This is a genomic window from Bacillus sp. MSP13, assembly GCF_000815295.1.
In the GTDB taxonomy this organism is placed as follows: Bacteria; Bacillota; Bacilli; order Bacillales; family Bacillaceae; genus Bacillus; species Bacillus vallismortis.
Window position 1 is genome coordinate 113,582 of sequence record NZ_JXAQ01000005.1, and the last position, 57,671, is coordinate 171,252.

Annotated in this window: 58 protein-coding genes and 2 pseudogenes (2 of these 60 running past the window's edge); 17 read left to right on the forward strand and 43 right to left on the reverse strand. The window is 45.0% G+C overall.

Annotated elements, in window-relative coordinates; all coding sequences use genetic code 11:
- The 3 genes from nhaC to ansA all read right to left on the reverse strand — a co-directional run.
- Nucleotides 1–870: the 5' portion of a Na+/H+ antiporter NhaC gene (gene nhaC / locus SC79_RS06550; RefSeq protein WP_039074371.1), read on the reverse strand. Its footprint begins 537 nt before the window's first position; 870 of the gene's 1,407 nt are visible here — the first part of the coding sequence; its start codon is at nt 868–870; its stop codon lies off the left edge, out of view.
- A gap of 143 nt (nt 871–1,013) precedes the next feature.
- Nucleotides 1,014–2,441: an aspartate ammonia-lyase gene (aspA, locus tag SC79_RS06555; protein ID WP_039074372.1), complete on the reverse strand. Its 1,428-nt coding sequence runs from the start codon at nt 2,439–2,441 to the stop codon at nt 1,014–1,016.
- A 44-nt stretch (nt 2,442–2,485) separates the two neighbouring features.
- The gene (gene ansA, locus SC79_RS06560) at nt 2,486–3,475 is read right to left on the reverse strand and encodes an asparaginase (RefSeq protein ID WP_039074373.1); all 990 of its coding nucleotides are present in this window, start codon (nt 3,473–3,475) and stop codon (nt 2,486–2,488) included.
- 181 nt (nt 3,476–3,656) lie between these two features.
- On the opposite strand from ansA, the gene ansR reads away from it, so the two are divergent.
- A complete protein-coding gene (gene ansR, locus SC79_RS06565; protein ID WP_010328196.1) occupies nt 3,657–4,007 on the forward strand; it encodes an HTH-type transcriptional regulator AnsR in 351 nt (116 codons plus the stop codon).
- 8 nt (nt 4,008–4,015) lie between these two features.
- On the opposite strand, the gene SC79_RS06570 is transcribed toward ansR, so the two are convergent.
- Both SC79_RS06570 and nudF read right to left on the reverse strand, forming a co-directional pair.
- Entirely contained in the window at nt 4,016–5,179 is a 1,164-nt protein-coding gene (locus tag SC79_RS06570) for a TIGR00375 family protein (protein ID WP_039074374.1), read from the reverse strand.
- On the reverse strand, nt 5,176–5,733 hold the full coding sequence (gene nudF, locus SC79_RS06575; protein WP_039074375.1) for an ADP-ribose pyrophosphatase: 558 nt from the start codon (nt 5,731–5,733) through the stop codon (nt 5,176–5,178). The genes SC79_RS06570 and nudF overlap by 4 nt, the downstream gene beginning before the upstream one ends.
- A 73-nt stretch (nt 5,734–5,806) precedes the next feature.
- Here nudF and mciZ point away from each other — a divergent pair, with 73 nt between their 5' ends.
- Together mciZ and SC79_RS06585 are read left to right on the forward strand one after the other, a co-directional pair.
- Nucleotides 5,807–5,929 carry a Z-ring formation inhibitor MciZ gene (mciZ, locus tag SC79_RS06580; RefSeq protein ID WP_039074376.1) on the forward strand — a complete coding sequence of 41 codons (123 nt, stop codon included), beginning with the start codon at nt 5,807–5,809 and terminating at the stop codon, nt 5,927–5,929.
- Between the two features lie 62 nt (nt 5,930–5,991).
- Nucleotides 5,992–6,909: an aldo/keto reductase gene (locus SC79_RS06585; protein ID WP_039074377.1), complete on the forward strand. Its 918-nt coding sequence runs from the start codon at nt 5,992–5,994 to the stop codon at nt 6,907–6,909.
- A 35-nt stretch (nt 6,910–6,944) separates the two neighbouring features.
- On the opposite strand, the gene SC79_RS06590 is transcribed toward SC79_RS06585, so the two are convergent.
- Entirely contained in the window at nt 6,945–7,169 is a 225-nt protein-coding gene (locus tag SC79_RS06590; protein WP_039074378.1) for a YqkE family protein, read from the reverse strand.
- A gap of 164 nt (nt 7,170–7,333) precedes the next feature.
- Between SC79_RS06590 and SC79_RS06595 the strand changes: the two genes are divergently transcribed.
- Entirely contained in the window at nt 7,334–8,251 is a 918-nt protein-coding gene (locus tag SC79_RS06595) for an alpha/beta hydrolase (protein ID WP_039074379.1), read from the forward strand.
- A 36-nt stretch (nt 8,252–8,287) separates the two neighbouring features.
- Here the strand turns inward: SC79_RS06595 and ftsW are convergent, their stop codons facing one another.
- The 10 genes and pseudogenes from ftsW to SC79_RS06640 form a co-directional block, all read right to left on the reverse strand.
- Nucleotides 8,288–9,424, reverse strand: a complete 1,137-nt coding sequence (gene ftsW / locus SC79_RS06600) for a putative lipid II flippase FtsW (RefSeq protein WP_156122662.1) — start codon at nt 9,422–9,424, stop codon at nt 8,288–8,290.
- Nucleotides 9,425–9,426: 2 nt separating this feature from the next.
- The gene (gene rodA, locus SC79_RS06605; RefSeq protein ID WP_039074381.1) at nt 9,427–10,584 is read right to left on the reverse strand and encodes a rod shape-determining protein RodA; all 1,158 of its coding nucleotides are present in this window, start codon (nt 10,582–10,584) and stop codon (nt 9,427–9,429) included.
- A 15-nt stretch (nt 10,585–10,599) separates the two neighbouring features.
- Nucleotides 10,600–11,244 (reverse strand): helix-turn-helix domain-containing protein, encoded by a 645-nt coding sequence (locus SC79_RS06610; protein WP_039074552.1) that lies wholly within the window; start codon nt 11,242–11,244, stop codon nt 10,600–10,602.
- Nucleotides 11,245–11,661: 417 nt separating this feature from the next.
- Complete coding sequence (locus tag SC79_RS06615; RefSeq protein ID WP_003236767.1) at nt 11,662–11,901, reverse strand: YqkC family protein; 240 nt, start codon at nt 11,899–11,901, stop codon at nt 11,662–11,664.
- Nucleotides 11,902–11,914: 13 nt separating this feature from the next.
- On the reverse strand, nt 11,915–12,238 hold the full coding sequence (locus tag SC79_RS21130) for an iron-sulfur cluster biosynthesis family protein (protein ID WP_052245577.1): 324 nt from the start codon (nt 12,236–12,238) through the stop codon (nt 11,915–11,917).
- Between the two features lie 9 nt (nt 12,239–12,247).
- A pseudogene (locus SC79_RS06620) lies at nt 12,248–13,267 on the reverse strand (GNAT family N-acetyltransferase); the annotation flags it as partial.
- Nucleotides 13,260–13,602 (reverse strand): annotated as a pseudogene (locus SC79_RS06625) (antibiotic biosynthesis monooxygenase family protein). The pseudogenes SC79_RS06620 and SC79_RS06625, both read right to left, overlap by 8 nt.
- A 12-nt stretch (nt 13,603–13,614) precedes the next feature.
- Nucleotides 13,615–14,085, reverse strand: a complete 471-nt coding sequence (locus tag SC79_RS06630) for a GNAT family N-acetyltransferase (RefSeq protein ID WP_039074383.1) — start codon at nt 14,083–14,085, stop codon at nt 13,615–13,617.
- Nucleotides 14,086–14,226: 141 nt separating this feature from the next.
- Nucleotides 14,227–14,565: a YolD-like family protein gene (locus tag SC79_RS06635; RefSeq protein ID WP_039074384.1), complete on the reverse strand. Its 339-nt coding sequence runs from the start codon at nt 14,563–14,565 to the stop codon at nt 14,227–14,229.
- The gene (locus SC79_RS06640) at nt 14,562–15,800 is read right to left on the reverse strand and encodes a DNA polymerase IV (RefSeq protein ID WP_082022586.1); all 1,239 of its coding nucleotides are present in this window, start codon (nt 15,798–15,800) and stop codon (nt 14,562–14,564) included. Before SC79_RS06640 ends, SC79_RS06635 begins: the two co-directional genes overlap by 4 nt.
- 166 nt (nt 15,801–15,966) lie before the next feature.
- Between SC79_RS06640 and SC79_RS06645 the strand changes: the two genes are divergently transcribed.
- Together SC79_RS06645 and SC79_RS06650 are read left to right on the forward strand one after the other, a co-directional pair.
- Nucleotides 15,967–16,173, forward strand: coding sequence for a YqzH family protein (locus SC79_RS06645; RefSeq protein WP_039074386.1), 207 nt, complete (start codon nt 15,967–15,969; stop codon nt 16,171–16,173).
- 456 nt (nt 16,174–16,629) lie between these two features.
- Entirely contained in the window at nt 16,630–17,862 is a 1,233-nt protein-coding gene (locus SC79_RS06650) for an MDR family MFS transporter (RefSeq protein ID WP_039074387.1), read from the forward strand.
- Nucleotides 17,863–18,048: 186 nt separating this feature from the next.
- Here the strand turns inward: SC79_RS06650 and SC79_RS06655 are convergent, their stop codons facing one another.
- From SC79_RS06655 to SC79_RS06675, 5 genes are all read right to left on the reverse strand, one after another.
- A complete protein-coding gene (locus SC79_RS06655; protein WP_082022588.1) occupies nt 18,049–18,435 on the reverse strand; it encodes a VOC family protein in 387 nt (128 codons plus the stop codon).
- A gap of 4 nt (nt 18,436–18,439) precedes the next feature.
- Nucleotides 18,440–19,399 carry a type I pantothenate kinase gene (gene coaA, locus SC79_RS06660; RefSeq protein ID WP_039074389.1) on the reverse strand — a complete coding sequence of 320 codons (960 nt, stop codon included), beginning with the start codon at nt 19,397–19,399 and terminating at the stop codon, nt 18,440–18,442.
- A gap of 71 nt (nt 19,400–19,470) precedes the next feature.
- On the reverse strand, nt 19,471–20,805 hold the full coding sequence (gene dsdA / locus SC79_RS06665) for a D-serine ammonia-lyase (protein WP_039074390.1): 1,335 nt from the start codon (nt 20,803–20,805) through the stop codon (nt 19,471–19,473).
- A 76-nt stretch (nt 20,806–20,881) separates the two neighbouring features.
- A complete protein-coding gene (locus tag SC79_RS06670) occupies nt 20,882–21,661 on the reverse strand; it encodes an SDR family oxidoreductase (protein WP_039074391.1) in 780 nt (259 codons plus the stop codon).
- 5 nt (nt 21,662–21,666) lie between these two features.
- Nucleotides 21,667–22,626: an MBL fold metallo-hydrolase gene (locus SC79_RS06675; protein ID WP_039074392.1), complete on the reverse strand. Its 960-nt coding sequence runs from the start codon at nt 22,624–22,626 to the stop codon at nt 21,667–21,669.
- 397 nt (nt 22,627–23,023) lie between these two features.
- On the opposite strand from SC79_RS06675, the gene proC reads away from it, so the two are divergent.
- A complete protein-coding gene (gene proC, locus SC79_RS06680; RefSeq protein WP_039074393.1) occupies nt 23,024–23,854 on the forward strand; it encodes a pyrroline-5-carboxylate reductase in 831 nt (276 codons plus the stop codon).
- Between the two features lie 260 nt (nt 23,855–24,114).
- Here the strand turns inward: proC and SC79_RS06685 are convergent, their stop codons facing one another.
- Nucleotides 24,115–25,743: a M20/M25/M40 family metallo-hydrolase gene (locus SC79_RS06685; protein WP_039074394.1), complete on the reverse strand. Its 1,629-nt coding sequence runs from the start codon at nt 25,741–25,743 to the stop codon at nt 24,115–24,117.
- Nucleotides 25,744–25,914: 171 nt separating this feature from the next.
- Here SC79_RS06685 and namA point away from each other — a divergent pair, with 171 nt between their 5' ends.
- Entirely contained in the window at nt 25,915–26,931 is a 1,017-nt protein-coding gene (gene namA, locus SC79_RS06690) for an NADPH dehydrogenase NamA (RefSeq protein WP_039074395.1), read from the forward strand.
- Between the two features lie 110 nt (nt 26,932–27,041).
- A complete protein-coding gene (locus SC79_RS06695; protein ID WP_039074396.1) occupies nt 27,042–27,794 on the forward strand; it encodes an alpha/beta fold hydrolase in 753 nt (250 codons plus the stop codon).
- A 45-nt stretch (nt 27,795–27,839) separates the two neighbouring features.
- Here the strand turns inward: SC79_RS06695 and rpmG are convergent, their stop codons facing one another.
- Both rpmG and rnz read right to left on the reverse strand, forming a co-directional pair.
- A complete protein-coding gene (rpmG, locus tag SC79_RS06700; RefSeq protein WP_003226511.1) occupies nt 27,840–27,989 on the reverse strand; it encodes a 50S ribosomal protein L33 in 150 nt (49 codons plus the stop codon).
- Between the two features lie 81 nt (nt 27,990–28,070).
- Entirely contained in the window at nt 28,071–28,994 is a 924-nt protein-coding gene (gene rnz, locus SC79_RS06705) for a ribonuclease Z (RefSeq protein ID WP_039074397.1), read from the reverse strand.
- A 225-nt stretch (nt 28,995–29,219) separates the two neighbouring features.
- Between rnz and zwf the strand changes: the two genes are divergently transcribed.
- Nucleotides 29,220–30,689 carry a glucose-6-phosphate dehydrogenase gene (gene zwf / locus SC79_RS06710; protein WP_039074398.1) on the forward strand — a complete coding sequence of 490 codons (1,470 nt, stop codon included), beginning with the start codon at nt 29,220–29,222 and terminating at the stop codon, nt 30,687–30,689.
- Between the two features lie 109 nt (nt 30,690–30,798).
- Here the strand turns inward: zwf and gndA are convergent, their stop codons facing one another.
- Nucleotides 30,799–32,208: an NADP-dependent phosphogluconate dehydrogenase gene (gndA, locus tag SC79_RS06715; RefSeq protein WP_010328332.1), complete on the reverse strand. Its 1,410-nt coding sequence runs from the start codon at nt 32,206–32,208 to the stop codon at nt 30,799–30,801.
- 109 nt (nt 32,209–32,317) lie between these two features.
- On the reverse strand, nt 32,318–33,562 hold the full coding sequence (locus SC79_RS06720) for a DNA polymerase IV (RefSeq protein WP_039074399.1): 1,245 nt from the start codon (nt 33,560–33,562) through the stop codon (nt 32,318–32,320).
- 72 nt (nt 33,563–33,634) lie between these two features.
- On the opposite strand from SC79_RS06720, the gene mifM reads away from it, so the two are divergent.
- The 3 genes from mifM to SC79_RS06740 all read left to right on the forward strand — a co-directional run bounded on the left by mifM (nt 33,635) and on the right by SC79_RS06740 (nt 36,802).
- A complete protein-coding gene (gene mifM / locus SC79_RS06725; protein ID WP_082022602.1) occupies nt 33,635–33,922 on the forward strand; it encodes a membrane protein insertion/folding monitor MifM in 288 nt (95 codons plus the stop codon).
- A 29-nt stretch (nt 33,923–33,951) separates the two neighbouring features.
- On the forward strand, nt 33,952–34,779 hold the full coding sequence (locus SC79_RS06730; RefSeq protein WP_039074400.1) for a membrane protein insertase YidC: 828 nt from the start codon (nt 33,952–33,954) through the stop codon (nt 34,777–34,779).
- Nucleotides 34,780–36,073: 1,294 nt separating this feature from the next.
- On the forward strand, nt 36,074–36,802 hold the full coding sequence (locus SC79_RS06740; protein WP_039074402.1) for a YqjF family protein: 729 nt from the start codon (nt 36,074–36,076) through the stop codon (nt 36,800–36,802).
- Between the two features lie 48 nt (nt 36,803–36,850).
- On the opposite strand, the gene SC79_RS06745 is transcribed toward SC79_RS06740, so the two are convergent.
- The 3 genes from SC79_RS06745 to mce are packed head-to-tail and all read right to left on the reverse strand — an operon-like array spanning nt 36,851 to nt 39,922.
- Nucleotides 36,851–37,966 carry a tripeptidase T gene (locus SC79_RS06745; RefSeq protein ID WP_039074403.1) on the reverse strand — a complete coding sequence of 372 codons (1,116 nt, stop codon included), beginning with the start codon at nt 37,964–37,966 and terminating at the stop codon, nt 36,851–36,853.
- Nucleotides 37,967–37,983: 17 nt separating this feature from the next.
- Complete coding sequence (locus SC79_RS06750) at nt 37,984–39,507, reverse strand: acyl-CoA carboxylase subunit beta (RefSeq protein WP_082022604.1); 1,524 nt, start codon at nt 39,505–39,507, stop codon at nt 37,984–37,986.
- The gene (gene mce / locus SC79_RS06755) at nt 39,500–39,922 is read right to left on the reverse strand and encodes a methylmalonyl-CoA epimerase (protein ID WP_039074405.1); all 423 of its coding nucleotides are present in this window, start codon (nt 39,920–39,922) and stop codon (nt 39,500–39,502) included. Before mce ends, SC79_RS06750 begins: the two co-directional genes overlap by 8 nt.
- Nucleotides 39,923–40,011: 89 nt before the next feature.
- On the opposite strand from mce, the gene prli42 reads away from it, so the two are divergent.
- Nucleotides 40,012–40,104 (forward strand): stressosome-associated protein Prli42, encoded by a 93-nt coding sequence (gene prli42, locus SC79_RS20915; RefSeq protein WP_003226489.1) that lies wholly within the window; start codon nt 40,012–40,014, stop codon nt 40,102–40,104.
- Between the two features lie 20 nt (nt 40,105–40,124).
- Here prli42 and SC79_RS06760 read toward each other — a convergent pair whose 3' ends face one another.
- The 6 genes from SC79_RS06760 to brxB all read right to left on the reverse strand — a co-directional run bounded on the left by SC79_RS06760 (nt 40,125) and on the right by brxB (nt 44,672).
- Entirely contained in the window at nt 40,125–40,655 is a 531-nt protein-coding gene (locus SC79_RS06760; protein ID WP_039074406.1) for a L,D-transpeptidase, read from the reverse strand.
- 51 nt (nt 40,656–40,706) lie between these two features.
- Nucleotides 40,707–41,675, reverse strand: coding sequence for an aromatic acid exporter family protein (locus tag SC79_RS06765; RefSeq protein ID WP_039074407.1), 969 nt, complete (start codon nt 41,673–41,675; stop codon nt 40,707–40,709).
- A gap of 71 nt (nt 41,676–41,746) precedes the next feature.
- On the reverse strand, nt 41,747–42,469 hold the full coding sequence (gene artR / locus SC79_RS06770; RefSeq protein WP_039074408.1) for an arginine ABC transporter ATP-binding protein ArtR: 723 nt from the start codon (nt 42,467–42,469) through the stop codon (nt 41,747–41,749).
- The gene (gene artQ, locus SC79_RS06775) at nt 42,462–43,121 is read right to left on the reverse strand and encodes an arginine ABC transporter permease ArtQ (protein WP_039074409.1); all 660 of its coding nucleotides are present in this window, start codon (nt 43,119–43,121) and stop codon (nt 42,462–42,464) included. Before artQ ends, artR begins: the two co-directional genes overlap by 8 nt.
- Before the next feature lie 79 nt (nt 43,122–43,200).
- Complete coding sequence (gene artP / locus SC79_RS06780) at nt 43,201–43,968, reverse strand: arginine ABC transporter substrate-binding protein ArtP (protein ID WP_039074410.1); 768 nt, start codon at nt 43,966–43,968, stop codon at nt 43,201–43,203.
- Nucleotides 43,969–44,234: 266 nt separating this feature from the next.
- Nucleotides 44,235–44,672, reverse strand: coding sequence for a bacilliredoxin BrxB (gene brxB, locus SC79_RS06785; RefSeq protein WP_039074411.1), 438 nt, complete (start codon nt 44,670–44,672; stop codon nt 44,235–44,237).
- A 161-nt stretch (nt 44,673–44,833) separates the two neighbouring features.
- Between brxB and SC79_RS06790 the strand changes: the two genes are divergently transcribed.
- The 3 genes from SC79_RS06790 (at nt 44,834) to SC79_RS06800 (ending at nt 47,910) form a co-directional block, all read left to right on the forward strand.
- Complete coding sequence (locus SC79_RS06790; RefSeq protein WP_039074412.1) at nt 44,834–45,727, forward strand: YegS/Rv2252/BmrU family lipid kinase; 894 nt, start codon at nt 44,834–44,836, stop codon at nt 45,725–45,727.
- 101 nt (nt 45,728–45,828) lie between these two features.
- Nucleotides 45,829–46,998, forward strand: a complete 1,170-nt coding sequence (gene bmr, locus SC79_RS06795; RefSeq protein ID WP_039074413.1) for a multidrug efflux MFS transporter Bmr — start codon at nt 45,829–45,831, stop codon at nt 46,996–46,998.
- A 72-nt stretch (nt 46,999–47,070) separates the two neighbouring features.
- Nucleotides 47,071–47,910, forward strand: coding sequence for a MerR family transcriptional regulator (locus SC79_RS06800; protein WP_039074414.1), 840 nt, complete (start codon nt 47,071–47,073; stop codon nt 47,908–47,910).
- 56 nt (nt 47,911–47,966) lie between these two features.
- Here the strand turns inward: SC79_RS06800 and SC79_RS06805 are convergent, their stop codons facing one another.
- The 8 genes from SC79_RS06805 to SC79_RS06840 form a co-directional block, all read right to left on the reverse strand.
- Complete coding sequence (locus tag SC79_RS06805) at nt 47,967–49,241, reverse strand: dihydrolipoamide acetyltransferase family protein (protein ID WP_039074415.1); 1,275 nt, start codon at nt 49,239–49,241, stop codon at nt 47,967–47,969.
- A 21-nt stretch (nt 49,242–49,262) separates the two neighbouring features.
- A complete protein-coding gene (bfmBAB, locus tag SC79_RS06810) occupies nt 49,263–50,246 on the reverse strand; it encodes a 3-methyl-2-oxobutanoate dehydrogenase subunit beta (RefSeq protein ID WP_039074416.1) in 984 nt (327 codons plus the stop codon).
- A 13-nt stretch (nt 50,247–50,259) separates the two neighbouring features.
- A complete protein-coding gene (gene bfmBAA / locus SC79_RS20920; RefSeq protein ID WP_039074417.1) occupies nt 50,260–51,252 on the reverse strand; it encodes a 3-methyl-2-oxobutanoate dehydrogenase subunit alpha in 993 nt (330 codons plus the stop codon).
- Between the two features lie 21 nt (nt 51,253–51,273).
- Nucleotides 51,274–52,698, reverse strand: coding sequence for a dihydrolipoyl dehydrogenase (lpdA, locus tag SC79_RS20925; RefSeq protein ID WP_039074418.1), 1,425 nt, complete (start codon nt 52,696–52,698; stop codon nt 51,274–51,276).
- Nucleotides 52,699–52,718: 20 nt separating this feature from the next.
- The gene (gene buk, locus SC79_RS06825) at nt 52,719–53,810 is read right to left on the reverse strand and encodes a butyrate kinase (protein WP_039074419.1); all 1,092 of its coding nucleotides are present in this window, start codon (nt 53,808–53,810) and stop codon (nt 52,719–52,721) included.
- An 18-nt stretch (nt 53,811–53,828) separates the two neighbouring features.
- A complete protein-coding gene (gene bcd / locus SC79_RS06830) occupies nt 53,829–54,923 on the reverse strand; it encodes a branched-chain amino acid dehydrogenase (RefSeq protein ID WP_039074420.1) in 1,095 nt (364 codons plus the stop codon).
- A gap of 11 nt (nt 54,924–54,934) precedes the next feature.
- On the reverse strand, nt 54,935–55,834 hold the full coding sequence (gene yqiS / locus SC79_RS06835; RefSeq protein ID WP_039074421.1) for a phosphate butyryltransferase: 900 nt from the start codon (nt 55,832–55,834) through the stop codon (nt 54,935–54,937).
- Between the two features lie 124 nt (nt 55,835–55,958).
- A protein-coding gene (locus SC79_RS06840; RefSeq protein ID WP_039074422.1) for a sigma-54 interaction domain-containing protein crosses the window boundary here: on the reverse strand, nt 55,959–57,671 show its 3' portion. It continues 366 nt past the right edge of the window; 1,713 of the gene's 2,079 nt are visible here — the last part of the coding sequence; the start codon falls outside the window, past its right edge; it ends in the stop codon at nt 55,959–55,961.

Genomic DNA, 57,671 nt, shown 5'->3' on the forward strand with positions numbered 1-57,671 from the left:
TCCGTTGTAGGCAGTTGCAACCGCATCCGCTGGATTCATGCCTTGGAAAACAACCGCCCAAATAGCGCCTAGCAAAGCGCCGATTACGATGACCGGCATTGATGGCTTTTTCATCGCCAGTAAGACAATAACGACAATAGCCGGGATCAGCATCCAAATATGAATGTCAAACGTATGTTGCAAAGATGACTTCAAGAATTCAACTTTATCAAGATCAATATTTTTCCCGCCATACATAAAGCCCGTAATGGTAAATAAAATTGCTGTAATGACATACGCTGGGACGGATAAAAAGAGCATAGCCCTGACGTGGTCTAAGACATCCACTTTCGATAGTGAGGATGCAAGAACTGTGCTGTCTGAAAGAGGAGACAGCTTGTCTCCGAAATAAGCGCCTGAAAGAATAGCGCCCGCTACAAGAGGAAGCGGAAGGCCTAAACCTTCTCCAATAGCGATCATGGCAATGCCGGCAGTTCCGACTGTTCCCCATGATGTTCCTGTTGCTACAGACATAATGGAACAAATAATTAACGTTGCAAGCAAAAAGATACTAGGGTGAATAAATTCTAAACCATAGTAAATCAGAGTCGGTACAATCCCACCGGCGATCCATGTTCCAATAAGCGCTCCTACTGAAACAAGAATCAGAACGGCTTCAAGACCGTTTGATATACCATATAGAATGGCATTTTGCATATCTTTATAAGAATAACCAAGTCTGATTCCGAGAATCATTGCGATAAACCAGGAAATGAAAAGCGCGAGCTGTATCGGCAAGTCTAAAAAAACTGTAAACGACATGACAAGTGCTAAAAATGATCCTAGTACAATAATAATTTCGAATAATGTTGGCAGTCTTACATCCTTCAAAAGAAGTCCCCCTTCATGTAAAAAGCTAAAACGCTTTCAATAAATAGTGCAGCACACGTATACTATACTTCCTCATCCCTATGTTGTAAACAGCTTATTCACCAGACGATCCGCCGATGAATAAGCTGTATATTGCTTAAATTTTATTTTTCTAATAGTTCTTTCCCTGCAATCCCTGGTTTTGTCATCTCGTATGGGTTTAAAATGATATCCAATTCTTCTTCTGTCAGCACATCATGCTGCAGGCAAAGATCACGGACCGATTGGCCTGTCATAATGGCTTCCCTGGCAATTCGGGCTGCCGCTTCATAACCAAGATGCGGATTGACTGCAGTGATGACGCCTGCGCTTTTTTCCACATATTGTTTCAAGCGTTTTTCGTTGGCCTCGATGCCTTTTAAGCAATTGTCAGTGAACGAGCGGAAGCCGTTGTTCATGATGCTGATGGATTGAAGCAAATTAAAGACAAGCACGGGCTCCATCACGTTCAATTCAAGCTGGCCGGCTTCTGATGCAAGGCAGATTGTATTGTCGTTTCCAATAACTTGGAACGCAATTTGATTGATCAGCTCCGCCATAACTGGATTGACTTTCCCCGGCATAATGGAAGACCCCGGCTGACGTGCAGGCAGAGAAATTTCCGCAAGTCCGGCGCGCGGGCCTGATGCCATTAAACGAAGGTCGTTTGCGATCTTTGACATATTCATCATGCAGACCTTTAATGCTGCCGACACCTCTGTATAGGCATCCGTATTTTGTGTCGCATCAACAAGATGATCAGCGCCGACAAGAGGAAGCCCGCTGATATCAGCAAGGTGCTCCACAACCTGCTTGATATATTCAGGATCTGCGTTCAGGCCGGTACCGACAGCCGTTGCGCCCATGTTGACCTCATACAGGTGCTGGCGTGATTGCTTGATTCGTTTGATGTCACGTTCCAGAACACGGCTGTACGCTTCGAATTCCTGGCCAAGACGGATCGGAACAGCATCTTGAAGGTGTGTCCGCCCCATTTTAATAACAGAATCAAATTCCTGTGCTTTTTGTTTAAACACACAATGCATGTCTTCCATCGTATTCAGCAGTTTTTCTAAAAGCTTTAAAGTGGAAATATGGATAGCAGTCGGGAACACATCGTTCGTTGACTGAGACATATTCACATGTGTGTTTGGGCTTAAATGGATATAATCGCCCTTTTGATGTCCCATGATTTCAAGCGCCCGGTTTCCGATCACCTCATTCGCATTCATATTCATAGAAGTTCCGGCCCCGCCCTGAATCGGATCGACGATAAACTGATCGTGCCATCTGCCTTCCAGAATCTCGTCAGCGGCTTGTACGATAGCTTGGCCAATTCCTTCATACAGCCGTTTCACATCCATGTTGGCAAGAGCCGCGGCTTTTTTGACGATCGCCAGCGCGTTAATCATTTCTTCATGGATCTTGTATCCCGTAATCGGAAAGTTTTCAGAAGCACGGAGCGTCTGAATTCCGTAATAAACATCCGCTTTAATTTGTTTTTCCCCAAGGAAGTCTTTTTCCACGCGATATTCTTTATGGCCGTTTAACATAATCTTTAACCTACTTTCTCTATGGTGGTTATCGTGTTTGACATTTAAAGGACAACGTCATCAGCAATCGGCGTTTCCATAATCCTCTTGACGACAGATAGATCCGCAGACTGGCCGAGTGCCCACATTAATTTCGGCACGATTGCTTCTGTGTTCATATTTCTGGATCGGATAATTAAGTTTTGGTTGACTCTGCGGCCGACTTCGTAAATGCTCATGTCTTCTCCTTCTTCCAGACATTGAGTTGTGATCACAACGACGATTCCGCTTTCGATCAGCTCATTCACTTTCGACAAAATATCTCTGCCTTCAAACGGCACGCCTCCGCTGCCATAACTCTCAATGACGATTCCTTTGTAGATGCTTTTTAGGGCATCGAACATTTCAGGCTTTAAGCCCGGATGCAGCTTCAGCAGACATACATCTGTGCATAGTGAAGTATCAACTGAGAAGGTGTCGTTCTCAGGTTCCGTTACTTGTTTGTTGTATTCGATCCCGTCTTCATTAATAAAAGCGATATATGGGTAATTGATGCTTTCAAACGCGTCATAGCTTTTCGTTCTTAATTTGATCGCACGCGTTCCTTGGATGACTCTGCCGTCAAACACAACATAAACGCCGCCCACACCTTCACAGGCAAAGCGTATGGCGTCTGTGATATTTTTTTTGGCATCCGTTTTTTGGAACGTGATTGGAATTTGCGAGCCAGTGATCACAATCGGTTTATCGGCATGCTGCAGCATATATGATAATGCGGCAGATGTATAGGCCATTGTATCTGTGCCGTGGGTAATAACAAATCCATCATAGGCATCATAATTTTCCTTCACGGCTTCCGCTATATCCACCCAGTATTCAGGCTGCATATTGGTGCTGTCTATATTCATAAGCGACTGTGTTTCCATCGTGTAATCGTTATCAAGTTTTGATACGTAACTTAATAATTCATCAGCCTTAACTCCGGGAGCCAGCCCATTTTCCCCTTCAACTGAAGCAATCGTCCCCCCAGTTGTCAACATCAATAATTTTTTCATACCATGCACCTCTTCACTGTATCTAAAGATGGGTTGCGAGAAGGTATTCGCTTTTCGCATACTTTTAATGCAATTATAGACACGGAAAATAAAATACGCAAGACATTATTATTCAATTCGCGTACACTTCCTAATACCTATATGATATAATCAGCTCAAGGTGAAAAAGGAGCGGAAGTTCATGAATCTAGATCGTTTAACTGAATTGAGAAAAAAGAAAAATTGGTCGCTTCAATATACAGCTGACCTTCTGGGTATCGCAAAAAGCACATATGCCGGCTATGAGTCGGGCTATCGGCGGCCTTCGCTTGAGGCGCTTGCCATGCTGGCTGACCTCTTTGACACAACCTGCGATGAACTTTTGGGCCGCGAGAAACAAAAGCAGACTGCTCCAAAGACCATTGAATTGACCACATGGAGCAGCCTTGACTTAACGATTTCTGTTGATGGCAAGCCGCTGAGTGAAGACGAAATCATCCAGCTGATCACCTTTATCCGGACGAAGAGAAAAGTACAGGAGGAAATGGGTTAATCTTTCACTCACGGTTTAATTTTACCGTAGGTTCCTCCTCCTCCGGCTTTCAACTCCAGCTTACCGGATCTCGCTTTTACAATAAGCGCCGCGGTTTTCTGCGGGACAATGCGGGCCAAATCTTCTTCTGTTGCCTCATGAAGAACAGCCATCTCTGTTCCAAAGGCTTTTTTTAGTTTGTCCAGTGTTTTCGGACCGACACCCGGAACAAATTGCAACGGGATCTGGTGAACATATCGCGGACGCGAGACGCGAACTTCAGTTTGATCACTCAATTCACGCAATCTTTCGCTAACCCCTTTGGTAAACGTGGCATTTCCGCAATTTGCGCACACCGTTTCCCCGCTCACAGCAGGTTCTCCGCATGCTTCGCAAGCCGTTTGATAATATTTTCCCAATAGCGGGTCCAAGCCGTAATTCGACGTAATTTTCCTGTCACCTTGTCCCCTTAACGCAAGAGTAAATTCGGTAAAATCAGCTGACTGCACATATAGTTCATTATATTCTCTGCCGATTTTCCCTAACGAATGCGCATCAGAATTTGTTAAAAAAGGATACTGATTTAATTCAGATACGTGTGAAGCCATGCCTGTATCACAGCTTAATCCAAGCTCCACCGCATCTATCATTGAGGGATCAAAAACCTCGGTTAGGCTTGATGCAACCCCTTTACCATATAAGCTTTTATGCGGTGTAAAGATATGGGCAGGAATAAAAAGCCCGCCCATTTCCTTCACTTTTTTTTGCAGATTCAAGCCCGTTTCATAGATCCGCTGTGAGCTTAAATGAATGTTTTTCAGCCGCGCTGACAGCCAATTTGAGAACCGCTTCATATCAGCCAGCGTCGGTATAAACACGAGCACATGGATCGGCCCGCTGCAGGCTTCATCATAAATCTCCAGCTCGCTTCCCAATAAAAGAGTCGTGCTGCAGTAACGAATTCCCCCGCCGGGCAGCTCGCGGTACGTCCCAGATGAAATGCCTTCCTCAAGCTCTAACATGACTTCCGGAGAATGACAGTCGATAATGCCAAGAAGTTCTATCCCTTTATGTTCACTGGCTTCTACCAAAATCCGGTCCAGCGTCAGTGTTTTGGCGCCTGTTATTTTGACAGCCCTTCCTGTAAAGGTCCGGCCGATATGAATGTGCAAATCCGCGTAAACCTTTTTCATTTTTGTGCTTGGAGCGCTTCTTTCAGCTGAAGATACTGAATCGCATAGGCTGTTTTTGCATCATATACTTCACGCGATTCAACCAGCCTCAGCGCCTCTTCAAGCGTCACCTCCATTACTTCAACAAACTCGTCCTCATCAAGCTCCCGTTTTTCTTCAAGAATAGAAAGCTCTTCTGCAAGAAACACGTGGACGATTTCATCGGCAAAGCCGGGCGATGTATAAAACGCAGTGATTTTTGTCAGCTTCTTCGCTGTATAACCCGTTTCTTCTTCTAACTCTCGAAGTGCCGTATACTCAGGCTCCTCCCCTTTTTCAAGCTTTCCAGCCGGAATTTCAACGATCGTCCGTTCAAGCGGCTTACGGAATTGTTTGACCAAGATGATTTTCCCTTCATCTGTGACAGCTAATATGGCTACAGCTCCAGGGTGTTTCACAATTTCACGTTTACTCGCTTTGCCGTTTGGCAGCTCGACGTCCTCTACATAAAGATCAATGACTTTGCCTGAAAAGATCTGTTCTTTGGCAATTGTTTTTTCTTCTAATGACTTCATTTCTTCATCTCCCGTTCTGTCTCTATATCATGCCCCATACATTTTATCATACTAGAGAAAAGGGGGCTTCTTCGTGAAAGTCTACCGCATGCCTAAAGGTGTTGTCTTAGTCGGAAAAGCGTGGGAGATTCGGGCGAAGCTAAAGGAGTACGGACGCACATTCCAATACGTGAAAGATTGGGTCTCTAAGCCATAAAAGTTGAAACTTTGGCTCCTTTATATTACGGTCAATACAAAGCCTAAAAAAGGAGTGTGCACATGAGAAAGCGCAAATTAGGTACATCTGATTTAGAAGTTAGCGAAGTCGGACTCGGCTGTATGTCTCTTGGAACCGAAAAAAACAAAGCCCTGTCCATCCTGGATGAAGCGATCGAGCTTGGCATCAACTATTTGGATACAGCGGATTTGTATGACCGCGGACGCAACGAAGAAATCGTCGGCGATGCCATCCAAAACAGACGCCAGGATATTATTTTGGCAACGAAAGCGGGAAACCGCTGGAGTGACGAAAGCGAAGGCTGGTATTGGGACCCATCAAAAGCTTACATAAAAGAAGCCGTAAAAAAGAGCCTTTCACGGCTGAAAACTGATTATATTGATCTCTATCAGCTTCATGGCGGCACGATAGAGGACAACATTGATGAAACGATCGAAGCGTTTGAAGAATTAAAGCAAGAAGGTGTCATCCGTTACTATGGCATTTCTTCCATTCGCCCGAATGTGATAAAAGAATATGTGAAAAAATCAAACATCGTCAGCATTATGATGCAGTTCAGCCTGTTTGACAGACGCCCTGAGGAATGGCTTCCGCTTTTAGAGGAACATCAAATCAGCGTAGTCACCAGAGGTCCGGTTGCCAAAGGGCTTTTAACTGAAAAACCGCTTGAACAAGCGGCGGACAGCATCAAACAAAACGGATATTTGTCCTACTCCTTCAAAGAACTGACAAATGCCCGCAAGGCAATAGAGGATGTTGCTTCCGATCTTACCATGACAGAAAAGTCGCTGCAGTATCTGTTAGCACAGCCGGCTGTCGCTTCAGTAATTACAGGCGCCAGTAAGATTGAGCAGTTACGGGAAAACGTTCACGCTGCAAACGCACGGCGTTTAAGCGAAGAGGAAATCAAATCGCTGCAATCTCATACGAAACAAGACGTTTACGAAGCGCACCGCTGATAACAGAAAAACCAGCACCTTGTATGGGTGCTGGTTTATTTATATTGATGCCAATCCATTTGGCTTTCATCCAGGAGCTCTTCAAAGCTTTTGTTTTTTTCAATCTCTTTTTTCTTTCTGATCTGCTCTGCTTTTTCTCTTTCCTGCCTCTTTTCATCCTCTTCCTTCAATTGGCTCTTCATCTCCATAAGCTTTGCTTTGATGTCGGATTGAAGGCCATCTTTTAACTGGTGATTTTCAGCGGACTTTTGTTTTTTCATGTAGGCTTCCCCCATGTTTTATTTTGAAGCCAGTTTATCACGGAGCATATAGTTCGAACAAGCGGACTCTCTTCTGAAAACTCTTTGATCAGCACAGCACTGTTTAGGTATAATGAGTTCAAGTATCAATTTCCTGTATATAGTTGAAAGGTGCTGTGGTTATTTTGAAGAAAATCCTTTTGTCTATTGGCGCTCTCTTCACTGCTGTTATTGCGATTGGGATTGTTTTTTCGAATGTCATTCTGTTTATCAAAAAGAAGACAGATGAAGACATTATCAAAAGAGAGACAGACGATGGACATGATGTGTTTGAATCCTTTGAACAAATGGAGAAAACCTCTTTTGTGATTCCATCCGCTTACGGATATCATATAAAAGGATACCATGTCTCTTTGCATGACACCCCAAATACCATCATCATCTGCCACGGGGTGACGATGAATATGCTGAACTCTCTTAAATATATGCAATTATTTCTCGATCTCGGCTGGAATGTGGTTGTTTATGATCATCGCCGGCACGGACAAAGCGGCGGAAAGACGACTAGCTACGGCTTTTATGAAAAGGATGATCTCAGCGAGGTTGTCAGCTGGGTCAAAAATAAAACAGGCCATCATGGATTGATCGGCGTTCACGGGGAATCAATGGGCGCTGCGGCTGCCCTGCTTTACGCTGGTGACCACTGTGAGGATGGCGCTGATTTTTATATTGCCGATTGCCCGTTCGCACGTTTTGATGAACAGCTCGCCTATCGGCTGAAAGTGGAATACAGGCTCCCGTCTTGGCCGCTGCTGTCCATCGCCGACTTCTTTTTGAAGCTGAGAGGCGGCTATCGCGCACGCGAAGTATCTCCGGTTGCTGTCATTGAAAAAATCAAAAAACCGGTCCTCTTTATTCACAGTAAGGATGATGATTATATTCCTGTTTCTTCAACCGAGCGGCTTTATGAAAAGAAACCCGGACCGAAAGCACTCTATATTGCCGATAACGGTGAACACGCCATGTCGTATACCAAAAACAGGGATGCGTACCGAAAAGCGGTGCAGGAATTTTTAGAGAAAATAAACATACCGAACCCTTAGGGCTGCCCTTGTTTTCCAAAAAAACGTGAGGCCTTTCTATAACAGATAGGCCTCACGTTTTTTACGGCGCTTAACGTGTGATGATAGATTGACCAATATCCCGGCTGAAATCAGCATAAATAGTAACGAAGAACCGCCATAGCTGACAAACGGAAGAGGAATTCCGGTAATGGGGAGAAGGCCGAAAACTGCGCCCAGGTTAAATAACGCTTGAATCATGATCTGAAAGGTAAGACCGATCGCAAGCAGTTTTCCAAACGGGTCATTGATTTGAACAGCGATCCGAACGCCTCTGAACATCATTAACAGGTAGGCCCCGATCATCATCAATAGCCCGACAGCACCGAGTTCCTCGATAACAACCGCCATAATAAAGTCCGTATGGGCTTCAGGAAGAAATCCCAGCTTTTGAACACTCTTCCCCAATCCATTTCCCCAAAACCCGCCCGAATCAATGGCAAGGTAGGAATTGATGAGCTGATAGCCATCTCCGTTTTCATCCTGAAAAGGATTGCTGAACGATGTCAGTCTTCTCATCCGGTACGGCGCCGTTATAGCAAAGTATGCAATACCGGTTCCGGCCATTGTCCCGAGAAGCAATAAATGCCGCTTTCTGATGCCGGCACACAACAAAATAGCTCCGCAGCTTAACAGAATTGAAACGGCGGTGCCCAAGTCCGGCTGTTTTAGAATCAGAAAGAACACAGCCGCCAAAATGAGAAGCGGAGGCATGACGCCCTTTCTGAAATCGGCAATGTACCGCTGCTTTTTTGCATACACGCAGGCAAAATAAATAACCATCACAAGCTTTACGGCTTCAGACGGCTGAATGATGAGCGAACCGACATGAATCCATCTTTGGGAATTGTTTTTCTCCACCCCGATCATCGGCAACAAAACGAGAATCAGCAGCAAAAACGCAAACTTCACTAAAAACCGGATGACTTTGCCGTAGGCTTTGTAAGGGAAAAAAGCGGCAGCGCCAAAAAAGGTGAAACCGATGAGCAGCCATTGCAGCTGTTTCATAAAAAAGTAGCTGCCATTGTCATACTTTATATAACCGAGGGGATAGCCGGCACTGTAAACCATCAGCAAACCCAATGAGGATAAGAACAGAACCGCTGCAATTAACACATAATCAAGCTTCTTTAGATGGGAAAGAATCTTTGCCACTATCAATCCCACCCCCTGCCGAACATATAATGCTTAGATCTGATATTCACACTAAAAACGAGACCTAAAGCAATCATATTGGTCAACAGCGCGCTGCCGCCATAGCTGATAAACGGAAGAGCGAGCCCTGTAACAGGCATTAACCCAATCGTCATTCCGATATTTTGAAATACTTGAAATATAATTAAACCCGCAACCCCCGCAGATATATAAACACCAAACAGACTGTTGGACCGCATCGCAATCCTGATAATTCTGTAGATCATCAGAAAGTACAGACAGATTACTGTTACAGCACCCATAAAACCGAACTCTTCACCAATGACAGCAAATATAAAATCGGTATGAGCCTCCGGAATTTTCCCTCCTTGAACTTGGACTCCTTGAGTAAAACCGCTCCCGGTCAGCTGACCCGATCCTATTGCCAATAACGACTGTGTCAGCTGGTAGCCATATGTGGACGCATGTTCATGAGGGCTGAGCCAGCCGTATATCCTGTCAAGCTGATGAGGTTTTATGATTTTTGAAAATATGTCAAAATAATAATTATGTAAAAACGTCAACAAGGTGATCAATGCTATAAATCCAAGTGACAGGAACATAATCATTCTGCCCGAAATCCCCGAGACTAGCATTAACGTGAATGCAATCGACAATATCACCAATGCAGAGCCTAAATCAGGCTGAATCAATATGAAGAAAAACGGTATCACTGTGTACAGCATGATTTTACCCGTCGGAATGAGGCTCTCTGTAAAGGAGAACCTTTTATGGTGATATTGATTGAGTACCGAAGCCAACAGAAGAATTAAAATAATCTTCATAAATTCTGTCGGCTGGATTTCTAACACCCCGAAGCTGAGCCACCTCTGTGAACCATTTTTATATGTTCCAAAAAAATGAACGAGAATGAGAAGAAAAACGGTTCCCACAAATAAACGAAGCGCCAATCGTTCAAGCAGCTCGTAATCGATATAGGCTGTTCCCGCCATGATGCCAAACCCGACAAGATACCAAATAACCTGACGCTTGGCAAAATAAAAAGGGTCTTCTGTTTCATACTGCCCCGACCCGCTGTAAACGGCCAGCAAACTGATGAAAAACAGACAAAGTAAAATAAGCAGAAGACTGATGTCAATGTTGGTTTGTTTTCTTTTCATCTTTAACATGCTCCATTATGATTTAGGTGACAATTGATTGAAGACGAGTTGAATCGCTGCGGCGTCATCGATATATCCGATCGGAAAAATATAATCGGGTATAACATCAACAGGAATAATGAAATACAGCAAAGCACCGCCTATCAGCAGCAATTCACGCGGCGTTCCGCGCCCTGAGGTAAATCTGCAATACATGTCCTGCAAACGGGTCAGGAAAGGGCCAATGCCGCTGACTTTCTCGACTTTATCTTCAAACTCGTCCTGAATCGTACGCTTCCCTTCTTCTGTCTGAGAATATTGCTGATACTCATCCAGTTTGCTTCTCAGCTCTTCCGCCGTAAAAGATCGGCCATAGACATTTGAGGTTTGCAAAACATCTTCAATTTCATCAATTGACGAGTGAATATCCAGACGGCCTTTTTCCTGCTTCTTCTCCATTTGATAACCCGCCGCTGTCATCAGCTCATCAAAAGAAACGCCAAGACTGTCTGAAAACCTTTGTAAATGGTTTAGGTTTGCTTTTCTTTTGCCATTGATGATTCTCGAAATGGTCGCTTTATCAATTTGTGTGCGTTCGCTCAATTCTCTTAATGATAAAGATCTTTTTCGCAAATGCTCTTTCAGCAGCGCTCCTAGCTGATTTTGCTTTTGTTCATCCACCATTCTGTTCTCCTTTCACACTAAAAACGTATCAATCTATCAGCCTAAAGACTAAGACGGTATAATGATATAGATTCGTTGTCAAAATGTCAACGAAGAACCACAGAAGCTTTAAAATTAAGTGTTTTCTACTGCGGTACTGTTGACAGTTAAACAAAAAGCGCTTTCTTCCATAACGCAAATCAACCCCTGTTTTTTTTGGGGACTCCCATACTTTGTATTCCGCATTTATTAACGGAGGACTTTTCACGCTGTTTCTTCGATCATCTCGACATCTCTTTTCCACAACTCTACTCCCCAGTTGCTTGTGCTAAAACCTCGGCGGAATAAACCACTTTGGAAGCGTCTTGGAACCTTAGGTTTTTCTTTTCCATAATAAAAAGCGAAAGGCCTCTTCGGCTCTTTCGCTTTTCCATTTCATAAAACGTCGGTAATGCCATCCATATTTTCTCTGATCCATTCAATTGCAAGATCTATTGTTGTAAACTCCTGCGTTTCGAAGGTCATTTCATCCTGCAGCAGCCAAACATCTTTCTTGATTGACTCTGCTCCCCCAATTGACCAGTGGAGCAAGGTATAGGGATGATTTTGGTTCAGGAAGGATACCCACGTTTTATTCTGTGCTGTGTTCTTCATTGATTTCAACTTTTGTTCCACGTTTCGTGTCTCCCTACTTTACTAATATGCTCATTCTGGGGCTGAGCATTTCAGCCGGGCTTTTTAGCGCCAGTGTTTTGGCTTTTTCATTGTAATCGATCGTCATTTGATCGTCAAAAAACACTTTTTGCGATGATTGGATATACAGCGGGATGCCGTTCGTTTCCAGCTGCTCGCACTGTCCCGTTAATTCGTTTACCAGCCAAATTGTCGGTACACCGCTTACCGCGCAGCCGCATCCTTCTGCATCGTAACGAAGCTGGGCTTTTTTCCCTGGGTTAGCGTCAAACGCCTGCTGCAGTGCCTGTTTCGCTGCATCTGTCACATGTATGTTCATAAGGTGAGACCCCCCGTTTTCATCATTTTCGCAATTGTAGCATACAACGCTTCCATTCGCATTGTTTCTGCCTTCTTTCCACCGCTTTGCATGTTCTTCCGCAGTCTTGATCCAATCATCTTTCCCTTGTATGTACTGATTGATGCAGTCCGGATGCTGGGCAGCCAGCTGTTTTTTGAGAAGGGCATATTCTTCCGCTATTTGTGGATGAGCTCTGAGATAATCTCTGAATAACAGGTGCCTTTCAATAGCAGGGTTTCCCTTTTCGTACATATGGACATGATGGGTGCGTTTATTTCCGCCCTTTTGGAAATAACGTCTGCGAGCTATGCCGCTTTCCCCTTTCGGTGTATAGCCGATAGCCTTCATTTGTGTATCATATTGGCTTACAGCTTCAATACATCTTACTTCAATCAGAATATCAATGATTGGCTTTGCCGCCATGTTCGGGATCGATGTGCTTCCGATATGATGAACACCGATGATCTCAGGTCCGAACACAAGCTTCAGCCGTTCTTTTTCTTTACTGAAAAGTTCCGCCCATTTTTCATTGTAGAGAGCCACTTCAACTTTTCTCTTCGGATACAAATGAAAGACCGACAGCACCAGACCCTCCGCTGCTCTCACCGTTTCAATTTTTTGAAACCCTGCCTTTGTGTACAGTGACACGGCCGGTGTATTTTTCTCGGCTGTTACCATTTCAATCAGCTCAGCGTCTTCGTTTTGCTCGATGACAAATCGCAGAAGTGCTCGTCCAATCCCGTTTCTGAAACTGCCGGGATGCACAACCAGCCTGCAAATGGTGAGATGATGCATGTTTTTCTCATATGAAATGACACCGATCAGTTTGCTGTCTTTTCGATATCCTGCAAACTGTTCATGAGATGCTTGAATATCCTTCGCCTTCTCTTGTAAGGCAGGAATACCGTCAAAACCGATAAGCTCCGCTTCTTTGATGTAGGCGGGCTGCTGCACGGCAATAATCTCACGCGCTGTAATGTCTTTCTTATGCTGAAGAAATTCAATCATTTCTGTTCTCCTGAAAATAGCCGCTGCCTCTCAACCTTTGCGATGCGGACTGCATACGACGCGTACCAAACGCTCTTTCCTTTTTCTTTTGCCGCTTGATGTTCAGTGTGATGCTTCCAGCGATTTATGGCGTCCATACTGTCCCAATAGGATACCGTTATGCCCCTTCCATTCGCTTCCCGAACGCTTTCGACGCCTAAAAATCCGGGCTGATCCGCCGCCAGCGATACCATCCGCTCTGCTGTTTCTGCATATTCTGTGTCACTTTCGCTTTTGACAGACGAAAAAACGACAGCATAATAAGGAGGCTCGGGGGTTTTTGATAAAAAATCCATCCTATTTCCCCCTCATATGTTTTTGACAAACAGGACCTTGTCTTGGCCCGGGCCATCGTAGTTTGCAAACACTGAAACGCCATTTACCGTTTTGGTGCCCTTTTCAATGTCAAAGCCCAACTTTGTGTGATACGCGATTGATACCTTATTCACCGGTGAAGTGACGCACTTGATCCGGGTGCAGCCTCTTTGTTTTGCCGTTTCAATAAAGACATCGTATAATTGTTTCCCTATTTGCATTTTTCTGAAATCGGGGTGCACACCGGAGAAATGGATATATGCCGTTTCAGGATCCGATTGCGATTGAAACCCGATTAAAAATCCTGTCATACTGTTCTGTTCAGATGTAATAAAGCTTGTGTCCTGAAAATGCTCAAAAAATAGTCTCGGCAATTTTTCTTTCAGCTGCCGGCCGCCCCACCATTCATTCATTACAGACGTTACCATTTCATAATCTGAAGACGTAATTGTTCGAATATCCATTTACGATTTGATCTCCCTCCGTCTGGCAAAACGAATGTCAGCTCTTTTTTTCTGCAATATAAAAATTATATTTTGCCTGACTGGAATTGTAAATGCCTTCTTTTCTGCAACATATTTCTCCCCCAGTGCAGGGGGGAAACTTTACAGCACAATATCAAGCACCTGATCAAGTTTCAGTTTATAAATCTGATCCTCGTCTCCTTTTACCCATACTGTTTTTTCAAACTCTTCATACCGGCAGATTTTCCCGGTGCAGCGGACGATTTCACCGTCCTGAAAGCAGCTGACAGTGACATTCTGAGCAAACTCCATCGCGGCGCAAAGCGTCTGATTCATTTCCTCCAGCTTATCAGGATCAAGGATCGGCTTTTGCAGCTTCTGTTTATGGCGCTTTCTCTCAAGCAGGCTTTGTTTATGTTCCGGCAGAAACATCCTGCTCCCTTCCCACAGCAGATTGCCTCTTTTTAAATGGTCGTTCATTTATAATGCCCTCCTATTTTAGCCGCGCGTTCAAATGCTTGGCCTGCCGCTGTCAGTGACGCCGCCCTGACGATGGCTGTTTCGCCGAACCGGTTTTTAATGCCGTCCATCACATAGCCAAGGCTCATTTTTTTTGCATGATCCTGAAATAAATTGAGCTGCCATATGTCATCAGATGAGAGCTGAGACAGATTGACCCCGAGGCGGCGGACAGGCTTCCCGTCCCAAAACGCAAGAAACAGCCGGCATACAGCCTCATATACATCCTGCGTGGAATTGGTCGGCTCCGTCAGCTTTACTTGCCGGTTGAAGCCCGTCGGCCAATCAAAATCAGCACCCCGGCAGCTTACTGACACCGTCTGCCCCATTGCACCGGCGTTTCGGCTTCGCCTGCACACTTCTTCACTCAGCTCCAGCAGCACGACCTTGATTTCTTTGTCAAAGTGTTCGTAGTCTCTCGGGAGAGTCATTCCATGGCCTATCGCCTTTTGCCCGTCCAGAGATGAAGTTGACACAGGAGAATAGTCGATCCCGTTCGCTGTCATCCACAGCACGTGGCCGTTAATGCCCCATTTCTTTTTTAAAAGGTCGAGCGGAAAAGACGCGAGCCCGCCGATCGTGCTGATGCCCATCCGGTTTAAATGATGCTTCATGCGGCTCCCAACGCCAAACATACTGCCCACCGGAAGCGGCCACATGTCGGTTTTCATATTTTCTTTCGTTAAGATAAAAATACCGTTCTTATTCTTTTTGGCAAAATTGTCGCACGCGATTTTGGCCAGCGCTTTATTAGGACCGATTCCGACCCGCGCATAAACACCGATCTCCCGCATGATTCTGCCCTGAATGCTGTGTGCGATCTCTTCCGGCGTCCCAAACAGCTTCTGGCTGCCTGTAATGTCCATGAATTGCTCATCAATGGAATACGGCTCTACAAGGTCTGTATATTCCTCTAGAATCGCCGTAATTTGCAGTGATACATCAATATACCGCTGCATACGGGGCCGGAGCACAATAGCTTCAGGGCACTTTTCCTGCGCCTCCCACAAACGCGATGCATTCGCGACCCCCGTTTGTTTTGCCAGCGGGCAGGCAGCCAATACGACTCCTCCCCTTTTTTCAGGGTCACCCGACACAATGACGGGCCTATTTTTCAAATGTGGATTTTCCGCTTTCTCTACAGATGCATAAAACGATTGCATGTCAACGAGAAAAATCACTTTTTCTTTCATCATACACACCTCTAAAAAGAACTTATGTTCGTTTTTCTATTATATGCGAAAGTATGTTCGATTCATACTGGTAAATGATTCTTGTCTGACAGAAAATATGATCCAAGGATGTGAGAGAAGAAAAACATTTAGTAGAATAAAAGCGAAGCATAAAGATAGGAGAGTCATAATGGAGAAATTTGTCGAGAAAATGATCGGACAGGCACTGCGTCAATACGGCCGAAATGTTGCCCTAGATCCATTAAGCCCGTATGAAAAACAAAGCCTGAAAGCAGCTTTGGAAGAGAGACGGAACGAAGAGCCCGATGAGGACCTGCATGCGCATATAGAAGATATCATTTATGACTATGTCACAAACCAAGGGCTGTTCTCTTAACAATGGGCGAAAAGAAACAGAGGTGCACAGCGGCCCGAATCGGACTGTCCGCTCTTTCAGCCGCTATGCGGCTTTTCTTTGAAAACACCGCCGTGATAACAAACAATCGTTTTGCCATCACGCAGAAAGAGTCTATCCAGTGTCACCTGAATCAACGCCATCGCCTTTCCTATTCAAACAGACACCCGTTTAGTTCCACGGCCTGCCTAAGCTTTGAAAAGCCCCGTATTCCAGCATCAAACATCACATAATGTGCTTTCACTATCATAACTAAGCATCGGATATCTTGGCATGTTCCTTCTCAACGCTTCAGCCAATCTTTCAACGATGTACACTCCGACAGGGATAAGATATGTTTTCATATAAAAAAGAAAATATTTTGAATGTTCTATTGGATAAGGAAATTTTTTCATATATGATAGAAAATGATCTTACATACAGGAGAGAATACGATTCATGAAGAAATGGAAAGATATCCACCCCATCAGCTGGACAATTATCATCGGAACCATTTTCGGCCGAATGGCAACATCGATGAGCATTCCTTTTTTAGCGATTTATTTAACAGCCGTCCAAGGCACATCAGCTTCTTATGCAGGACTGGTTATCGCCGCAAGCTCATCAGTCGGCATCTTTGCGAGCTTTTACGGCGGATATATCTCGGACAAATTCGGCAGAAAAAACATGATGCTCGTGTCCATTTTCGGCTGGATGCTGGTATTTGCAGGGTTCGCGGGAGCATCTCATCTCTGGATGTTTTTTGTCGTAAACGCATTAAACGGTCTTTGCAAATCACTGTTCGAGCCCGCTTCAAAAGCTTTGCTGTCTGATATGACAGAAGAAAAAACGAGATTGCTTGTTTTTAATTTACGCTATGCGGCTATTAATATCGGCGTGGTCTTCGGACCGGTGCTCGGCCTGTATTTCGGCTCATCGCAATCGACCGCACCCTTTTTGGTCCCCGCAGTGATTTACGGATTATACGGCCTTATACTTGCTGTCCAATTTAAAAAACATCCATCTTTGTCAGCATCAGGCCAATCCCGGCATATGAGCGTGCGGGAAGCGTTTATGGTGACGCAAAAGGATCATCTTTTTACAATTGCTTTGGTTGGCATTACGCTATGCACCTTCGGCTACTCACAATTCAGTTCCACATTCCCGCAGTATATGGCGCAGAACCCCTTGATCAGCAATGGAACGAAGCTGTATGGGTTGATGCTCACGTTAAACGCAATCGTTGTGCTGGCGACGCAATTTCCCATCGTCCATTTTGCAAAGCGTTTTTCACCGCTTTGCTCCTTGATGCTCGGTAATGTGATGGTGAGTATCAGCATGGCCATTTTCACCATATCACACGGTGTTTCCTCACTAGTGATAATTGTGGTTACATTTACAATCGGTGAAGTGCTTCTATTCTCTATGATGGACTTGTTTGTAGACCAGATTGCAAAACCAGGATTAAAAGGCACTTATTTCGGGGCAATCGGTTTTTCACAGCTCGGAAACGTTATTGGCCCATGGATTGGAGGCTTGTGTATAGATCTGTTTGGCGCCGGACGGCCGATTTTTATTTTTTCTGTCTTGAGCGGCATTACCCTGCTCGGTCTGCCATTTTTAGCGTTCGCCTATCGGCAGATGAAAACGGAAATCACAAAACACCGTTCCGGCCTGGAAAAGCCGCTATAACTAAAAAAACGCGGGAGAAAACCAATCTCTCCCGCAACGAAGTGATGAACATGCATTTAGGCCATTTGATGTTCATCTTTTGTATTTATTATGTTTGCAAGTTATAAGCTTCAAGTATATGAAAAACCGAAAAGCGCAGCTTGACCGCATTGAGAAAAAGCTTAACAGCCTATCCAAAGATCATGATTAACTGCTCGGGGCAACGAGCTCAACCTTAATCCGGTCCGGATCCTCACAATAGACTGCATAATGCCCGTCTCCTCCGGCAAAAGGATGCCGGTCTCGATACAACACACGATAGCCTTTTGCCGCCAGTTTTTCGGTCATCTGGTCGACTTGCATCTTGGATTCAGCATGAAATGCGAGATGGTTCAGCCCGACGCGGCACCTGTGGTATTCCGGCTCTAGAAATGGCTCTTTCGCCTGCACAATCACAAGGTAAAAACGATCTTTCTTCCAGCTGATGCCTGAGCTCCATTTTTGATACTCTTTATAGCCAATTTCGGTTAGGAACCATCCCCAAAATCGCCTAGAGGCTTCCAAATCAGAGACATACAGTTCGATATGATGCACGATATCACACCCGCCTTACCAGCACTTCTTCAACCTTATGCCCGTCTCCCTTACGCAAAATGAGATCCGACCTGAATTTAGTCGGCAAGATATTTTCATATAGGTTCGGCCGGTTAACACTCTCCCAAATCGAGGCTGCCATCTCGTCAGCCTCTTGATCAGACAAGTCTTTAAATTTATGAAAATAAGAATCGGGATTTTGAAAAGCAGTTTCCCGAAGCAGACGAAAACGCTCTAAATACCAAGTGAAAATCCGACTTTCATCCGCATCCACGTAAATCGAAAAATCAAAGAAATCGGAGACAAAAATACGAGGATTTTCCCGGTCATCCTCCAAGGTGGGCGACTGAAGAACATTAATTCCTTCAATAATCACAATATCGGCCTGTTCCACAACCTCGAACACGCCTTCTTCGCGGTCATAGGTGAGATGGGAATACACCGGTGCCTTTACGCTGTCTTTCCCTGATTTTAAGTCATTCAAAAATTCGAGCAGCGCCTTTACGTCATAGCTCTCAGGAAACCCTTTTCGTGACAGCATATTTCGCTTCTTCAGCTCGGCTGTAGGAAATAAAAAACCATCTGTCGTGATAAGGCTCACTTTAGGGCTTCCCGGCAAGCGCGAAAGAAGCTTCTGCAATATTCGCGCCGTCGTGCTTTTTCCGACTGCCACACTGCCGGCAATGCCGATCATAAACGGAATTTTGGCTGAATGAGGATGCTTCAAAAAAACATTGACATGCTGATTGCGTTTAGCGGCAGACTCAACATGCAAATGAAGGAGGCGAACAAGCGGGATATAAATCGTTTCCACTTCTTCAACAGATAAATAATCATTCAGCCCTTCCACAGCTTTTGCCTCTTCTTCTGATACAGCAATCGACAAATGTCCGCCAAAACCAGACCAAGACTCACGATTGTGCTGTGTGTATAATGTATGTAAGTTAAGCTCTTTATTTTTCACTGTTTACACCTGACTCTCTGTAGGTTAAAACCCTTACAAAGATTGTAACGGAAAACCCTTTCACTGTCTGCTTATTTTTTCAGCAAATCCGCACCGATTCGATTATACGCGGACATCTCTTCTTTTGGAACCATGCTTCCTCCCGTTCCCCAGACGACATGGACAGCATGTTCCATGTTATATTTCTGACAATAACGCCTTCCTTCTTCTGTCGAAAAAAGCTGAACCGGCCCGAACATGCCGGCAAGAGCAGAGGGCTCTAAATCGTTATTTTCAGATACAGCCAGCAGATGAAGCAAGGCATAAAGCGTATCGTCCTCTACGGTATAACAGCCGCTCAGCAGCGGTTCAATCAGCTGGCCGACAAATCCTGACGGCCTCCCTACAGCAAGCCCGTCGGCAGCCGTCCGATTATCGAGACCGATATCTTGAACAGAAATCTTCTCGTGAAGGCCGGAATAAAGCCCCAACAACATACAAGGTGAATGAGTCGGTTCAGCGAAAAACACATGAACATGGTCGCCATATAAAAGCTTAAGCCCAAGTGCCACACCGCCCGGCCCTCCGCCGACACCGCACGGCAGGTACACAAACAGCGGGGTCTCCAGACTTGGTTGTACATTTATACAGTCAAGCTGTGTTTTTAATCGGTTGGCGGCAACAGCATATCCTAAAAACAGCTGACGGGAATGTTCATCATCAATAAAATAACAAAATGGATCTTGCGCCGCCTGCCGTCTCCCTTCTTTTACCGCTTCACTGTAATCGGATTCATACTCTATGACAGTAACACCCTTTTGGCGAAGCAGATCCTTTTTCCACTGCTTAGCATCGGCGGACATATGGACTGTCACGCGAAACCCAAGAGCGGCACCGATGATGCCGATGCTTAATCCAAGGTTTCCTGTCGATCCGACAGCAATCGAATATCGGGAAAAAAACGCGGCGAACCGCTCTTCCTGTAAGATGCGGTAATCATCGGTTTCCCGAAGCAGTCCTTCTTGAAGCGCCAGCATTTCAGCATGTTTTAGTACTTCATAAATCCCGCCCCGCGCTTTAATTGATCCTGAAATTGGGAGCTCATGGTCGCACTTTAGAAGCCATCTTCCCGGAAATGGCTGCTCATATGCCGCTTCGAGATGTTTCTTCATATGCAGCATGTCAAAAAGCCGAGACTCGACCATTCCTTTGGCATCTTTCGTCTCAGGAAACACCTCGGCAATATAAGGGGCAAATCGCCGCAGCCTTTTTTCCGCCTCCGCTATCTCGGTTTCCCACTCAACTGCATGCAATAACGAGCTCTCTTTCTTGCCCGGATTTGCCCAGAATACAGGCTCTGCCTGCATCAATTTCTGAATGAACGGATCTTTAAGCAGAACATGAAGGGCTTCTTGATGAATTGGCATCCAATGATTTCTCCCTTCCTCTAAAAAATGGCCTGTGCGTATTCCAACAGCCAGCACACCCCAGGCAGTTCCACTGTTATTTTTTCGTAAGCATGCGTCCTGCCAGCTTTTCAACAAGGGCAGGAAACAGCTGATACAGCTTGGTGCCGGCATTCATTAAACGCGGAAGATTAATCTCCCGTTTGTTCGTGAAAATAGCAGCGGTAATTTGAGCTGCCACGTCATCAGGGTCAAGCATCCATCGCCCTAGATCTTTCACATAGTCCCCGCCTTTATCAGCAATGGAAAAAAAGTCCGTCTGAATCGGTCCCGGATTGACTGTTGTCACATTAATGCCGGTTTCCGAAAGCTCCATCCGCAAAGCGTTTGAGTAGCCGAGCACGGCATGCTTTGTCGCGGAATAAAGGCTCGACTTTGGTGTTGCAATTTTCCCCGCTTGGGAAGCGATATTGATGATATGGCCTTTGTTTTGCTCAAGCATTTGCGGAAGCACCGCTTTTGTACAGGCGATCAGTCCGAAGACATTCACATCAAACATCGCTTTCATGTCATCCAGTGTCGAGTCTAAAACCGTTTCAAATATACCGAATCCCGCATTGTTGATCAGTACATCAACCGAGCCAATTTGATCTCGCACACGGGTGATATCCTCTAAGCGGCCGACATCCATGGGGAAAATCTCGCACTGTCCGCTCCACTCTTCAGTGATCTTCCTTTTGATTTCTATCAAACGATCCTCACGTCTTGCCGACAGCAAGACATGGGCTCCTTTAGCCGCGCATAAGTATGCGATTCTTTCACCGAGCCCTCCTGAAGCGCCGGTGATCCATATCCGCTTTCCCGCTATTTGCTTCATCCCTTTCACCTCTTCATCGTTCTAAAGTATGCAGTATTTCCTTCCCAATATGACGTGATGGATTCTTCTGCAGCCAACACATCCAGATGCCCTGCCGTTTCTGACATCGTTAAAAATAATTCCTTTTCAAACACAGCAGGAAAAAGCTGCTGACAGACCTGAAAAACAGTCATGGGCTTTTCGTCCAGCATACGCCGCACATCCTCCGTCCTGTTCCTCTGCTTGTCAAAACGCTTCTCAATCAGCGCCTGTACGCTGGTGATCGTCTCGCCGTGACCGGGAAAAACGATTGTTGGATCAAGTTCAGACAGCCTTCGCAAGGACCGCTGATAATCGACTAAAGGCTTTGATCTTATGTCCCCTGTTTTCGGCGCTTCCAATATTGGATTAGACGAGCTGTTGGCCAGCAGAAGATCGCCGCCAAGCATTCTCCCGCTTTTTTCATGGAAAAGAACGATATGCGACTCGGCATGCCCTGGCATTTCCAAAACAGCCCAGCCCTCAAGCCCATCAATGTCCATCCCTTCTCTGATGGTTTTCGTCAGGGATCTCGTACAAGAATAGGCGTACGCCGACCGTATCAGCTTTTCCGCCTTTTCCGCATCAAATGGGACGCCTAATTCAGGCAGCAGCTTTTGAAAAAAGCATTTTTGCCAATCTATAAAAGCTTGATCTCGGCTGATATAAGGTTCGTTGAACGGATGCCCAATCACTTCAATTTCATTAGAAAAAACATCAAGCAAGCCGGCATGATCAGCATGATGGTGAGTCAGTACAATCTGCTCAATATCTGACATTTTCACATTTACAGCGGCAAGCTGCGCTTGAAGCGCTCTCACAGCCTCTTTTGTATTCGGCCCGGCATCAATAAGTGTCAGCGCGTCACCTTTTACGAGGTAAACGATAACATCACCAACAGCAAACGGCGTCGGGACGCGAATGGGAATGATATCTAGAGTTGTCATCCTTTTGCTCCTTGTCTTCATTCATTACTCATATTTTAGCTTTTTCTTAGTCTTGTGTCATTATTGCCGAATGAGAACGTCTCTTTTTGAAAAAGCTATTGACATGAGCTTGTCCGTCATTGCATAATGAACAACAAACTTAAACGAGAACCATTGGAACGCTATGACGAGGAATCGTATACAAGGCAATGGCCAAAGAGAGCGATACCCCCGGCTGAAAGGTATTGCAGCCCGCTTGTTTGTAGAACCTGCCCTCAAGTCGCGGTTAGGCACCCCTAAACGTTTCCCGCGTTATGGAGCTGAGCACAATCTGTGCTAATGAGGGCAGTACCGCGAACCTTTTCGTCCTTTACGTGATGAAAAGGTTTTTTGTTGTTCTGATAAAAGGAGGATATCAATGAAAAAGATAGGATTTGTCGGCGCCGGGTCCATGGCAGAAGCAATGATGAAAGGCATTTTGCAGAGCGGCATCACAAAACCAGAGCAGATTTATATCACAAACCGCTCAAATGACGAGCGTCTGATTGAATTAAAGGAGACGTATGGCGTGCGTCCGTGCAGGGATAAAAATGAGTTTTTCGCTCAAACCGATATTCTCTTCCTTGCTTTTAAACCGAAGGACGCGGCGGAAAGCATCGGCAGCATCCGCTCGTATATCAAAGACCAGCTCGTGATTTCAGTGCTTGCAGGCCTTACCATCGAAACCATTCAGCACTATTTTGGCAGCAAGCTTGCGGTCATTCGCGTCATGCCTAATACATCCGCAGCCATCCAAAAGTCAGCAACCGGATTTTCTGTAAGCCCTGAAGCAAACCAGGACGATATCATTGCCGCAAAAACGCTATTGGAAACAGTCGGGAGTGCCACACTGGTTGAGGAACGGCACCTTGACGCTGTCACGGCGATTGCCGGCAGCGGGCCGGCCTACGTGTACCGTTATATCGAGGCAATGGAAAAAGCGGCGCAAAAAGTAGGTTTGGATAAGGAAACGGCAAAAGCTCTCATTTTGCAGACGATGGCAGGGGCAACAGAAATGCTCCTTAAAAGCGGTAAACAGCCCGCAATGCTGCGCAAGGAAATCACAAGTCCGGGAGGCACAACAGAAGCAGGACTTCGCGCTTTACAGGACTCCCGCTTTGAAGAAGCGATTATTCACTGTATTGAAGAAACCGCTAAACGCAGTGCAGAGATCAAAGAGCAGTTTTCCAGTGCTGCAATAGAGAAGTAAGCACAAAGACAGAAGGATCACATCTTCCTGCCTCAGATTGTTGACAAAATCCTAAAACGACCTCCGTTTTAGGATTTTTCACCTTTTCAGCGTGATTGAAAACCCTTGAAGTATAAAGAGGACGCTTTCGCAGGATGCTCAGCTTTTAGCCGCTCATCTTTTCTCAGCTGGGTATCAATGCGCAGGACTGACAACGAATGCGAGGGTTTGTCGACACGATGAAAGACAGAAGGCTCAAAACCTCCTGTCTTTTATTCCCCCTAGAAGCGAGCAGCTTCTGATGGTTGTAATAGCGCGGAGATCGTAAATGAAAGCAAATCTGGAAGCACTTCAAAGGAATAAGGCAGATACAGCCTTTCCGTCCATTTATGCGGATCTTTTCCAGCCGGACCGACATTTAAAACCGGGACATATAATGCCTGATCTTTGCGGCTTGGCAATGTATATCCCCTATTAAAGAGCGGCATATTGCTTGTATACGCGTCAACCTCCTGCTTTTCGAGCTGCAGATAGCTTAAGTCTGAAAGTCCGGGAAAATACTGAACCTCCCGCAACGCAATGCCGTATCTGTCAGCCGCATAATGGGTAAGCTGATCAGCTGTATTCCTGATCAATGGATCGTCCTTTGAAGAAACCGAAGGATAAAATGGCGGGCTGTAGAACAGAACAATGAGCGGCGCATCTTCCTTACAAAGCGAAGCAAGCTCAGACACCATTTTCGTTGAAAAATCCCTGTCCCCAAGATCTCCCCTGTTGGCAAAGGCATAATTCAACACCCGCTCTGTTTCCGAGTTTCCGACACGCTTTTTCGCACGTGTGACCAGCTCATCAAAAGTCAAAACAGAGACGGTGCGTTCCACCGGAGTAAACGACTCAAATTGCTGGAAATCCTGTGTTTTCTTCCGAATATTCGCCGTGATTTCTCTCGCCGCCTGCTCCGCGGTTTTCAGCAGCATCTGATGCAGTTCACTGGCTGATCGTTTCATGGACAGCACATTAAATAACGTGACAGCTGTATGTGGTGTCTGAACAGAATACGCCTCTTTCAAGTCCTTTTGCATTAAATTTACCGGCGGCGGAGTGACTTCACCTTCAACCTTCTCGCAATAATCAGCATTCAGTTCAAGCAAGCGGTTCAACTCAGATACCATTAAATTTGCGTTTACGCCTGAAAACGGCTCGCCGACATGAGTTTCGATCCCCTTGCAGAAAAACCCCGCAAGTACCTTGCCAATGCTTCCGGAGTAAAAATATTGCTGCTGGTCGCCGGGAAATTTTTCAAACATCGGTTCGGCATTCAGGCAAGCTGTTAATGTGATATCATGCTTTTTCTCCATTTCCTTCAGTACAGGAACAGCTTCAATCATGCCTTTCGAATTCGCTTCCTCGTCTGGAACCGTAATCAACAGCAGATTTCCTTCAAACTGGCCGTCCATCGCCCGCTCCAGCATCGACAGCTGAACGGCGAGCCCCGCTTTCATATCCATCGTCCCTCTTCCAAACAGCCAGTCGCCGCTTTCAGCGTCTGTTCGCACATGTTCCGGAAGGAGCTCTTTTTTCTCTAAAAAGGAGACTAAAAGCTCAGCGGGCTTACAAGCCATATGCTTGAACTCTCCGTAGTCCTCTATGTCCACGACATCAAAATGGCTCAGCAAAAGCACTGTCTTTTTGACATTCTTCTTTTTGACAAGAGCCGTTAGAAAGGATCTGCCGTCATCCATCGGATGAAGTGTTACATTCTCAGGATGTGTTTGAAAATAAGGCTTGTCTTTCAAAATAAAATAAAGATATTCTGCAAGTGCTGCCTCTCCCTTCGAACCGGTGATGCTTTCGTATTGCACAAGAGAAGTTAAAAGGGTCAGCAATTCGTCTTTCGTCTGCCAATTCATCGATCTCCGCCCCTCCTTTGTATAAAAACGCTTCCAGCCTGAAAAATAAGATGATTCCCTGTCTATTATACCGAAATATGTAACAAAACGGATCTTTTGAGCAGTTTATATGACGGGAAAGAAATCACTTGATATAATCAACCTCTAAAAACCTTACGGGAGGCGAAAGAAATGGCCAGAACATTATTCACACCGATAACAATTAAAGATATGACATTAAAAAACCGCATCGTCATGTCGCCAATGTGCATGTATTCTTCTCATGAAAAGGACGGAAAATTGACGCCGTTCCACATGGCGCATTACATATCGCGCGCAATTGGCCAGGTTGGGCTGATTATTGTGGAGGCATCTGCGGTTAATCCTCAAGGACGTATCACAGACCAAGACTTGGGGATTTGGAGCGACGACCATATTGAAGGCTTTGCCAAACTGACTGAGCAAGTCAAAGAACAAGGATCAAAAATCGGCATTCAGCTTGCCCATGCCGGACGTAAAGCAGAGCTTGAAGGGGATATTTTTGCTCCATCGGCCATTGCGTTTGACGAACAATCAGCAATCCCTGTAGAAATGTCAGCAGAAAAAATAAAAGAAACGGTGCAGGAGTTCAAGCAAGCGGCTGTCCGCGCAAAAGAAGCCGGCTTCGATGTGATTGAAATTCATGCGGCGCACGGATACCTTATTCACGAATTTTTATCTCCGCTTTCCAACCATCGAACAGATGAATACGGCGGCTCTCCAGAAAACCGTTACCGTTTCTTAAGAGAGATCATTGATGAAGTCAAACAAGTATGGGACGGCCCTTTATTTGTCCGTGTATCCGCTTCTGACTATACAGACAAAGGCTTAGACATCGCCGATCATATCGGGTTTGCAAAATGGATGAAGGAACAGGGTGTGGACTTAATTGACTGCAGCTCAGGCGCCCTTGTTCACGCTGACATTAACGTATTCCCAGGCTATCAAGTCAGCTTCGCTGAGAAAATCCGTGAACAGGCCGACATGGCAACTGGTGCTGTTGGCATGATTACAGACGGTTCTATGGCTGAAGAAATTCTGCAAAACGGGCGTGCCGACCTCATCTTTATCGGCAGAGAGCTTTTGCGAGATCCTTTCTTTGCAAGAACAGCGGCGAAACAGCTTAATACAGAGATTCCGGCCCCTGTTCAATATGAGAGAGGCTGGTAATGTCCACAGGAGATATCCTCAAACGGATATCTCTTTTTTTATTTTTTAGAGAAACGATCAGCTCAGGTTCTCCGTCTCCCTAGTAGAACCAATTAGAGGAGATGACTCCAATGAACTCAGCTTGGATGGAAAAGACATATACAATTGACGGATGCGCGTTTCATACAAAATCCCGAAGAGGATCAAGCGGTGTAACGATTGTCTTTGAGGCCGGCTACGGTACGTCTTCTGAGACGTGGAATCCATTAATAGCGGATATTGATGATGAATTTGGCATTTTTACATATGATCGGGCGGGAATAGGAAAAAGCGGACGAAGCAGCGCTAAGCGAACAGCTGAACAAAAGGTAAAAGAATTGGAGAGTTTGCTTCATGCAGCAGATGTAAAACCTCCTTATCTGGCTGTTTCACATTCATACGGAGCTGTCATCACCGGATTGTGGGCGTACAAAAACAAGCCCGATATTATCGGCATGGTTCTCCTTGATCCAGCTTTAGGAGATTGTGCATTTCTTCCTGAAGAAATGCACAAAGCAAATACAAGCAAGATGATGCTTGAGGGCACACATGCAGAATTTTCAAGAAGCCTGCAGATTCTCAAACAACGGCAAGTCCATTTGGAAAACATGCCTCTCCTCGTGTTGTCATCAGGTGAACGGACTACGCAATTCACTACTGAACAGGATTGGCTAAACATGCATAGGAGCATATTGACTCTCTCTCATCAAAGCGGCTGGATTCAAGCGAAAAACAGCTCACACAACATCCATCATGACGAACCCCATATCGTTCATTTGGCTATTTATGATGTATGGTGTGCAGCATGCCAGCAGGCTGTACCGCTTTTTCAGGCAGTCAATTAACATAAAAAGAAGACCGGGTATGTAACGCCCGGTCTTCTTTTATGATTACTTTGTTTCACGATGAAGGGTATATTTCTTTAAACGCGGTGAATATTTTTTCAGCTCTAAGCGGTCTGGGTTGGTGCGTTTGTTTTTGGTTGTGATATAATTCCGGTCTCCCGTTTCAGTGCAGGCTAAAGTAACATTGACTCTCATATGAACATCTCCTTATAAAGCGTAATTATTACGTTTTATTATACAACATCATCACAAATTGTCAAATAAGAACGCTTGGCATCAGCTCCGCGGGACGTGTACCTCTAAGAAATCATACGCCGCCACGCTGTTCGGGAAAACGTCAGCCGCTTCTTTCTGAAGCTCCAGCGAGGAATCTCCCTGATATCTGGCGCTGATATGGGTTAAAATGAGCTTCTTTGCCCCTGCTTCTTTCGCTGTAATGGCCGCTTGTTCTGTTGTACTGTGAAAATAATCATAAGCAAGCTTCCGATCTTCCTTAGCAAAGGTCGCTTCATGAACAAGCACATCACAATCCCGTGCAAGGTCTTTTAGCTTGTCACTTACTCTCGTATCCCCGGAAAAGACTACAGCCCTCCCTTTCTTAGGAGGCTCCAGAAAATCACTCCCATTGATGGTGCGCCCGTCTTCTAGTGTTATCGTTTCGCCATTTTTAATTTTTTGATACACAGGACCGGGCGTGATGTTCATTTCCTTTAATACATCCGCCTTCAAGGAGCCTGGCACGTCTTTTTCCTGAACGCGGTATCCGAAGGCCTCCACTCCGTGAATAACCGATACCGCTGTGACTACAAACTGATCGTCTTCAAACACGATCCCTTCCTCGATTTCCCGGATCACAAGCGGATATGTCAGATGGGTTTTTGTGACGGCAAGGCTTGTTTCAATAAACGCCTTAATCCCTTTAGGTCCATATACCGTCAGCTCGTCTTCTCCGCCTTGAAAGGAACGGCTCCCCAGAAGCCCCGGAAGCCCGTATACATGATCGCCGTGCATATGGGTAATGAAAATTTTTTCGATTTTTCGAGGTTTAATCGTAGTATGTAAAATTTGGTGCTGTGTGGCTTCCCCGCAGTCAAACAGCCATACCGAACGCCTTTCTTCAAGCATTTTCAATGCGACCGATGTTACGTTTCTCGCTTTAGCGGGAATGCCGGCTCCCGTCCCTAAAAAAAGTAATTCCACATTTCCTTCCTCCTACTAGAACTAGTTACCTACAAGAATACAGGATCGTGAACAAAATGTGAATCTTGCCCTTGAAAGGAACAATCCTTTTGTTCTAGAGATATTTTAAAGCCATTCTGCAAAAAAAGGGCTTAAATGTTTGCTTTCGTTGAATTTTAGATTTAAAATGAAGGAAATATACGGGGTGTACTAAAATAAAGCTTCGAATAAAGTGAGGTACTTTTAGTGAAAACAAACCAACAACCAAAAGCAGTAATTGTCATATTCGGCGCAACGGGAGATTTAGCAAAACGAAAACTGTATCCGTCTATCCACCGTTTATATCAAAACGGCCAAATCGGAGAAGAGTTTGCAGTAGTAGGAGTTGGAAGAAGACCTTGGTCTAATGAGGAACTTCGCGAAACTGTTAAAACATCCATTTCCTCATCTGCGGATAAACATATAGATGATTTCACGTCTCATTTTTACTATCACCCGTTCGACGTGACAAACCCTGGCTCTTATCAAGAGCTTAACGTATTGCTTAACCAGCTGGAAGATACATATCAAATTCCGAACAACAGAATGTTCTACTTGGCAATGGCTCCTGAATTCTTCGGGACAATTGCAAAAACATTAAAATCAGAAGGTGTGACAGCAACAACAGGCTGGTCCCGCCTTGTCATCGAAAAGCCGTTTGGCCATGATCTGCCAAGCGCACAAGCGCTGAACAAAGAAATCCGCGAAGCGTTTACTGAAGATCAAATTTACAGAATCGACCATTACCTAGGCAAACAAATGGTTCAGAACATTGAAGTGATCCGGTTTGCCAATGCGATTTTCGAACCGCTTTGGACAAACCGCTACATCTCAAATATTCAAATCACATCAAGTGAATCACTCGGCGTCGAAGACCGCGCGAGATATTACGAAAAATCAGGCGCCCTGCGCGACATGGTGCAAAACCATATCATGCAGATGGTTGCCCTTCTTGCAATGGAGCCGCCGATCAAATTGAACACAGAAGAAATCCGCAGCGAAAAGGTGAAGGTGCTGAGAGCACTGCGCCCTATTGCAAAAGACGAAGTGGATGAGTATTTTGTGCGCGGGCAATATCAAGCCGGTGAGATTGACGGTGTGGCAGTTCCCGCTTATACGGATGAAGATAATGTCGCTCCTGACTCCAATACAGAAACCTTTGTTTCAGGAAAGCTCTTGATCGACAACTTCAGATGGGCTGGTGTTCCATTCTATATCCGCACCGGAAAACGAATGAAAGAAAAGTCCACAAAAATCGTCGTTCAATTTAAGGACATTCCGATGAACCTGTACTACGGCAATGAAAACAACATGAATCCGAACTTGCTCGTCATCCATATTCAGCCTGACGAAGGCATTACGCTTTACTTGAATGCTAAAAAGCTTGGCGGAGCAGCACACGCGCAGCCAATCAAGCTGGATTACTGCAGCAATTGCAATGATGAGATGAACACCCCTGAAGCATATGAAAAATTGATTCACGACTGTCTTCTTGGCGATGCCACAAACTTTGCACACTGGGATGAAGTTGCCTTGTCTTGGAGTTTTGTCGACGCCATTTCTGAAACATGGGCAGCAAACAAGACCCTATCTCCAAACTATGAGTCAGGCTCTATGGGACCGAAAGAATCAGATGATCTTTTGGCGAAAGACGGCTTGAACTGGTGGAATATATAATACAGAAAAAGCCGAAAATGCTGTAGCGCATTTTCGGCTTTTTTTGCGGCTGTCAACGCTCTTCAATAACCAAAAGACCCCGCAGCCCTTAGGGCTGCGGGGTCTTCTATTACTTCATCCATTCAGTATGGAAAATACCTTCTTTATCTGTACGCTCATAAGTATGGGCGCCAAAGTAGTCACGCTGCGCTTGAATCAAGTTTGCAGGGAGTACAGCTGTGCGGTAGCTGTCATAGTAAGCTAATGCGCTTGAGAATGATGGTACCGGCACACCTTGGGCAACTGCAAGTGAAATCACTTGGCGAAGCGCTCCTTGGTAGCTTTCTACAATATTTTTGAAGTAGCTGTCAAGAAGCAGGTTATCGAGCTCAGGTTCGCGATCGTAAGCTTCTTTGATCTTCTGAAGGAATGCAGCGCGGATGATGCAGCCGCCGCGGAAGATCATAGCGATTTCGCCGTATTTCAGATCCCAGTTGTATTCTTCAGAAGCTGCTTTCATTTGGGCAAATCCTTGCGCGTAAGAACAGATTTTACTCATGAACAGCGCTTTTCTGACTGCTTCAATCAGCTCTTCTTTATTGTCTGTAACAGGCTTCACTTCAGGTCCTGAAAGAAGGCCGCTCGCTTTCACACGCTCTTCCTTCATAGCTGAGATAAAGCGCGCGAATACAGACTCAGTAATAATCGGAAGCGGAACACCTAAGTCAAGCGCGCTTTGGCTTGTCCATTTTCCTGTTCCTTTTTGTCCTGCTTTATCGAGAATAACATCAACAAGCGGTTTGCCTGTCTCTTCGTCTTTTTTCGTAAAGATGTCAGCCGTAATCTCAATCAGGTAGCTGTCAAGCTCGCCTTTATTCCACTCAGCGAAAACTTCATGAAGCTCATCCGCCGAAAGGCCGAGCACCTGTTTCAAAATGAAGTAAGATTCAGAGATCAGCTGCATATCTCCGTATTCAATTCCATTATGCACCATTTTCACATAATGGCCGGCACCGTCTGGACCGATATATGTCGTACAAGGTTCTCCGTCAACTTTTGCAGAAATCGCTTCAAGAATCGGCTTCACAAGCTCATGTGCTTCTTTTTGTCCCCCAGGCATGATAGAAGGCCCTTTAAGCGCTCCTTCTTCACCGCCGGAAACGCCTGTTCCGATAAAATGAATGCCGCTTTCTGCAAGTTCTTTGTTACGGCGCTGTGTATCTTTATAATATGTATTACCGCCGTCAATTAAAATATCATCCTTCTCTAGATGAGGAAGAAGAGATTGAATTGTCGCATCTGTTGCAGTTCCCGCTTTCACCATTAATAAGATTTTGCGCGGTGTTTCCAAGGATTGGACAAACTCTTCAATGCTGTATGTGCCAACAACATTTTTTCCTTTTGCCTCCTGCAAAAACTCCTCAGTTTTACTGCTTGATCTGTTGTAAACAGAAACAGAAAATCCCCGGCTTTCGATATTTAAAGCCAGATTTTTACCCATGACCGCAAGTCCGATAACGCCGATTTGTTGTTTTGACATATTCTAACGTCCCTTCTGCAAACGTTTAATCATTTTAAAATTTAAATTAAAATAAAATGATATTTATAATAAAGAAATTACCATACTTTCACCCTTTTTTTCAAGCGATTCACCTTTTCTTTTCATCCTGAAAAAAATCTTTATTAAAGCTTGTTCCCTTCGTTTTGCTCTCCTCTTTCTTTATCCTTGCCCCTTTTCTGATCAGCTTAGATCCGTACTTTTCATTCAGCTTTTCCATCATCTGCTGAATGGGCTCTTCCTTGGCGTCTTCACTAAAGCTGAACAAATCAAGCTGCTTATAGGCCTGCTCTTTTTCCACTAAATCCGTTCCGGTAATGCCTAGCAGCCTGACAGGATTTTTATTCCAATGTTTAAAAAAGAGGTGCTCCGCTTCTTTCATAATGTCATGTTTTTGATCGATCGGATTTTTCAGCGTGATGCTTCTGGTGATGGTTTTCCAATCTGCATATCTAATCATAATAAAAAGCTTTGAAGCCATGACCTCCTTGCGCTGTAAGCGGTCACTCACGGAAGCGGCAAGCTTACGGAAAACGCCTAATAACTCTTCTTCGTCACTGGAATCATGTGAAAGGGTCGATGAGTTGCCGACGCTCTTAAATTCGTAAATGCGCTCTGGGTCAACTGGCGCATGATGAATGCCATTTGCTTTCTGTTTAAGGCGCGGGCCGTTGATGCCAAGCAGGCGTTTCAGCGAATGTTCATCAGCTGCAGCTAACTCTTCAATCGTTTGAATGCCCAGTCCCTTCAGCTTTTCCGCTGTCTTTTTGCCAACCCCGTGCATCTCTCCAACAGGAAGCGGCCAAAGGATATCAGGCACTTGTCTCTTTCTTAAAATCGTGATGCCAAGCGGTTTTTTCATATCAGACGCCATCTTAGCGAGAAATTTATTCGGCGCGATTCCTATGCTTGACGGAAGCAACAGTTCTTTTTGCAGCCTGCTTTGGATTTCTGTTGCTGTCTCCAAAGCGCGGCTGCTGTATGCCGTATCGGTCATGTCCATATAGCCTTCATCGATAGAGACAGGCTCCACCAGGTCAGTATATTCACGGAGAATGTTAAACATCTCTCTTGAAGAATTTCTATAGCGGTCAAAGTTCGGCGGAAGAACGATAAGCTCAGGGCAATTGCGCTTCGCTTCCCAAACCGGCATCGTTGTTTTGACGCCTCGCGCCCTTGCTTCGTAGCTGCATGTCACAACGATGCCCTTTCGCTCCTTTACGTTTCCGGCAACTGCGACCGGCTTTCCACGAAGGGCCGGATCATATGCCATTTCCACCGAAGCATAGAAGCTATTCATATCAATATGGAAAATAATTCGGCCCTTTCCCCGCATAAACAAAACTCCTTTTCATTCATTAGACAACCGCTTGTACATATAGTAAAATGAAGGTATTGAATGGATGTGATGACAATGTTTGTGGAATCGATAAATGACGTTTTATTCTTAGTCGATTTTTTCACAATTATTCTTCCGGCTCTAACGGCAATCGGGATTGCGTTTCTTTTACGGGAGTGCCGTGCCGGCGAGCAATGGAAATCAAAACGAACAGATGAACATCAGACGGTCTTTCACATTAATCGAACAGACTTTCTTATTATTATATACCATCGCATTACAACTTGGATACGTAAAGTCTTCCGCATGAATTCACCTGTGAACGATGATGAAGACGCTGGTTCCCTTCTTTTATAAACCGCATTTATAAAAAGGAGGAGAACAAATTGGTAAAAACATATCAAAAACTTTTGGCAGTAGGCATCTTTTTGATCGTATTGTGCTCGGGAAATGCGGCGTTTGCGGCGACGAATCAGGTGGGGGGCCTCAGCAACGTCGGTTTTTTCCACGACTATTTAATCGAACCGTTTTCCGCTCTGCTTAAAGGGGTTGCCGGGCTGTTTCACGGAGAATACGGACTTTCAATTATTCTCGTCACCATCATTGTACGTGTTATTGTGCTTCCTTTGTTTGTCAATCAGTTTAAAAAACAGCGTTTGTTCCAAGAGAAAATGGCCGTTATTAAACCTCAGGTTGACAGCATTCAGGCTAAACTGAAAAAGACGAAGGACTCCGAAAAGCAAAAAGAACTGCAAACGGACATGATGAAGCTGTATCAGGCGCACAATATCAATCCGCTTGCGATGGGATGTCTCCCGATGCTGATTCAATTTCCGATTTTGATCGGGTTTTATTACGCGATTCGCTCTACACCTGAAATCGCGTCACACTCGTTTTTATGGTTCAGTTTAGGACAATCTGACATTCTCGTGTCACTTAGTGCGGGTGTTATGTACTTTGTCCAGGCTTATGTCGCTCAAAAACTGAGCGCGAAATATTCGGCTGTCCCGCAAAATCCGGCAGCGCAGCAATCAGCCAAACTGATGGTGTTCATCTTCCCTGTGATGATGACGATTTTCTCGCTTAACGTTCCGGCAGCCCTTCCGCTGTACTGGTTCACTAGCGGGCTGTTTTTGACCGTGCAAAACGTTGTCCTTCAGATGACACACCATAAAACCAAAAAAGCCGCCACTCTTACTGAGCCGGTGAAATAAATAGCAGTTCCATATTTGTTGATATTAGCCCCTTTAAGTAAGTGGACCGGAGAAGCAGAGTCCTACTTACTTAAAGGGGCATTTTTATAAAAAAATCTAAAAAACGTATATAAAAGAAGTCAACAAATCAACTGTGCTAAGCCTCGTCAATGTCCAAAAAATGGAGCAGAATCAACCACGATTGAGGAGTTGTCATATCATTATATATGTATAATACTTTGCAAAATGTAGAATCAGATATACTAAAAGGACAGATCAGACTCATGTGGCAATTGACAATTTTTATTAAGAATAAAGTAAGCAAAAGGAAAATGAATTATATCTAGTAATCAATCAAGAAATAATAAAAAAGAGATTTGAGAAAAGCCCTCTATTCAGTGACAAAGGGTTTCTCTCACATCTCATTAATTTATAAATTATTACAATATGTATAACACGAAAAAATGTGTGTCAGCATACAGCATTAGCCGAACACCTTCATTTTTAACTTTTAATGAATAAAGAGCATGAGATTCTTTATAAGAAAAGACTTCTTCTGTCTAAACTCAACAACCTCTTTGGATTATCTTAAACTTGGAAGCTGCATTCTTTTTTAAGTGCTTTAGAAGGAGTTAATTCTATAATTATTAAAGTTCCTGTGAACTACCCAATAAGTATGTTGATGATAAAGAAAACTTTTATTAGAAAATATATACTGATTAGCAAGAAAACGATTGATAAAGAAAGTCTTTTTTTGTTTTTTATTTCTTGAATTAATTTAAATATGAAAAATATAGCTAAAAAGAAAGTTATAATATAGTCAATATTTTGTAAGAGTACTGCCATAAATTATCCCTCACTTATTTTTTTGGTAGCCATTAAATAATATATAGTAAATAACTTTGTGTCATACCAAAGTTGCTTTTGAAAAGGCATAATGTGATACAGTAATCACAAATTTCTTCAAATTCAAATTCCCTCCTTTAAATTATAAAAAATACTTAAATGGATATATCTAGGTGACTACATAAAATTACCATGCACAACCTTTCCTTACAACAAGAAATTCTATTTTTTTAAAAAATAAGAATATAGCCCTAATCAAAATATTATTCAAATACTGTTATAATCAATATAAAAATGTTCAATTAATGTAAAATACTGTTTTTCATAATTATAACTACCAGTTACGTTTTTTTGTTTTCTAGAAATGATGTTTCTACTTGTGTTTTCTCTAAGAAAAGAAATCAGCTTCGTTTAAAAAGTAAGAAATCGGGAATACCTTTACTCACATCCAACTGAAAGGAGGAGATACGTGACGGAACGCTTTCAGCAAAAAAATATATCTGTGCCCGAGGGAAGCTGGATCATGAGACAAACATGGAATGATGTCTTATTTGCCCACTGGGCTGTTGATGTTTCTATCCTTCGCGCTTTAGTACCGCCAGTTTTAGAATTAGATACATATAACAGACAAGCTTGGATCAGCATGCTTCCCTTTATGCTCACGAACCTAAGGGCGCGTTACCTTCCTCCCATTCCCGGTGCGCGTGCATTTCCTGAGCTTAACCTCCGCACCTATGTCACGTATAAAGGCAAACCCGGCATTTACTTTTTCAGCTTAGATGCTGATCATGGGCTGGCGGTCCTGGGCGCTCGCACGTTCTTTCATTTGCCCTATTTTTACGCGGATATGAAAGCTGAAAAAAATGGTGATGGCATTGACTATGTCAGCAAGCGGAGAGACGACGGAAAAGCAGCATTCCGCGCCGCATACCGGCCCATTTCTGCCCCTTTTACAGCGGAAAAGGATTCACTCGATTATTGGCTGACGGAACGATACAGACTCTACACCACTTATCGAAACAAGCTCTTTTACGAAGACATTCATCATCATCCTTGGCTGCTGCAACATGCCGAGGCCGCGTTTTCCATCAATACGGTGGCTGAAGCCCACAACATCACATTGCCAGCGTCAGATCCATTGCTTCATTACGCTAAAAAGCAGGACGTGTTATTTTGGCCGCTCAGGCAATGGCGCTGAAAACAAGAAAAACCCGATGCGAACGAACCGCACTCGGGTTTTTTAACATTATTTCGCCGCTTCTTCAATAATGGCAACAACCATTTCCGCCGTTTTTACAAGTTCTTCGATCGGCATTTTTTCATTCTTTGTATGAATCTGCTCATAACCGACAGCAAGGTTGACCGTCGGGATGCCGTGACCTGCAATCACGTTCGCGTCACTTCCGCCGCCGCTCGTTTGCAGATCGCTCGGACGTCCGATGTTAGCTGCCGCTTTTTTCGCGATTTCAACCACTTGGTCACCGTCTTGATATTTGAAGCCTGGATACATGACTTCAATTTCGACTTCTGCGCGTCCGCCCATATCAGCAGCGGCTTCTTCAAAAGCAGCTTTCATTTTTTGAACCTGAGCTTCCATCTTCTCAGGAACTAAAGAACGTGCTTCAGCTAGAATATGGACTTCGTCGCACACAATGTTAGTTTGTGTGCCGCCTTCAAACCGGCCGATGTTTGCTGTTGTTTCTTCATCGATGCGGCCCAATGGCATTTTCGAAATGGCTTTGCTAGCGATTGTAATCGCTGAAATGCCTTTTTCAGGCTCAACCCCGGCGTGTGCGGTTTTTCCGAAAATGGCCGCTCTTACCTTCGCCTGTGTCGGCGCGGCCACAATGATATTTCCGACTTTTCCGTCTGAGTCAAGGGCATAGCCGTAGGATGCCGTGATCATAGAACGGTCAAGCGCCTTCGCACCGATCAGGCCTGACTCCTCGCCTACTGTGATGATGAATTCAATCGTGCCATGCTCCATGTTTTCTTCTTTCAGCACTTTAATCGCTTCAAACATGGCAGCCAGCCCCGCTTTATCATCAGCGCCTAAAATCGTCGTGCCGTCTGTTTTGACATAACCGTTCTCTACAACCGGTTTTACGCCGTTTCCTGGTACAACTGTGTCCATATGGGATGTAAAGTAGATCGTATCTGTTTGTTTTGTCCCTTTTAATGTGCAAATCAGGTTGCCGGCTCCATGGCCAGTGATATCCATTGTATCGTCTTCTTTAACGTCCACACCTAAATCAGAAAATTTTTGTTTCAGCACTTTGCAGATTTCTGCTTCATGTTTTGTTTCTGAGTCAATTTGGACAAGTTCTAAAAATTCTTCCAGCAGGCGTTTTTCATTCACCATTTGTAAGTCCCTCCATGTCAAAGCGGTATGTTACCGTGCTTTTTTTTCGGTCTCTCTTCTGTCTTATGTGCAAGCATGTGAAAAGCTTGAATCAGCTTTTTTCTAGATTCTTCCGGCAAAATGATGTCATCGACCATTCCGCAGGCCGCCGCTTTGTATGGGCCGGCGTTTTGCTTTCTGTATTCAGCTGTTTTTTCGCGTTTTGTCTTTTGCGGGTCGGCTGAAGCTTTTATCTCTTTTTCATACAAAATCGATGCCGCGCCTTCTGGCCCCATCACTGCGATTTCAGCATTCGGCCATGCAAACACAAGATCCGCTCCGATCGCTTTACTGTTCATGGCCACATAGGCGCCGCCGTACGCTTTTCTAATAATGAGCGTGACTTTTGGGACGGTCGCTTCTGCATAGGCAAACAATAACTTTGCTCCGTGCCGGATAATTCCGTTATGCTCCTGCTGAACACCGGGCAGAAATCCCGGAACATCCTCGACAGTTAGCAGCGGGATATCAAATGCATCACAAAAACGGATGAACCTTGCCGCTTTATCAGCAGCATCAATCGTCAGGCTTCCCGCCAGATGCTTCGGCTGGCTGGCAACGATGCCGATTGTTTTTTCCCCCAGCCTTGCAAACCCGATGACAATGTTTTTCGCAAAGAACGGCTGAATCTCAAAAAAAGACTGCGGATCTGCCAGCTCTTTCATCACCGTCCGCACATCATACGGCTTTGTCGTGTCAGCGGGCACGAGACGGTTTAATAGTGGCCTTAAGGCATCTTTCTCAGGCAGCGGCACTGTTGTCTGGCCTTTCAGCGGCAAATAAGACAGCAGTTTTTTCACCCCTGTCAAAACCTCCTTCTCCGTATGTCCGGAAAAGTGGGCGTTTCCGCTGACGGCATTATGTATTCCCGCTCCGCCTAAGCTCTCCGCATCAACCTGTTCTCCTGTCACTTTTTCAATCACCTTCGGCCCGGTTATAAACATCTGGCCGGTGTGTTCAGCCATAAAGATAAAATCAGTGAGTGCCGGAGAGTATACAGCGCCTCCAGCGCACGGCCCTAATATAACCGAGATTTGCGGAATGACTCCGGAATATAAGACATTTCGGTAAAATATGTGACCGTATCCATCTAATGATACCACACCCTCTTGAATTCTCGCACCACCTGAGTCATTCAGCCCGATAATCGGCGCCTTATTTTTTGCCGCCAGATCCATCAGTGCGCAGATTTTTTTGGCATGAATTTCGCCAAGCGCCCCGCCGAACACTGTAAAGTCTTGCGCAAATACATATATAGACCGGCCGGCAATTGTGCCGTACCCTGTTACGACTCCATCCCCTAACATACGCTGTTCTCTTGTTAACACTTGACTTTCCATAAAGGGATGCAATTCGATAAAGCTGTCTTGATCAAGCAGAAACGCAATCCTTTCCCGAGCGGTGAGCTTTCCCTTTTGCCGCTGCCGGGCAAGCTTTTCATCTCCTCCGCCTTGTGCCGCCTGCCTGCGCCTCGTGTATAGATCATCAATATGCTCATTCATGTTCATCAGTTTGGCCTCCCTTCGGCTCGCAAAGCTCTACAAGCACGCCGTTTGTTTCCCGCGGAGAAAGAAACGCAATCTTTTTCCCGTTCGCGCCCTGTCTTGGATACCTGTCGATCAATTGAACTTGCCGGTCAGACAATGCTTGAAGCCGGTCAGATAAACTCGTGCACAAAAACGCAACATGATGCAGCCCCTGTCCTTTCTTCTCCAAAAAGAAACGGACGGGGCTGTCAGATGTCAGCGGCTCAATCAGTTCCAGCTTGATGCTTCCCGCTTGAAAAAAAGCAACATTCACCTTTTGCTCTTCCACCGTTTCTTGATGAAGAAACGCAAGCCCCAATACTTCTTCGTAAAAGTGCCGCGCTTCTTCTATCGAAAAAACGGCTATCCCAATATGGTCAAGCCTGTTCATTTTCATCCCTGCTTTCCGCCAATAGGTATCACTTGTCCGCCCACTCAAAACACGATAAAATATAGACAGATTGTCTAAGGAGTGAAATCATGTCTCAAAAACTGATGAAAAGCGTTTTGATCGTGATTTTGGGAGTATTTATTCTTTCAACTGTACTCTCAGGAATCGTCATGTTTTTATAATGATAAAAAAGCAGGCAGCCTTATTGAATAGGAACATCCTGCTTTTTTATCAGAGCTTTATGCTCAATGGCAATCTCTTCAAAAGAGCGGGAGTCGTCCGTAATCAACACTCTCGTACCCACCGGTATCGTTTGAAACAAATGAACGACCTCGTCGTTATGCATACGTATGCAGCCGTTGGACACAAATTTTCCAACTGATTCTTCCCGGTTTGTCCCATGAATTCCGTAAATCCTCCCGTCTGTCCCTTTCGCGTCAAATCCAATCCATCTTGCCCCAAGCGGGTTGTCAGGAGACCCCCCTTCAATATTGTTCTTTCTGTAGTAAGGATTCGCCGCTTTTACCGTTATCGAAAATTCTCCTTCAGGCGTTAAATCGTCTGTTTTTCCGGTCGCCACGCTGTACACGCTTTCTACATGGTTGTCGAGGATGACAGCAAGTTCGTTTGTTCTCTTGTTGACAATGACATATGGATCACCCGGCAGCGGATTTTCGCCGAGCGGCCAAATCGGAGATATCATCACTAAAATCGACCATAAAAAAAAACGCATAAGCCCCTCCTTTTTCATTAGGTTGACCAATGAAGGAAGAGCTCATGCGAATCATGCGAGTGATTTTTGCGCTTTTATTCCTTTAAAATAACTTTTAATCACTAAGTATTGTTCCATTTCCCCGAGAAGATGGAAGAGAGCGGCTCTCGCTTCAAATTCCTCTCTTGTCGCCGGAAGGGGCATCTCCTCAAATTCTTTTCTCATGTCAGCAAGTCTTTTCAGAAATTTATACGCCGTATTTCCCGGGTGTATCGCTTCCCGCAAATCGTGAATAAATGCTGCGATCATTTTTCCCTGATCCACCGTAATGGAGATAGAAGTCACTTTAGGAAGAAGGCGTTCAATAATTTCAAATTGCTTTTCTCTCATTTTAAAATAATGATAATGCTGATTTTCGTAGCGCAAAATGTGGTTTTGCACATCTCGGTATGCCAGGTTTTTCGCTTCCGTAATGAGCTGGTGTGTTTCTGGAATTTCTTTTCCAGTCCAATCTTGCTCACCAGTTAACAAATACCGCTCTATTTCCGCGAAAATGACGGCAAAGTTATCCTCTATCTTTTTGCGATAGGCAATCAGTTTTCGGTCAAGGCTTGGCATATACAAGTTCATCAAAAGAGCGACGCCGATCCCAACCGTAATCAATTGAACCTCATTCCAAATGAAGGAAAGTGTTATGCCGCCGGACATATATAGATGAAGAATAATAACCGAACTTGTGACGATACCCTCATTAATTTTTAACAGGACGGTTATCGGGATGAATATCAAGAGAAGCGCTCCGATCACAAACGGGTGATAGCCAATCAGCTCAAAAAAGAGATACGAAAAGAGAATTGCCAGACAGCATGCCGCAAAGCGGGCCCACGATGCCTGAAGTGACCGTTTTTGTGTGATTTGAATGCACAAAATGGTGATGATTCCTGCTGAAGCGAAGTTTTGCAAATGCAAAAGCTGGCTTATATAAATAGCCAAAGCTGTTCCAAGCGCGGTCTTTATTGTGCGGTAACCAATTTTAAACATGTCGGACTCCATTTCTATTTGTTTCTTCAATAAAAAAGAAGAAGCGATCAGCCTTCTTCTTTTTTTATATTCTATAATATTTTTTCTAAAAAGTCCTGCGCTCTTTTGGAGTTTGGCGATAGAAAAAATTCTTTTGGATTGCCGTCTTCGACAATCATTCCTTGATCCATAAACAGCACGCGGTCTGCCACTTCTTTTGCGAAGCCCATTTCATGCGTGACAATCACCATGGTCATGCCGGTTTCAACCAGCTCTTTCATCACCTGTAGCACTTCTTTGACCATCTCCGGATCAAGTGCAGAGGTCGGTTCATCAAACAGCATGATGTCCGGATTCATCGCAAGGGCCCGGGCGATGGCGACACGCTGTTTTTGCCCGCCAGACAAACGGTTTGGATAATCATTTCGCTTTTCAAACAAACCGACTTTGCGGAGCAGCTCTTCGGCTTTTTGCTGTGCAGCCTGTTTTGATTCTTTTTTGACATTGACAGGCGCGTACATAATATTTTCGAGAACCGTTTTGTGCGGAAAGAGATGAAAATGCTGAAAAACCATCCCGATGTTTTCCCGGACCTTTAATGTGTTGGTTTTCGGCTTCGTGATCTCCTTGTCTTTAATGGTAATGGTTCCGCCGTTTGGCTTTTCCAACAGGTTTAAACAGCGAAGGAACGTTGATTTCCCTGAGCCTGATGGACCGATAACGGCAACAACCTCCCCTTCAGAGATTGTTGTTGAAATGTCTTTTAGTACTTCAAGTTTCCCAAATGATTTTGACAGCTTTTCAACCTTAATCATTGGATGTCAGCTTCCTTTCTACAGCCTTGCCGATAAACGTTAAAATCAGGACAAGCACATAATAAATCAAACCGGCGATAATGAGCGGCTCAAGGTAATTGTAAGTAGCCGCGCCAGCTTGATATGCGCGTCTCATGACATCACCAAGCCCGATAACAGTGACGATCGCCGATTCTTTTGTTAATGTAATTAGTTCATTCAAAATAGCAGGTGATATATTTTTAAAAGCCTGCGGCAACAGGAGGTCCTTCATCATTTTGCTATACGGAACCCCCAGTGCGACAGCAGCTTCTCTTTGGCCTTTATCAATGGCGTTGATTCCGGCTCTGATAATTTCCGATACATAAGCGGCGGAATTCAATGACAATGCCACAACCGCAGCCCAAAACTGGTCAATTTGAAAACCGAGCAGCTGGGGAAGCCCGAAATAGACAATCATAAGCTGCAGCACTAAAGGCGTGCCGCGGAACACTGATGTATAAAAATCAGCGATCCAGACCAGCGGGCGGAACGTGCTGATCTTGCATAAGCTTAGCACAATACCGAGTATAAGTCCGATAATGGCAGATACGATGACAATTTTCAAAGTGACTGCCAAGCCTTCTAGTATAAAAGGAATTTGGGGGATCGTTGCTGAAAAATCCAAATTCATAGTCTTTGTCTCCTTTTCTTACGGAAAAAAGATTTCCTATTCAATAAAAAGGCTCAACGAAAAAGTTGAGCCGCTTTTCTTACTTTTCACCAGTGAACCATTTTTTCTTCAATTTTTCAAGCTCCCCGTTATCTTCCATTTCCTTGAGCGCTTTATTGAATTTGTCTGTCAGTTCACTGTCCTTTCTGAAAGCCATCGCTGAACCGGCTTCCTCCGCTTTCGCATCAGGAATGACGAAGCCTTGCAGATCGTCATTTGACTTGAAATACCCTTCTGCCACAATGTCTTCGATAATGGCGGCATCAAAGCGGTCAGATTTGATTTCCTGCACCAAGTCAGAAATTCTGTTGCGGTCTTCTGTTTTAAAACCATATTCCGGAGAAAGCTCTTTCCCCTTCTCTTCCTGGATGGAGCCCAGCTGAACACCGACTGTTTTTCCTTTCAGGTCTTTCAGAGATTGAATGCCGCTGTCTTTTTTGCTGACAATCATATGGTTCGCTGTGTAGTACACATCGGAAAAATCAACTTGTTTTTTTCGATCAGGCGTCGGTGTCATTCCTGACAGAACCAGATCCACCTGTTTTGATTTCAATGCTGTGATTAAGCTGTTGAAGTCCATATCCTGCACTTCAATTTCGTAGCCCGTCTTCTTCGCCAGCGCTTTTGCCAAATCTACATCAAAGCCGACAACTTGATCGCCTTCTTTATATTCAAACGGTTTGTAATCCGCCGAAGTACCCATCACTAATTTTTTCTTGCCGCCTTCTGAACCTGAATTGCTTGAACCGCAAGCGGATAACGCTAAAGTGATGCAGGCAGCTACAAGTAATAAGAGCCATTTTTTCATGATCCATTTCCCCCATATTCATTACTTTTAGTGAATTTGAATATTTATTCGTTAATTTGTATTTTAAACAGTTTCTTATTTTTATGCAATACTATTTTTAAAAATTATCTTTAAGCTTATTTTTCCAGCGGTTCCTTTCTGATATCGCTCGTGGAGAATAGATTTACTATGCAATCTATTTGAATGACCCCTTAATATTTATTCATATCTCCGGGAGATTTTATACATAAAAAAACCCGAGTCGCTTAGCACCCGGGTTTTTCGTCTTATACTTCTTCACAATATTCTTCAAAGGCTTCTTGAAGCTTTGCCACAACTGCCATCGGCTCATGGCCTTCAATTTCATGGCGCTCGACCATTTTCATGATTTTTCCGTCTTTCAAAATCGCAAAGGACGGAGAAGATGGCGGATATCCTTCAAAATAATCACGCGCCCGCGCTGTCGCTTCTTTATCCTGTCCGGCAAAGACGGTAACGAGCTGATCAGGTCTTTTATCATAGTGAACGGAATGGTATGCGGCCGGTCTTGCAATTCCTCCGGCACATCCGCAAACAGAGTTTACCATGACTAACGTCGTTCCTTTTTTCTCAAGTGCCCCGTCCACCTCTTCAGCTGTTTTCAGCTCAGTGTATCCGGCGGCTGTAATTTCTTGTCTCGCTTGGCGGACAATATCATTCATAAATAAATTAAAATCCATATTCAATGAATACCTCTCCTTTTTCATCATCTGTTCTTATGATAGCAAGGAATCATCCTTATCGGCAAATCACATTGCTTGGCCGTACACTTTTTTCGCTTTCGTTTACAGCTTACAGAAAAAGGGGATGATATAACCATATATATATAATAAAGGAGCAGTTTTGTATGAGCCACCGGAAAGCGTTACTGATTCATAACGGAAATGCAGGCAACAAACATATAGAAAAAGCATTAGGAGCTGTGGTGCCGGTCTTATCACAATCTTTAGACGAGGTGATGATTAGACAAACAAAGAAAAAGGATGATGCGTATCATTTTTGCCAATCCATTGATGATTCTGTCGACACCGTCTTTATTCTCGGAGGGGACGGCACAGTCCATCAATGCATTAACAGCATTAGCGCGTTAGAAAGAAAGCCCGCTGTCGGAATTTTACCCGGCGGCACGTGCAATGACTTTTCAAGAGTGCTGGGCATCCCTCAAAATCTAGGTAAGGCGGCGGAAGCACTTGTATCAGGACAAAAAACAAGCATAGATGTATGTCAATTGAACGGCCGTTATTTTTTAAATTTCTGGGGGATCGGCCTGATTACAGAAACGTCGAAACAAATTAATGAAACGGCTAAAGCATTACTGGGGAAAATCAGCTATTTTACAAGTGCATTGCGAACTGTGTCATCAGCCGAACCGTTTCCGATGACACTAAAAATTGATGGAAAAGAAATGAAAGAAGAAGCCGTTATGCTGCTTGTCATGAACGGACAATACATTGGAACGAACAGAATCCCCCTGCCAGATGCCAGTATAGATGATGGCTTACTCGATATCCTCATTTGCCGCAGCACCAACCTCTCGGCATTGCGGGAGCTGATGAGCATGGAACAGGGCACAATTGACCGGTTTGCCGGAGAGCTGTCCTATATCCAAGCCTCCCGTATCGAAATTGAAACAGACACCGCTCAAAAGGCGGATACAGATGGTGAAGTCTATACTTATACACCCGCTGTGATTCAAGTCCTGCCGCAGCACATTGATATGCTGGTCCCGTGCAGTGAGTAAGGATCGAACGCTGTTAAGAAAGATGCTGTAAAGCCGTTGACTCTCCCCTAAGAGGAGGCTTTAGAGTATAGAGAATACACTTGTGAAAAAGGGGAAGTCACATGAAAAAACAAAATATCACCTTAACCATATTATTGACCAATTTATTTATTGCATTTTTGGGGATTGGGCTTGTGATTCCGGTAACGCCTACCATTATGAATGAATTACATTTATCAGGAACCGCCGTCGGCTATATGGTTGCTTGCTTCGCCGTGGCACAGCTCATCGTTTCACCTATAGGCGGACGATGGGTTGATCGCTTCGGACGTAAAATCATGATCGTAGTCGGCCTGTTGTTCTTTAGTGTGTCGGAATTTTTATTCGGCATCGGAAAAACAGTCGAGATGTTATTTATCTCCCGTATGCTTGGCGGGATCAGCGCTGCCTTTATTATGCCCGGGGTCACCGCTTTTATCGCGGATATCACAACCATTAAAACACGGCCGAAGGCGCTCGGTTATATGTCCGCCGCTATTTCAACAGGCTTTATCATCGGGCCCGGCATCGGGGGATTTTTAGCGGAAATCCATTCCCGGCTGCCTTTTTTCTTTGCGGCAGCCTTTGCGTTGCTGGCGGCCATTTTATCAATGTTCACACTGCGCGAGCCGGAGCGAAATCCTGAAAATCAGGAAATAACAGGGCAAAAAACAGGCTATAAACGGATTTTTGCCCCTATGTATTTCATTGCTTTTCTCATTATCTTGATTTCATCTTTTGGTTTAGCGTCATTTGAATCGTTATTTGCGTTATTTGTTGATCATAAATACGGATTTACGGCCAGCGACATCGCCATTATGATTACAGGGGGTGCGATTGTAGGCGCCATTACGCAAGTCGTTTTATTTGACCGTTTTACAAGGTGGTTTGGCGAAATCCATTTAATCCGGTATAGCTTAATTCTCTCTACGAGTCTGGTCTTCTTGCTGACAATCGTGAATTCTTATGTTGCGATTCTGCTAGTTACGGTCACCGTATTTGTCGGATTTGACCTCATGAGACCGGCTGTAACGACTTATCTGTCAAAGATTGCGGGGAATGAACAAGGATTTGCCGGCGGTATGAATTCAATGTTTACAAGTATCGGCAATGTATTTGGGCCTATTATCGGCGGAATGCTGTTCGATATTGATGTAAACTATCCATTCTACTTTGCAACCGTAACTTTAGCCATAGGCATTGCGCTAACTATTGCTTGGAAAGCGCCTGCACATATTAAAGCCAGCACGTGATCAGAAGCGTATTCTTTGTATACTGCAAAGGGTGCGCTTCTTCATTATAATAATCATAGAAGGAGTGATGGCATGAAGGAATCGTATTACTCAATTGGAGAGGTTTCAAAACTGGCAAACGTGTCGATTAAAGCGCTCCGTTATTACGATAAAATTGATTTATTTAAACCAGCCTATGTTGACCCGGATACCAGCTACCGTTATTATTCAGATTCCCAGCTGTATCATCTGGACCTGATCAAATCTCTAAAATATATCGGCACACCTTTAGAAGAGATGAAAAAGGCACAAGACTTAGAGATGGAAGAACTGTTTGCTTTTTATACAGAACAGGAGAAGCAAATCAGGGAGAAATTAGCCTTTTTATCGGCATTGGAGCAAACCATTTCAATGGTGAAAAAGCGGATGAAACGGCAGATGGAATATCCCGCGCTCGGCGAGGTGTTTATGTTAGATGAAGAAGAAACCCGCATCATTCAGACAGAGGCAGAGGGAGTCGGGCCAGAAAACGTGCTCAACGCTTCCTACAGCAAATTAAAAACATTTATCGAATCAGCAGATGGATTTGCGAACAATAGCTACGGTGCCACTTTTTCGTTTCACCCGTACACCAGCATTGATGAAATCACGTACCGCCATATCTTTACGCCTGTATTGACGAATAAACAAATTTCCGCCATTACGCCGGATATGGAAATCACAACGATCTCTAAAGGCAGATATGTTTGTATCGCGTATCATTTTTCACCTGAGCATTATTTTCTCAACTTACAAAAGCTTATCAAGTATATCGCAGACCGCCACTTAACTGTTGACAGTGATGTTTACGAGTTACTCATACCGATTCATTATTCACCGAATAAACAAGAAGAATACCTGCTCGAAATGAAAATCAGAATTGCTGAATCATGATGCAAAAAAAGAGCATTTTTTGAAACATATTTTCAAAAAATGCTCTTACTGCTTATTTAATAAACAGATGTCTTCTCATCAATCGTTTCTAAAATTTGTTTCACGCGTCCGAGGAATCGTCCGCACACAAGGCCGTCAAGCACTCTGTGATCTAAGGAAAGGCATAGATTAACCATGTCTCTGACAGCAATCATGCCATGCTCCATGACAACCGGACGTTTGACAATGGATTCCACTTGAAGAATCGCGGCTTGAGGGTAGTTGATAATGCCCATCGACTGAACAGATCCAAACGAACCTGTATTGTTGACAGTAAACGTTCCCCCCTGCATATCATCTGCCGAGAGCTTTCCGTCTCTTACTTTTTTGGCAAGATCAGTTATTTCTCTCGCAATGCCTTTAATTGTTTTTTCATCAGCGTTTTTGATCACCGGCACAAATAAAGAATCCTCTGTGGCAACCGCGATTGAAATATTGATATCTTTTTTCTGGATGATTTTGTCGCCCGCCCACATGCTATTCATTTGCGGAAATTCTTTTAATGCCTGGGCAACCGCTTTGACGAAAAAGGCGAAGAACGTTAAATTAAACCCTTCTGTCTTCTTGAAGGAATCTTTCACACTATTGCGGTATGCCACCATATTTGTGACGTCAACTTCCATCATCGTCCAAGCATGCGGAATTTCTGTCTTGCTGCGTTTCATATTGGAAGCAATTGCTTTTCTTACGGCTGTGACAGGGATTTCCCTATCTCCAGCTGCAGACGCAGGATAAGAAACCTCTTCCTTCGGCTCCGGTTGTGGTGCAGACTCTTGTGCAGGAGCTGCTGTTTTCGGCTCCTCAGTCCGTTCTTGCACACCGCCTGTTTCAATGATGCGCTGCATATCTTTTCGCGTAATGCGGCCGCCGGCACCTGTTCCCGTTACCTGATCAAGATCAATGCCGTGTTCTCCTGCCAAACGGAGTACAGCTGGCGAATAGCGCTTTTTATTGGGCTGATCATCCGCTTCGGATCGGCTTTCTGCAACAGGTGTTTCAGCAGCTTCTGGTGCCTCTGGCTGCTCTTGTTTTTGTTCAGACGGATTCGCGCCTTCTGTTTCAATTTTGCAAATGATTTCTCCGACTTGCAAAGTCTGGCCTTCTTCACCCACAAGCTCTGTTATCGTACCGGTAAAAGAAGACGGAACCTCTGCATTCACCTTATCTGTCATGACTTCCGCGATCGGATCGTATTTGTTTACTTTATCACCGGGGGCGACAAGCCATTTGCTGATCGTCCCTTCCGTCACGCTTTCTCCAAGCTGCGGCATCGTCATTTGTTCAATTGCCATGATTGTATCCTCCTTACGTCTTTAAAACTCCGCTAACTCTCTCATCGCCGCTTCCACTTTGTCAGGGTTGAGCATAAAGTATTTTTCCATTGTCGGCGCATAAGGCATAGCCGGAATATCAGGACCTGCAAGCCGTTTAATCGGCGCGTCTAAGTCGAACAGGCAATGCTCGGATATAATGGCGGCCACCTCACTCATGATGCTGCCTTCTTTTGTATCTTCTGTAACCAATAGGACCTTACCCGTTTTCGATGCGGCTTCGATGATTGCTTCTTGATCAAGCGGATAAACCGTTCTTAAATCCACCACATGCACTGAAATGCCATCTTTTTCGAGACGTTCTGCAGCCTGTAACGCAAAGTGGACACACAGGCCATAAGTGATCACTGTGATATCGTCACCTTCCCGTTTCACATCAGCCTTGCCGATTGGCAGGACATAATCATCTGCCGGAACTTCACCTTTTATCAGGCGGTACGCGCGTTTATGCTCAAAAAACAGCACCGGATCTTCATCACGAACCGCGGCTTTTAAGAGGCCTTTCGCGTCATATGGCGTTGAAGGCATGACAATTTTCAATCCGGGCTGATTGGCGAAAATCGCTTCGACGGATTGAGAATGATAAAGGGCCCCGTGTACGCCTCCGCCGTATGGCGCTCTGACGACAATCGGGCAGCTCCAGTCATTATTGCTGCGGTAGCGGATTTTGGCCGCTTCGGAAATAATTTGGTTGACCGCCGGCATAATAAAATCAGCAAACTGCATTTCAGCAATCGGTCTCATCCCGTACATAGCCGCTCCGATGCCGACTCCGGCAATCGCAGATTCAGCAAGCGGCGTATCCATCACACGCTCTTCCCCGAATTGTTCATAGAGTCCGGCTGTCGCTTTAAATACACCGCCTTTTCTCCCTACATCTTCCCCAAGAACGAAAACGCGAGGATCTCGTTCCATTTCTTCTTTCATCGCCAAATTGATCGCATCAATATATGACATTACTGACATTTGTTCTTCCTCCCTACTTCGCATACACATAATCAAGCGCTGACTCAGGAGCTGCATAAGGGGCATTCTCCGCTTCATCTGTCGCTTCGTTTATGATTGCCATCATTTCATCCAGCATGGTTTGTTCTGTCTCATCAGACAGCAGGCCTGTTTCCTTTAAATAAGCTTGATATGTGAGCAGGGGATCACTTTTTTTCGCTTCCTCTACTTCTTCACGGCCTCTGTAGCTGCTGTCATCGTCATCACTGGAGTGAGGGGTAAGGCGGTAAGAAATGGTTTCAATTAATGTCGGGCCTTCTCCTCTGCGCGCCCGTTCGCGTGCTTCTTTGACCGCTTGATAAACGTCCAGCGGGTCATTTCCATTCACAGTCACACCAGGCATTCCGTAACCTACGGCACGGTCGGAAATGTTCTCACATGCGACCTGCTTATCGTAAGGCACAGAAATGGCGTATTTGTTGTTCTCACACATAAAAATAACCGGCAGTTTATGGACAGCGGCAAAGTTTGCCCCTTCATGGAAATCGCCTTGGTTTGAAGAGCCTTCACCGAATGTGACAAAGGCCGCGACATCCTTTTTCTCCATACGCCCCGCCAGCGCAATGCCGACCGCGTGCGGCACTTGCGTTGTAACAGGAGATGACCCTGTTACGATCCGGTTTTCCTTTTGGCCGAAATGCCCCGGCATTTGGCGGCCTCCTGAGTTTGGATCTGCTGCTTTGGCAAACCCGGACATCATTAAGTCCTTTGCTGTCATGCCAAACGCCAGTACGACACCCATGTCTCTGTAGTACGGCAGAACATAATCCATTTCACGATCAAGAGCAAAAGCCGCTCCTACCTGTGCTGCTTCCTGTCCCTGACAAGAAATCACGAACGGAATTTTGCCAGAACGGTTTAACAGCCACATTCTTTCGTCGATTTTTCTTGCTAACAGCATGGTTCTATACATATCAACGGCTTCCTGATCAGTCAGCCCTAGTGCTTGATGTCGGTTTGTACTCATTCAAGCCCCTCCTTTATGCTTTTAAAAATGAATGGCTTTGCCATCTGTGGCAAGCGCCGCTTCTCCAATTGCTTCAGAAAGCGTCGGATGCGGATGAATCGTCTGTCCGACCTCCCACGGCGTTGCGTCCAGTACTTTGGCAAGACCTGCTTCTGAAATCATGTCGGTGACATGCGGGCCGATCATATGCACGCCGAGAATATCATCCGTGTCACGATCCGCCACGATTTTGACAAATCCGTCGCTTTCTCCATATACAAGCGCTTTTCCGATTGCCATAAATGGGAACTTGCCGATTTTGACATTGTGCCCATTCGCCTTTGCCTCATCTTCTGTTAAGCCGACACTGGCAGCTTCAGGGCTTGAGTAGATGCACTTCGGTACAAGCGTCGGATCAAGCGGATGCGGGTTGAGACCTGCAAAATGCTCAACGGCAATGATTCCTTCATGTGAGGCAACATGAGCTAACTGAAGGCCGCCGATGACATCTCCGATTGCATAAATATGAGATTCCTTCGTTTGACAGCTTTCATTCACTGAAATGACGCCGTTTTCAGTGACGATATCGGTGTTTTCAATGCCGATGCCTTCGATATTTGCCTGTCTGCCGATGGAAACAAGCATTTTTTCAGCAGAATACGTAACGGTTTCTCCGTCTTTTTCTGCTTGTATGCTGATGTCGTCTGACGTTTTTGTCATTGTCTCAGGCAGCACTTTTGCCCCTGTCACGAACTGAATGCCTTTTTTCTTAAGAAGACTTTCCATTTCTGTTGAAATGTCTTGATCCTCAGTCGGCAATATGCGGTCTGCGTATTCAATAACCGTTACCTTCACGCCAAAATCATGCAGCATAGACGCCCATTCGATACCGATCACGCCTCCGCCGACGATGATGATCGATTTTGGCAGTTTCTCCATTTGGAGCGCCTCATCCGAAGTCAATACAGACTCACCGTCCGCTTCAAGCCCTGGCAGCATTCTCGGTCTTGATCCTGTTGCAATGATGACTTGCTTCGGAATCAGCATGTCGTTTTCTTCGCCATTTCCCCGTTCAACAGAAATGGTTCCCGGCAGCGGGGAGAAAATGGATGGTCCGAGGATACGGCCATAACCGTTGAATACGTCAATTTTTCCTTTTTTCATTAAATGATTCACACCGGCTGCAAGCTTATCAACAACCGCTTGCTTTCGCTGCTGCACTTTTTCAAAGTTGAGGGACACGCCAGCCGTTTCCACTCCAAATTGATCGGCTTCACGGGCTGTCCGGTATACCTCTGCGCTTCTCAGCAGCGCTTTACTCGGGATACAGCCTTTATGCAAACATGTTCCCCCGAGTTTTTCCTTTTCCACAACGGCTGTCTTTAAGCCGAGCTGAGCGGCTCTGATCGCCGCGACATAACCGCCGGTACCGCCGCCCAAAATGACTACGTCATACTCAGTTGCCATGATGACTCACTCCTGTCTGTCTATTCAATACGATATTGTTTGGATGGCTCTTCGCCCAGCAATACCCTGAGCGCCCCTTGGGCCAGTGACTGCAGCTCATTTTCTCCCGGATAGACTAAAACGTCCGAAATCCAATCTATGTATGATCTGATACTGGAAACAAAGCTTTTGCCGTACGCCAAGCCGCCCGTCAGCACAATCGCTTCTACTTCGCCTTTTAATGCCGCGCTGGCTGCCCCGATTTCCTTCGCTACCTGATAGGCCATGGCATCAAAAATGAAGCGGGCTTTTTCATCGCCCCCCTGAATCATCTGTTCCACTTTTACTGCGTCATTTGTACCAAGATAGCCCAAAAGCCCGCCGGTGCCCACCAGTTTTTTCATGATTTCTTCTTTTGTATACTGACCTGAATAACATAAATCCACGAGATCTCCCGCAGGCACTGTTCCTGCACGTTCAGGGCTGAATGGCCCCTCTCCGTGCAGGCCGTTATTGACATCTACCACTCGCCCGCAGTCATGGACGCCAATTGTAATCCCGCCGCCCATATGAGTGACAATCATTTTCATGTTCTCATATCGTTTGCCGAGAGAGGCTGCCGCTTTACGGGCGACAGCTTTTTGATTTAACGCATGAAAAATGCTTTTCCGTTCAATCTCAGGCATGCCTGAGATTTTTGCAAGCACTGACATTTCATCTACGACAACAGGATCAACGATATATGAAGGGATATTCAGGCCGTCAGCGATTTCCCGCGCGATAATGCCGCCGAGATTCGAAGCATGCTGGCCGGCGTAGCCGCTTTTCAAGTCCTCGATCATGTCATCATTCACTTCATATGTTCCGCCTTCAATCGGCCGGAGAAGACCGCCTCTGGCGCAAACTGCATCAAACTTTGATATGTTGATCCCCTGTTCATGGAGCGTTTCAAGAATCTGTTTTTTGCGAAATTCATACTGATCAATAATATAGTCAAATCGCTGCAGCTCTTCTATGTTGTGTCTCAATGTTTTTTCAAAAATGCCTCGTTCGTTATGAAAAACACCGATTTTCGTTGAAGTTGAGCCTGGATTAATGGTGAGAATGCGTTTTTCATCATGTAACACTTTCATAACCTCCAGATCAATGTCTTAACGTCTGCTTAATACACTGTGACCGTTTTGCAAAAACTGGCTTCTTGAGCGGTGCATGCGTTCAATCCGTTCCTCTGCCAAGCGGTCAGCCGCCAAATACGTCGGAATGCCGTCGCGCTGAGAAATCTCAAGTACACGCTCAATATTGCCGTAAATGCCTTCAACTTTCTTCAATGCGCGTTCTGCATTATAGCCGTAAAGCTCATCTGCCACATTGATCACGCCGCCCGCATTAATGACATAATCCGGCGCGTAAACGATGCCCATTTCGTGAATTTGATCGCCATGGCGCGTTTCTTTTAATTGGTTATTAGCCGCACCAGCGATAACTTTTGCCTTCAGCTGTTTAATGGTGCCATCGTTAATTGTCGCACCGAGTGCACACGGCGCATAAATATCACAGTCTTGTGAATAAATCTCTTCCGGATCAACCGCACGGGCGCCGAAATCTGCAACTGCGCGCTGTACGGATTGTTTATTGATATCCGTCACGATTAAGTTTGCTCCTTCTTCATGAAGGTGACGGCATAGGTTATAGGCTACGTTCCCTACACCCTGTACAGCGATGGTTTTGCCTTCAAGAGAGTCGGTTCCGAAAGCAGCTTTAGCTGCGGCTTTCATCCCTCTGTACACCCCGTAAGCCGTAACGGGGGATGGATTTCCTGAAGATCCGAAAGCAGGAGAAATTCCTGTGACATAGTCTGTTTCATCATGAATGATGTCCATATCCTCAACCGTTGTACCCACATCTTCAGCTGTAATGTATCTGCCGTTCAGCCCTTGAATATAGCGGCCAAACGCACGGAACATTTCTTCATTTTTGTCTTTGCGCGGATCACCGATAATCACTGTTTTTCCGCCGCCCAGGTTTAAGCCTGCCGCCGCATTTTTATACGTCATGCCTCTTGCCAGTCTGAGCGCGTCTTCAATCGCCGCTTCTTCATTTTCATATGTCCACATTCTCGTTCCGCCAAGCGCCGGACCAAGCGTTGTATCATGAATCGCGATAATCGCTTTTAAGCCGGATTGTTCATCTTGGCAGAATACCAATTGTTCGTAATCGTATTTCTCCATATATTTAAAAAGTTCCATGTTCGTTCCTCCTAATGTGTGTGTTCTTCAGATGCGCATATTGCGAGCGCAATGGAATACAGTTTATTTTCAGCGGAGTCCGCTCTGCTCGTTAAGGCAATCGGCGCTTTTGCTCCTGTAATGACAGCCGCCACGCTGGCCTTCGCAAAATAAATCAGTGACTTATATAAAATATTTCCAGCCTCAATTGTTGGGACGAGAAGGATATCAGCGCTGCCCGCTACGTCTCCTGAAATCTTTTTCTGGGCCGCGGCAATTTGCGACACTGCATTATCCAAAGCGAATGGCCCATCAACAATACAGCCTTTGATCTGGCCTCTTTTGCACATTTGAGCAAGAGCAGCTGCATTCACTGTCGCTTCCATTTTCGGGTTCACCGTTTCGACCGCTGCCAGAGCAGCTGCTTTTGGCATATTGTTCCCTATTGCACGGGCTACATGAACCGCATTTTGCAGGATCTGCCGAAGCTCTTCCAGTGATGGAGCGATGTTCATTGCCGAATCTGTCACAAACATCAGCCTGTCAAAGTCCGGTATATCAAACACAGCGACGTGAGAAAGGACGTTGGATGACCGAAGCCCCTCCTGTCTGTTCAATACCGCTTTAAGCAAAACAGAAGTCGGCACATCCCCTTTCATTAACACATCCGCTGTTTTGTGATGCACAGCACGAACCGCTAATTTTGCCGATTCCTCAGGCGTATCGGCATGAACGATCTCTACTTGATGCCCTTGCATAGACGATGTCAAATCGTTCAGTTTTTTGCTGTCGCCCACTAACAAAAAACGGGCAGATAGTTGCTCGGCTGCCAGCTTTACAGCCCTGATCACTTCCTCATCCTCAGCGTGAGCAACCGCAATGGTCTTGTTTTTGTACATCGACGCTTTTTCGATCAAATGTTTCAGCTTCATCTGTTACCACCCTTCTTGTTTCGACTCCGCCTTTTATTATGCAAGTTCCATGCCAGCTCTTTGCCATGCTGTCATAACGGACGCTTTGAAAAATTCGTGCAGATGTTTGCGTTTATTCTGCAAATTATTGCATGCCTTCATTTGCAAGGCCATATTTATCCATTTTGTAATATAAATTCCGTATGCTGACTCCGAGGGCTTTCGCTGTTTTTGTCCTGTTATAATGATGTTTTTCGAGCGTTTGCTGAATCAAATGCGCTTCAAATTTTTCTACTGCGACAGATAGCTTTTCGCCTTCAATATCCGGAAAATCAAAACTTGCACCCTGTTCTGGGTCCTTTTCTTTTTGTTCAACTTCAAATGTAGACAAGTGATCTTTTTCGATCCATTCCATATGCGGATTCAGAAAAATCATGGCTCGTCCAAGGACATTTTCAAGCTCGCGGACATTCCCCGGCCAATGGTAAGCGGATAAGGCACGCAAAGCTTGCTGCGAGAGCCCCTTTACATTCCTGCCGTAATCGCGGTTAATCTTTTGGATGAGCCTGACGCTGAGAGCCTCAATGTCTTCCAGGCGCTGCCGCAAAGGCGGAATGGAGATGGGGTAGCGGTTGATGCGATAATACAGATCTTCGCGGAATGCACCATCCGCCATCGCCTTTTCGATATTTACATTTGTCGCCGCAATCACCCTGACATTGACAGGGATCGCTTTCGTGCCGCCCACTCTGACGATTTCCTTCTCTTGAAGGACACGGAGCAGTTTCGCCTGCATATTTTGTGTCAGCTCGCCGATTTCATCTAAGAAAATACTGCCGTTATTCGCTTCTTCGAATAATCCCTTTTTCCCGCCGCGTTTCGCTCCTGAAAACGCACCATCCTCATAGCCGAACAACTCTGATTCGAGCAGGTTTTCAGAAAGGGCTGCACAATTCACACGAATAAATTTATTGTATTTCCGGTCGCTTTCATTATGGATGGCATGGGCAAACAGTTCTTTTCCTGTTCCGGATTCCCCACGCAGCAAAATGGTCGCCGGCGTTTTCGCCCCGAGCTTCGCCTGCTCAAGCGCAACCAGCATTTGCTCGCTTTTGCCGATAATGTCATCAAACGTGTATTTCGCCTCAAGCGTGCGGATGATTTGTCTGGCGCGGTTCAGCTCGGCTGTCAGCATTTTAATTTCGGACACGTCATGAATCACACCGACGCTGCCTTTCAAAATCCCGTCTACAATCACGGGTGCTACATTGACGATGACCTCTTTTTCGTTTGGACCGACCTTCATCCTGACACCACGCACAGGGCGTCTCGTTTCAAGCACCTTTAAATGCATGCTTTCACCTTCAGAAATGTCAGTGTTGGCAGGCTTGCCGATGACTTCTTTTTCGGAAAGCCCCGTCATTTTCGTATACGCTTTATTGATCAAGAGACCGATGCCATTTTCATCAACAACAGAAATCGCCTCATCGGAGGATTGAATAATCGCCTCCAGCATCGTACGGACCTGCTTTAAATTTGTCACTTCCTCTGCCAGTTCGACCGCGTCGGTAATGTCTTTAAATACACAAAGCGCCCCGAGCAAACGTCCGCCTTCATCAATAATCGGCAGCCTCGTCGTTACAATTTGCAAATGATCTCCCAAAAGCTGCGTTTGATTGTATTCAGGCACTCTTGTTTTTAAAATCCGCGGCATCTTCGTGCTCGGAATCACTTCTTTTATCGGACGCCCGATGACTTCCTCACGTCTTTTCCCGACCATTTTTTCAGCCATATGGTTAAAGAGAATGATTTCTTCATTGATATCAATAAAAATCATCCCGTCATGAGTGGAATTAAA

Coding starts and splice junctions, on each gene's coding strand:
- aspA (WP_039074372.1), bottom strand. CDS start 2,441: ATGTTAAACGGCCATAAAGAATATCGCGTGGAAAAAGACTTCCTTGGG.
- ansA (WP_039074373.1), bottom strand. CDS start 3,475: ATGAAAAAATTATTGATGTTGACAACTGGGGGGACGATTGCTTCAGTT.
- ansR (WP_010328196.1), top strand. CDS start 3,657: ATGAATCTAGATCGTTTAACTGAATTGAGAAAAAAGAAAAATTGGTCG.
- SC79_RS06570 (WP_039074374.1), bottom strand. CDS start 5,179: ATGAAAAAGGTTTACGCGGATTTGCACATTCATATCGGCCGGACCTTT.
- nudF (WP_039074375.1), bottom strand. CDS start 5,733: ATGAAGTCATTAGAAGAAAAAACAATTGCCAAAGAACAGATCTTTTCA.
- SC79_RS06585 (WP_039074377.1), top strand. CDS start 5,992: ATGAGAAAGCGCAAATTAGGTACATCTGATTTAGAAGTTAGCGAAGTC.
- SC79_RS06590 (WP_039074378.1), bottom strand. CDS start 7,169: ATGAAAAAACAAAAGTCCGCTGAAAATCACCAGTTAAAAGATGGCCTT.
- rodA (WP_039074381.1), bottom strand. CDS start 10,584: ATGAAAAGAAAACAAACCAACATTGACATCAGTCTTCTGCTTATTTTA.
- SC79_RS21130 (WP_052245577.1), bottom strand. CDS start 12,238: ATGAACATACATGTGACAGATGCAGCGAAACAGGCACTGCAGCAGGCG.
- SC79_RS06630 (WP_039074383.1), bottom strand. CDS start 14,085: ATGGATATTCGAACAATTACGTCTTCAGATTATGAAATGGTAACGTCT.
- SC79_RS06635 (WP_039074384.1), bottom strand. CDS start 14,565: ATGAACGACCATTTAAAAAGAGGCAATCTGCTGTGGGAAGGGAGCAGG.
- SC79_RS06640 (WP_082022586.1), bottom strand. CDS start 15,800: ATGATGAAAGAAAAAGTGATTTTTCTCGTTGACATGCAATCGTTTTAT.
- SC79_RS06645 (WP_039074386.1), top strand. CDS start 15,967: ATGGAGAAATTTGTCGAGAAAATGATCGGACAGGCACTGCGTCAATAC.
- SC79_RS06650 (WP_039074387.1), top strand. CDS start 16,630: ATGAAGAAATGGAAAGATATCCACCCCATCAGCTGGACAATTATCATC.
- dsdA (WP_039074390.1), bottom strand. CDS start 20,805: ATGCCAATTCATCAAGAAGCCCTTCATGTTCTGCTTAAAGATCCGTTC.
- SC79_RS06670 (WP_039074391.1), bottom strand. CDS start 21,661: ATGAAGCAAATAGCGGGAAAGCGGATATGGATCACCGGCGCTTCAGGA.
- SC79_RS06675 (WP_039074392.1), bottom strand. CDS start 22,626: ATGACAACTCTAGATATCATTCCCATTCGCGTCCCGACGCCGTTTGCT.
- proC (WP_039074393.1), top strand. CDS start 23,024: ATGAAAAAGATAGGATTTGTCGGCGCCGGGTCCATGGCAGAAGCAATG.
- SC79_RS06685 (WP_039074394.1), bottom strand. CDS start 25,743: ATGAATTGGCAGACGAAAGACGAATTGCTGACCCTTTTAACTTCTCTT.
- namA (WP_039074395.1), top strand. CDS start 25,915: ATGGCCAGAACATTATTCACACCGATAACAATTAAAGATATGACATTA.
- SC79_RS06695 (WP_039074396.1), top strand. CDS start 27,042: ATGAACTCAGCTTGGATGGAAAAGACATATACAATTGACGGATGCGCG.
- rpmG (WP_003226511.1), bottom strand. CDS start 27,989: ATGAGAGTCAATGTTACTTTAGCCTGCACTGAAACGGGAGACCGGAAT.
- gndA (WP_010328332.1), bottom strand. CDS start 32,208: ATGTCAAAACAACAAATCGGCGTTATCGGACTTGCGGTCATGGGTAAA.
- SC79_RS06720 (WP_039074399.1), bottom strand. CDS start 33,562: ATGCGGGGAAAGGGCCGAATTATTTTCCATATTGATATGAATAGCTTC.
- mifM (WP_082022602.1), top strand. CDS start 33,635: ATGACAATGTTTGTGGAATCGATAAATGACGTTTTATTCTTAGTCGAT.
- SC79_RS06745 (WP_039074403.1), bottom strand. CDS start 37,966: ATGGTGAATGAAAAACGCCTGCTGGAAGAATTTTTAGAACTTGTCCAA.
- SC79_RS06750 (WP_082022604.1), bottom strand. CDS start 39,507: ATGAATGAGCATATTGATGATCTATACACGAGGCGCAGGCAGGCGGCA.
- mce (WP_039074405.1), bottom strand. CDS start 39,922: ATGAACAGGCTTGACCATATTGGGATAGCCGTTTTTTCGATAGAAGAA.
- prli42 (WP_003226489.1), top strand. CDS start 40,012: ATGTCTCAAAAACTGATGAAAAGCGTTTTGATCGTGATTTTGGGAGTA.
- SC79_RS06760 (WP_039074406.1), bottom strand. CDS start 40,655: ATGCGTTTTTTTTTATGGTCGATTTTAGTGATGATATCTCCGATTTGG.
- SC79_RS06765 (WP_039074407.1), bottom strand. CDS start 41,675: ATGTTTAAAATTGGTTACCGCACAATAAAGACCGCGCTTGGAACAGCT.
- artR (WP_039074408.1), bottom strand. CDS start 42,469: ATGATTAAGGTTGAAAAGCTGTCAAAATCATTTGGGAAACTTGAAGTA.
- artQ (WP_039074409.1), bottom strand. CDS start 43,121: ATGAATTTGGATTTTTCAGCAACGATCCCCCAAATTCCTTTTATACTA.
- artP (WP_039074410.1), bottom strand. CDS start 43,968: ATGAAAAAATGGCTCTTATTACTTGTAGCTGCCTGCATCACTTTAGCG.
- SC79_RS06790 (WP_039074412.1), top strand. CDS start 44,834: ATGAGCCACCGGAAAGCGTTACTGATTCATAACGGAAATGCAGGCAAC.
- bmr (WP_039074413.1), top strand. CDS start 45,829: ATGAAAAAACAAAATATCACCTTAACCATATTATTGACCAATTTATTT.
- SC79_RS06800 (WP_039074414.1), top strand. CDS start 47,071: ATGAAGGAATCGTATTACTCAATTGGAGAGGTTTCAAAACTGGCAAAC.
- SC79_RS06805 (WP_039074415.1), bottom strand. CDS start 49,241: ATGGCAATTGAACAAATGACGATGCCGCAGCTTGGAGAAAGCGTGACG.
- bfmBAB (WP_039074416.1), bottom strand. CDS start 50,246: ATGTCAGTAATGTCATATATTGATGCGATCAATTTGGCGATGAAAGAA.
- bfmBAA (WP_039074417.1), bottom strand. CDS start 51,252: ATGAGTACAAACCGACATCAAGCACTAGGGCTGACTGATCAGGAAGCC.
- lpdA (WP_039074418.1), bottom strand. CDS start 52,698: ATGGCAACTGAGTATGACGTAGTCATTTTGGGCGGCGGTACCGGCGGT.
- buk (WP_039074419.1), bottom strand. CDS start 53,810: ATGAAAGTGTTACATGATGAAAAACGCATTCTCACCATTAATCCAGGC.
- bcd (WP_039074420.1), bottom strand. CDS start 54,923: ATGGAACTTTTTAAATATATGGAGAAATACGATTACGAACAATTGGTA.
- yqiS (WP_039074421.1), bottom strand. CDS start 55,834: ATGAAGCTGAAACATTTGATCGAAAAAGCGTCGATGTACAAAAACAAG.